Origin of the sequence: Nitrospira lenta, assembly GCF_900403705.1 — a bacterium.
In the GTDB taxonomy this organism is placed as follows: domain Bacteria; phylum Nitrospirota; class Nitrospiria; order Nitrospirales; family Nitrospiraceae; genus Nitrospira_D; species Nitrospira_D lenta.
Genome location: NZ_OUNR01000017.1, coordinates 115,344 through 171,423, shown reverse-complemented (window position 1 = coordinate 171,423; position 56,080 = coordinate 115,344). Strand labels below are relative to the sequence as shown.

Genomic DNA, 56,080 nt, shown 5'->3' with positions numbered 1-56,080 from the left:
CGTTGAGCATGCGAAAGAAGCCGCAGCTCATGGCAAGCAGGGCCATGCCGATGCATTGGTGAAGCATGCCGAAGGTGCCCTCCACCATGCGGAAGCGGCCGGTATCAAGAATCCTCATTTGGACGAAGGCGTCAAGCATCTGAAGGAAGCCGTCGAGCACGGGAAGGCCGGTCACGCCGATGTGGCCACGCAGCATGCCGAAGGCGCCGTGACGCATTTGTCGGAAGTGAAGTAATTCGTTTTCAGCGTACCGGGGTCGGCGGTCAGCCGACAACCAGAGTGTTTGGAGCGGGCAGGGGACCACAACCCTGTCCGTTCTTGCTTGAGGCGGAGGACGCGCCGTGCGAATCGGGTATTACCAGTATGAGCCGGAGTTTGGTGCCGTCGCCAAGAACCTGGACGCGATTCGCGCCATGCTGGAGCAGACCGAGGCCGATCTCATGGTGCTGCCGGAACTCTGCGCGTCGGGCTATCAGTTTGTGTCGGCCGAGGAGGCGCTGCGACTCTCTGAACCGGTGCCGGACGGAGCGACGACGAAGATGCTGGTGGATGTCGCTAAGCGCCGTCGGATGCATATTGTAGCGGGCTTGCCTGAGCGGGCGGGATCACACTGTTACAACTCGGCGGTGGTCGTCGGGCCGTCCGGATTTCTCGGCTGTTATCGAAAGAGCCACCTATTTTTTGAAGAGACGCTCTGCTTCGCTCCCGGTGACACCGGCTTTCAGGTCTGGGATATCGGCGCGGCCAAGATCGGTGTCATGATCTGTTTCGATTGGTACTTTCCGGAATCCGCGCGGACCCTGGCCCTCATGGGGGCGGACATTATCTGCCATCCTTCGAATTTGGTCTTGCCGAATTGTCCGGACTCCATGCCGGTGCGGTGTCTGGAGAATCGCGTCTTTGCAGTCACGTGCAATCGTATTGGGACCGAAGCGCGCGGCGGCAAAGATGCCCTCACGTTCATCGGCAACAGCGAAGTCGTCAGTTCCCGCGGCGTCATTCTGCAACGGGCGCCGCGCGACCGTGAAGAGCTGGCTGTGGTCGATATCGATCCGACCGAAGCACGGAACAAGACGCTCACCCGCTACAACGATCTGCTCGGCGATCGCCGACCCTCGCTCTATCACAAGTAGTGTCTCCCCGTGAACGCGGGTTGTCGTTCAGCGGCCGTTCTCAGCGCAGGCTTGCGCCGCGCGAGTGAGCACGGTAGGATCTTTCTATGGACCTGGAACTCGGCAAGGGCATTTTCCTCGTGGCGACGCCCCAACTGCGCGATCCGAATTTTCGGCAGACGGTGGTGCTGCTCTGTGAACATGGCGACGAAGGCGCGCTCGGTGTAGTCGTCAACCGGCCGACGGCTATGTCTATCTCAGAAGCGCTCCCGCAGGTGCCCATCATCGAAGGGGCGAGCCACGTGCTCTATGCCGGGGGGCCGGTGCAGACGAATCATGTCATGCTGCTGTACCGGGTCGACCAGTTGCCGGAGAATTCTCACCACGTGTTCGACGGCGTGTGTCTCGGCGGAGACATGGGCGTGGTCGAACGGATTCTCACTGGGCCGACGACGAAAGATTCCTTCCGCGCCTATCTCGGCTACTCGGGCTGGGGGCCCGGTCAGCTGGAATCGGAGATGAAAACCGGTTCGTGGATTACCTTGCCCGCCGATTCAAAAATCGTGTTTGAACAAGATCCGGCTCAGGTGTGGCAGGAGATTCTGCTGACCCTGGGCGATACCTACAAACACTACGCGGATATGCCGTTCGACCCTTCCTGCAATTGATCGCCCTATTCACGTGTTGATCTTTCCCACTTTGCGATCGCGCCACGGCTCCATTGAAGCCCGTCGGCGGCAGTGTTAGGCTGCCTGCATGGGATGCCTTCCCCGTTCTCCTGGTGCAGTCGGTCGGTGCATACGACTGATCAGTCTCTTCGTCGCCGCGTTTCTTTCTTCTCACTGCGGAGTCGGATACACCATTTATAAATCAGAGTCGAAGCTGGATCGGCTGGCCGTGCCGATGACCAAGGCGCAGGTGCTTGACGAGATCGGCCGTCCCGACCGCGTTTTGCGGGATGATGGCCGGCTTCTGGTGTGGGAATATTCCCTGACCACCCGCAATCAATGGCTCTATGAGCTCGGCCTTTGTCCGATCTCGGTCTGGATCGGCGGGTGTGTTTTCTATCCCTTCACCAACATCGCCATGGAACGGCAACGTGAATATCCTCAGCATGTCGTGTTGGTGAATGAAGAACTCTGTACCTGGGGTCCCCCGGTTGCGATCTTGCAGCGGCGAAAGTCGTGCGAGGTGGCCGGCGTGCCGCATGGCCGGATGGACGGCCGGACAGGCCGGCCTGAGCCGGTCGTAACGGGGTTGGGGCCGATCAATCGTGACTCCATCGATCGGTACCGCACCATGGCGGTGATGTTGTTTGAAGACGGGCCGAATGCGCCGGGCTCCGGCTCGCGCGTGGCGGGGATTGTGACCACCTTGTTGTTGGATCTCGAGGTGAACATGGTCGAGCGTGCCAAGCTCGATGAGGTGCTCAAAGAGCAGGTGATTCAGCTGACCCATGCCGATGATGCCAATGTGTTGAAAGTCGGCAAGCTGGTCGGCGCCCATGCCATCATCGTCGGCGGCGTGCAGCAATGGGAGCAGCACTCTGAAGCACGGACGAACAGCGTAGCGCTCTCGCTGCGGATGATCGATGTGGAAACCGGCCAGCTTCTCTTCAACGGCGAAGGCCATCTGACCGATCAGACCACCGACGATCCGGAGAGCTCCGCCCGCATCATTGTTCATCGCATCCTGGCGCGGTTTGGCTCGCAGACCGGCCTGCTCGGGTCGGGACACATTGGCGTAAATTGGGAACTGCTGGAAACGGGCGGCGCTCGCTACTATGCCGTGCGGGAACTCCGCAGTGGCCTTCCGGCAGAGAAAGCCGGGCTGCTCGTCGGAGATGAAGTCGTCGGCTGTAACGGATCTTCACTCGCTGGGGTCACCTCAGAACGCGAAGCCAAGCGAGTGTGCCAGATTGAGGCGGGGCAGTCGCTGAAACTCGATATCCGTCGCGGAGGTTCTACCCTGGAACTCGGCATCGTGGCCGAATCAAGGCCGGGGTTGTGAGATGCCGTTTATACGAGGCTATTTGATGCGAATCGCCATAAATGTCAGATCGTCATGAATGAGCGGTTCTACCGCGTATGCCTGTAACGCCGACAGGACGGTATTTCTAATGGTCTGAGGATTGCTGTCACAGGTATTGAGCAACGCCTGCAGCCGTTCGATCCCAAAAATCTGGCCTGTGGCGTCGGGAGTTTCGATAATGCCGTCGGTATACATAAATATCGTGTCTCCTGATGCCAGTGTGAGCGTTTCCTGGTCATAGGGGAAATCTCGGTTGATGCCGAGGAGCGTATTCGTGACATGGTCTGAAGGGGGAAACGTCATTTCATGCCATGCACTGTCGGTTGTCCTCCGCAGCAAGGCCGGCGGGTGGCCTGCATAGGTATAAAAGAATTTCTTTTGTTCGCGGTACCACGCCACCACGGCGGCGGTGGTAATGGCCTTGTAGCCACAATCCACTGCGGCGACATTCAGTTCTGCCAGGACTTCATTCCCCTGTACGTTATTCATTTTGCTTCGAAGGGAATTGCACATCCACTGACTCGTGTCGGCCACCGCGGCGCCGTGGCCTAACACATCGGCAATTGCGATGCGAGAGAGCAGGTCGCTTTCACATACGCTGAAGTAATAAATGTCCCCGCCTTTGCCGCCCTCGCAGGCTGCGGAGAATAGACTGACTTCAAGCCCACTGGTCGTGACGGTCATATCTTTGTCCTTGATGCCGCACCAAATTTCTCCACAGGCCATGACTTTATCCATGTTCGCCTCCTTTGTCTGATGGCGTCTGCCGCTTCTTGGCCATCAGTATCGGCAGGTTATGCCCAATATTGAGTCGCTATCTGGCCTGCGAGGGATAAATTTAGGTCAATCTATGGTGGTTATTTCTCACTGAGTGAGATGCACTGAGCGATATAAGCGATATCCCTGAGGAGTAGGGAGCTGAAGCCTGCTCAGGGCGCTCTGTCCTACAAGGGGCTAGGGGACAAACTGTGAAGAGAAAACCTATTAGGTCTCACTCGATAGCGCCATGCCTGCTGGAGTGTCCGTGGCAGGGTGGTGAGCCAAAGAAGGTGAGTCGTAGTAGCCGAGGGAGCTTGTCGCCAGTGACGCGACGAGGATGGACATTTCCAGTGTAGGCAAGATTAGAAATGAAAATGGATATCGTGAATCCAACCTCGCCAAAAATGCTTGCGCCGAGAACGTGGCACCGGGCAGATCGACCGACAACAGGCAGAGTTTGATAGAGACGGCGGCGGAGAAAGGCGGCAAGATCATGCCCAGCGCCGTGCTCCTATCATTGCGTCAAGGCGGTTGCTAGAAATCTTCCCGTGTATGACGTCGATACTTTCGCCACCTGTTCCGGTCTCCCTTCCGCGATAATTTGTCCGCCTGCCGCGCCGCCTTCGGGGCCTAAGTCGATCACCCAGTCGGCTGATTTGATCACGTCCAGATTATGCTCCACGACGACCAGGGTGTTGCCTGCGTTCACCAGCTTGTGCAGGACGGCGAGGAGTTTTTTCACATCTTCAAAGTGCAGGCCGGTCGTTGGCTCGTCCATGATGTAGAGGAGGTCTTTTGCCGATCCGTCTTTCAGCTCTGCGGCGATTTTGAGCCGCTGGGCTTCGCCGCCGGAGAGGGTGGTGGCGGATTGCCCGAGGCGCAGGTAGCCGAGGCCGATGGAAGAGAGCAGATGCAGCCGCTCTTGCAGTTTCGGCGCGCCGGTGAAGAATTGCACCGCGTCATCCACCGTCATCGCCAGGACTTCTGCAATCGTCTTCCCGCGATAGTGGATGGCCAGGACTTCCGGCTTAAACCGCTTCCCGTCGCAACTTTCACAGGGCACATAGAGGTCTTCGAAGAAGTACATCTCCAGCTTTTCCACGCCGGCGCCTTCACAGCGCTCGCACCGGCCACCGGTGGTGTTGAAGGAGAAGTGCCCCGGTGTCAGCCCCTGGCGGAGCGCGTCGCGCTCGGAGGCGAAGAGTTGGCGGATCTCGTCGAAGGCTTTTAGATAGGTGATGGGATTGGAGCGGGGGGTGCGGCCGATGGGTTGTTGATCGATGAGGCGCACGCCCTTGAGGTGCTCAATGCCTTTGATGGCTTTGAAGCGTCCCATCGGGAGCGCATCGACCCGAAAGGCGCGCGCCAAGGCGCGGTACAACGTGTCTTCGACGAGTGTGCTCTTGCCGGATCCTGACACACCGGTCACACAGATGAACATGCCGAGCGGCAGCCGGACGGCGAGATCTTTTAGATTATGTTCGTTGGCTCCCGCGATCACGAGCACCTTCCCGTTGCCGGACCGGCGGGATTTCGGGAGGGGAATCTGTTCTTCTCCTCGGAGGTAACGGGCCGTGAGGGCGCGCTTGTCCTGAATAAATTCCTTGGCCGGGGCGGCGCAGATGATCTCGCCGCCCCGTTCGCCGGACTGCGGTCCGAGTTCAACGAGATAGTCGGCCGACTCGATCATGTGGCGATCGTGCTCTACGACAACGACGGTGTTGCCGACGGCGGCGAGGTCTTTGAGAATTCCGGCGAGCAGATCGGTGTCGCGAGCATGGAGCCCGATGGTCGGTTCGTCGAGGACGTAGAGTGTGCCGACTAGTCTGGCACCGAGCTGATTGGCTAATGACACCCGCTGGGCTTCTCCGCCGGAGAGCGTTTTCGTTTGCCGGGCCAGCGTGAGATAGCCCAGGCCGACCCGCAGCAGGAACCCCAGCTTGGCCTTCAACTGGCGGAGAATGTCGGCGGCAATGTTTTGCTCGAACGGCCGCAGGGTCAAGGCTTCCAGCCAATCCAGCAGGCCTGCAATCGTGTGGTCGGTGATCTCGTGAATATCGGTGCCGGCAATCTTCACGAAGCGGGCATCCGGCTTCAACCGGCTGCCGTGACAGGCCGGGCATTCCACTGGCGTACGATAGCGGCTCAGGAGCACGCGCACATGCAGCTTGTAGCGTTTCCCTTCCATGTATTCGAAGAAGTCGTTGATGCCGTCGAAGGACTCATCGCCGTTCCACAGTAGCGCCTGAGTTGCTTTCGGGAGGCTGCGAAACGGGGCCGTCACGTCGATGCCCTTCCGTTTCATGGCCAGCAGCAGCTGCTTCTCCCACCAATCCGTTCCGGGCTTGCTCCAGGGCTCGATCGCACCGTCAGCGAGCGATTTGCCGTGGTCGGGAATGACGAGTTCCGGATCGTAACGCAGGACATTGCCGAACCCTTTGCATTCGGGGCAGGCGCCGATCGGATGGTTGAAGGAGAAGAGGATCGGCCTGAGTGGTTCAAAGGTGCGACCGCACTGCTGGCAGAGGAAATGGGTGCTGAAGGAGTGATTGCCGTGGCCGATCACCTCGACCGTGCAGCGGCCTTCGCCCTCGCGGAACGCGGTCTCGATCGCTTCGACGAGGCGGGTTCGATTATCCGCGCGGATTACGAGCCGGTCGAGTACAACATGCAGTGTCGGCTCTGTGTGAAGCGGCGGATGAGCGGTCTCAAGCAGATCCAGGATCTCGTTGCCGGCCTTGAGGCGGGTAAATCCGCGAGTCAGGAGCGATTGGCGGAATGCTGACTCCAGCGCGGCGGTAGGCGTGGCGACAGAGAAGAGAATCATGGCGCGCGCGTCAGGAAAGCGTGTGAGCAGCTCGGTAGCCACCGTGTCAGGCTGGAATGAACGGGCTTCCTGATGGCAGTCAGGACAGACCGGCTTGCCGATCTTGGCAAAGAGCAGGCGGAGCAGGTCTGAGATTTCCGTGGTGGTGCCGACGGTCGAACGGGCGGTACGCACCTGGTTCTTCTGTTCGATGGCGATTGCCGGCCGCACGTTGAGGATGCGGTCTACGTCGGGACGCGCTACTTTGTCGATGAACATGCGGGCGTACGTCGAGAGGGATTCCACATAGCGCCATTGGCCTTCGGCGAAGAGTGTGTCGAAGGCCAGGGACGATTTGCCTGAGCCGGACAGGCCAGTGATCGCCGTGACCTGATTGTGGGGAATACGGAGTGAGATGTTCTTGAGATTATTCTGCCGCGCGCCTTCGACAATGAGGTCGGATGACGAAGGCTTGGGCAGAGGGGTGATGTCCACGGCGTGCGCTCTGGTCATGGTAAAGGGAAGATCCTAGCAGCCGGCCCTTTCTGCTTCAACGGGGAACGGGGAAAGGCTTGGCGGCGGCGTTCAATAGTGAGAGGATGGGGGCATCCACCGGGAGGGACGCATGACTCTGACGACGACACCGAGCATTGAGGGCAAGCGAGCGGTCAAATATCTGGGGCTTGTCAGCGGGGATGCCATTCTGGGCGCGAATATTTTTCGCGATTTCTTTGCATCGATTCGGGATATTGTTGGCGGCCGGTCGGCTTCGTACGAGGCTGAGTTGCGGAAGGCCAAGGATATTGCTATCGGTGAAATGCGCGAACAGGCCAGGAATCTCGGGGCCAATGCCATTGTCGGGATCGATATCGACTACGAAACGATCGGCGCCAGCAGCAGCATGTTGATGGTAAGTGCCAGTGGCACGGCGGTGGTCGTCGAATAGCCGGCGTCTCATGGCACTACTGTCGAACGTAGAATACCTTGAGTTGGGCCGTCAGATCGCCCGGATCCTTGGCTCCAGTCTAGAAGGAGCCTCATCAGATGCCCTGCGTGAATTGGCTCTGGCCTACGATCCCTCAGCCAGCGATGCCCGGATCAGCGCCGAGGTCTTTCTCTTTCACAAGTTTCTTCTCATGCAAGCCTGTGCCGGTGTCTTTCCGGAGTCACATGTGGCGCATGTGGTCGGCGGGTTTTTCGCTGCATTGAATGAGAAGATGAATGGCTTGGAACTCGGTTCGGACCGGCAGCAGGCCATGGAGCAGATGTGGCAGCTCCGTGCCGGGCAATTCGAGCAGCCGTTTTCAAGCGATCGGGCCGAGTTTCTTGCGGCCAGTCCCAATGCCTTCCATTGGAAACTGACGATCTCGCGCTTTTGTCAAAATGTAAAAGAGATCGCCAATCCCCCCGACATTTGGGCCGGCACCAACAGTCCCTCTCAGGAAGCCAGCCGTCGAGTCACTCACGCCCTCAATCAGATGATCTCAACGCTCAACGAAATGAACCGGCTGCATTTCAGCGGTGTGGTGTAGCAAGCAGCGAGATTCGGTTTCAGTGTTAAGCGGAGGGTGTTGGCATGACTCCTACAGAACATAAGGCTGCGTCAGAAGCGCTTCTTCTTGAGAATCGCATTCCTGTTAATAAGAACCTTCCGTTGGTTGAGTCGAGCAAAGATGTGCATTTACGTTCGAGAGACGAGTTGTTAAAGAGACTTATAGCCCTTTGGGCAGTTGTTGGGGCCGCTATCTTGAAAGATAAGCGACATTTTGGGGCCTATATCAACAGCCGCAATTATCAGTCTTGGCTTTCGAAGCGCGAAAGTTCATTTTTGCTTACCAATTCTTTACGCGAGAAGGAGCGTATCCAGTTTTCCTGGAGACTTGAAAGTCTTTATTTTCTATCCTGGTGCGGTGGACTCATTAAGGGCATCAAGATTCCAACGGAACAATCAAGTGTTGAGCAAATCATGGATCTATTTCCTCAGGAAATGGAAGAGCCCAGTAGATTACGGGAAGCGATTCAAATCCGAGAAAAGGAAGAAATCATATCTTGGGCTGACCTTCTGTATCGCTTGCACTGGGCTGTCCGCCAATCGGAGTATTCGGAGAAGAAAGAGTTTCCCTTGGAGAGAGAGGTGATTCAAGAGTGGCATCATGCGGTTAACTGGATGACATGTTACGAAAGTGAAGATGATTGGGACATGGTTGGCACAGACACATAGGTTGCAAGAGCTGTCTCATACCGTAAGAAAATGAGCTTCCTATGATTACTTCCCCTGTTGATTGATTAGGTTGGTGTGTCTTTTGTCTGTTGTGCTACTTGTAGAACTGTCTAAGTTCTTGATGCGGATCTGAATCTAAAGTGTTGGACGTGAATCTTTCTTTATATCTGGATCGGATCAACTATCACGGCAGGCATGGGGCGACGCCTGAGGGATTGCGCGCGCTTCATCTCGCCCATGTGTTCACGGTGCCGTTTGAAAACCTGGACGGCTATCGAGGCGTTCCGGTGTCGCTGGAGCCGGCTGACTTGTTTGCCAAGATCGTGACTGCGCGTCGTGGCGGGTACTGTTTCGAACTGAATGGGCTCTTCAGTCTGCTCCTGGAGGCCATGGGGTTTGAGGTGACGCGGCTGATCGCGCGGGTGTGGTATGGGGCGAAACCGCCCTATCCGAGAAGCCATCAGGTGCTGTTGGTGAGAGTCGGCGAAGAGTCCTGGCTGGTCGATGTCGGCTTCGGCGGGAATGGATTGCTTGAGCCGATTCCGCTCTTGGCCGGGCCTATCGCCAGGCAGCTCGACGAGCAGTTCCGGCTCACGTCGCTTGAGTCAGGAGAGTTTCTCTTGCAGTGCTTGGTGCATGCAGAATGGGAGAGTCTCTATGCGTTCACGCTCGAACCGTATTGTCCCGTCGACTATCGGTATGCCAACTATTTCCACTCCCATTCCCCGGACTCCCTGTTCATGCAACGGCGGGTCTGTACGATTCCGACGAGAGAGGGACGTACGACGTTGGTCGATCAGAGTTTGAATATCCGGCGATACGGAAAGAACGAGAAATCAGTGATCGAGAGTGAGGCCGCCTACGCCCGCGCGCTTCGCGAGCATTTTGGCATCGTCCTGCCGTAACCCTGCCGGATCCTATCGGATGATCAGCCGCACCAATCCGACGCAACTGATATAGAGCGCGAGTGAGCCGACCATTGCCGGCCAAAAGCCGAAGCGCGGAACGCCGGCAATCATGGATACGACATAGACCGTCCAGGGCGGCACGAACCACAACAGATTCTTTGCGTAGCTGACGATCGCGTCGTTGCCGCCGTTCAGATAGATCAGGATAAATGTGGCGCCGGTGATGGCGGGGAAGGTGCTGGCGAAGGCCGCGAGGAACGATCGGCCCTGCGCGCCAAGGTACGTCGACAGGCTGACGATGGTCCCGCCTAAGAGAAAGTAGAGTACATATCTGCCCCAGTCGTTCACGGATCAGGCCTCCTTCGATTGCCGGTTTTTGCCTACGCTGAATCGTGCGCAGCGATTCTACCCAAGTGCCATTCGCACCGCACTATACATCACCATGACTTCGACGGCATGCGCGACGATGGGGATATAGAGGTTGTTGGTCTTGAGCCGCAGGGCCCCCCATACGAGACCATCCCAGACCGCGATCCAGTGCAGGTGTTGGAAGGTCGTCACCATAAAGGGGTCGAAGGAAAATGCGACGGCGCTGGTGATGAGGGCCAGAGGAGAGAGGCGCCGGATGAGGGGGGATTGCCATAGCGGCGCTTCGAGCACGGCGAGTCGCCCGAGGAGAAATCCTCGAAAGTTAATTTCGACGAAGAGCGCGATGCCGACGATCACCCAAGGCAGCATGAGGGCGAGAGGGATGCGGGCATGGGGGGTGTCTTTGAGAAACGTGATGTCGAAACCCATGGCGGGGATTGCCGTGAGAATCATGATGGTGTTGAGGCCCCCGAGCCCGAGACCGATCGCGACCCCCCACCAGAGGCCGGCTGGCAATCCACGCGGGTACAGACCGAGAAGCGGGAGCGCCGGGCGGTTGTAGGTTGCCCATAACGCGAGTGCGAGATAGGCCAGGATCTGAGGAGCAAACTGAAGGAGTGTCAGTTCTTGCAGCGACGTAGGGAGACTGTAGAAAACAAGAGTGGCGGCTATCGGGAGCAGCGCCAGCGCCGCTCCTCGTTCATGTGCCTGAACCGTAGTCGTTTGTCCGCTCGGTTCAGGCGTCGGCATCGAGGACTATTGCAATTGTAGATTGTACCGATCCAACGTGGTGGCCTTATGTCGTGCCAGGTTCGAGAGCGACTTATTGTAATCGACGACCGACCGGAGCTCGTTGCCCTGGGCGGTCGCGAGGTCGCGCTGGAAGTCGAGCACGAAGCGCGTGGTGCTCAAGCCGACTTTCAGCCTCTCTTGCTCGGCCTGCAATTGCTTCTCGGCCATGATGCGGGCGGAGCGGGTGGTCTCGATCCGCTTGAAGTCGGTCTGCACACGGCGGACGGCTTCGCGCACGCCCACAATGATTTGCTGCCGCACGCTCACCAGGGAGGCTTCGGCGTTCTTGAGTTCGAGTTGACGCTTGTTGTAGGTGCTGACTGCTGAGCGGTTTCCGAGCGGATAGCTCAAGACAAGCCCTGCCCCATAATTATAAAAGTCGCCGCTTAGATTTTTGCTGACCGAATCACCGTAGTCTTTCCCCAGTCCCGCCATCCCGAGCGTGCCTTGAAGCGAGAGGGTGGGGAGCAATTGGTTGCGGGCAAACTGCTTGTTGAGCTCGCCCGATTCGAGGTTCTTCTTGGCCTGGACGATTTCCGGGCGCTGTTCGATGGCGGTATCGATGGCTTCCTGCAAGCTGATGGGCTCGAGCACCACAACCGGCGCATCGGTCGGCGTCAGGCGCACATCCTGTCGCAGTTCCTCTTCGCCGGGATTGAGCAGCCGGCGTAACTGATCCTCCTGGTCGCGAATGGATTTTTCCGCCACCAGGACTTGTTCCACTCGTGACGCGACGGCGGCTTCGGCCTGCAGGACATCGACGATCGACATGACACCGGCTTTCGTCTTGGCCCGGTTCGTTGCCAGCAGCTCTTCCGCCGCCTTCAGGGCCGCCTGTGCGACCTTCAGGTTCTCGTTCGCAAACACCAATTCCCAATACGTTTGTTCGACGGTGGCGAGGACGGTCAAGACGCGATCGCGGAACACGTGCTGTTCGACGTCGGCATTATTCTGCGCAACCTTGATGAACGTCTTGGTAATGTCGATGCCGGCGTTGCGCAGCAGGGGTTGGGTCAAGGTAAGCGCCAGGCCGCCGGTATAGGCAGGATTGAACAGGAATCCGGTCGCCACGTTCTGGTTCACGTTGGTGCGGGCGGGGCTGTAGTTCACATCGACGTTACCGCCCGTGATGAGATTTTGCGTCGCATCGACGGTAACGGAACTGTTGCGCTGATCGAATGTTTGAATGTCCGACAGGGAGCCGCCGGTGCCGCCGAAGACCGGCCGATTGAGCGGGGAGACTTGGCGGTTGTATTGGCCGTTCACGCTGAAGGTCGGATCGAATTTGGCTTGCTCAATGGTGATATCGAATAACCGGCTCTCTTTTGTCTGGCGGCTGATGGAAATATCCAGATTGCTTTGCAGTGCCCGCACGGCGGCGTCGGGCAGGGAAATGGCGTCGCGCCGTTCCGCTGGCGTGCCTGTCTTGACGGGACCTTGACTCCAGCAGGGGCTGGTTGTCAGAAACACGAGTGTGACGACGAGACCGCTTCTCCATCCGGACGCGAGATGAGCGTGGAACCTCATGAATCCTCCTTGATCGACAGGCCGAATAGGCTCATATTATACTGATCGTCTGGAGATTGTCATGGCTCACCACATCCAACCATCGGGTAGACGTATGAAGCGGCGTTCGATCACGAGTGCGCTCGTCAGGACGGGTCTGATGGTCGGCGCGCTGTTTGTCGCGTGCGCGCCGGTTTCGGCGCAGACGGTGTCCGGGGTCCGGTCGTTCGATGGCGGCGTAGGGCCGCTGTTCAATTTGGCTGGGCCGGGCAGTCTGTACCTTGATGGGCAGGGAACGCAGGGATATTTGTATCAGCCCGGTGGGAATATGGAGACGTATAGTTTTCGGAACCCGACAACGGGGCAGGCCTGGAGCGGCGCGGCGATGACCTTTGGCCCGCAACTTTCAATCGGATTGATCCAGGGCGCCAACCAGGGCGGATCACCGCTGGTCTTACCCGGCCCTCCCAGACAAACCAGTCCGCTCCCTTCGATCTCTTCAACGCTGCTCGACGAAATCCCCTAACAGTCTATCGGTTGTACTTACGGTTCATTCGCCAGTTGCCACGCCAATGACAGGACGTAGCGCGCGGTTGTCATGAGCATGTCAGGGCTGAGGGTGTCGGTGGTATCGGTCGGCTGATGATAGTGGGGATGAATCCCGCCGCTGACGACGGTGACGGTCGGCACGCCGGCTTCTTTAAACGGGACATGGTCGCCGCCGGGGAAGAATCCAAACACATCGAGCTTGGATGCGAGACCCGCCGGTTCTCCCGCTTGCTGCGCGACAGTTTTCTCCAGCCCTGTCACCCCGACCGTCAAGCGTCCATTGCCGATTCCGGCATGGTCGATGTTGATCATGGCTTTGGTTGACGCGAGGGGCACGAGGGGGCGGGCGATGTAGAGGCGCGAGCCGAGCAGGTTATTTTCTTCGCCGCTAAACGATACAAAGAGGATCGTGCGCTGCGGGCGCAGGTCTGATTTTGCCAATGCGCGCGCCACTTCCAACATCACGGCGGTGCCGGAGGCATTGTCGTCGGCGCCGGGGAAGAGCAGTCCCGCCGGTCGGCCGAAGTGATCGCGATGGGCCCCGATGATGATGGCGTCCGGGCCGGTGCCGGGGAGCATACCGATCACGTTTGTAAGCAGACCTTCCTGAGTCATGGTGTTCCAGCGGAGCGCGGCGTAGTGATCCGTTTGCGTTGCGCGGGACAAACCATCCTTATTGAGCTGTTCCTGAAGATGACGAAGGCGATCTGCGTCGCTCGGCGCGGCAAGGATCTGTTCCGCGAGCGCCGTGCTAATCCATGCGCCGGGTATGGCTTGATCGGGAGGGAGCTGTCCGTAGAATGCGCTGGGCTTTCCCGTGATGCCGCGCCGGGCTTCATAGGGGTTGAGAATCGGCCCTGTGGCGGTCAAGTAGGCGAGCGCTCCGCGGTCTCGTGCGAATCGAACTTTGTCTGCGTGGCTGACCGGCTGCTGGTAATGCTCAGGCTTACCCCGCAGGAAGAGAACGATGCGATTGGCGACATCCACGCCGGCATAGTCATCGATGCCGCGAGCGGGATCGACGATGCCGTAACCGACAAAGATGACGCGCCCTTGTGCCTGTGCAGTGGGGGAGTCGAACACCGGTAAGTAGTCGGGGCCGAGGATGACGGTCGTCATGTGGTCGGTGTTGCCGATTCGAAGCTCTGGATCCGGTTGAATCGTTGACGTTGGGATGATCGACGCCATCACGCCGAGCGGTGTGCCATTCCTTCCGCTGAGAAAGGGAACGTTGAGTGCGCCGTTCATGATAGGGGGAAGTCGTAGTCTGGCTGCGGTAAGTTCTTGCGCAACCCATTTCGCTGATTGCACATCGTCGTCACTGCCGGCCAGGCGTCCATTGAACGAGGGGGCGCTGAGCGTGCGAATGTCGGCCAGCATCCGTTCGGTTGAGAGGGTGCTCAGGGAGGTCTGAAGTCCCGCGTCGGATGATTGCGCCGATACAGGTTCGGCGCTGATCAGGCACAGGATGATCAGACCCAGGGCCATGCGGCGGGTTGCCAGAAATGCTATGGTCAGGTGGCGTGTCATTGCGGTCCCCCGTCCTGTCGTGATTCCGACGAAGATGATAGCACAGGGGGCTAAGCGGGTTGCACCGCGAGGGTGAGCCAGGTACTATTCGTCACGGAGAGTTTTGATACGAAACACCATGACACAGGCCGATTCGTTTCCCAACCGTCTCATCACGGAATCCAGCCCCTATCTCAGGCAGCATGCGCTGAATCCTGTCGACTGGTATGCCTGGGGCCCGGAGGCTTTGGCCAAGGCCAAGGCTGAAGATAAGCCGATTCTCCTGTCGATCGGCTACTCGGCTTGCCACTGGTGCCATGTCATGTCTCACGAGTCTTTCGAGAATCGTGAGATTGCGGCCGTGCTCAATGAACATTTTGTCAGCGTGAAGGTAGATCGAGAGGAGCGTCCCGATCTCGATGATATTTATCAGAAGGCCGCGCAGGTGTTTTTGGGGCGGGGAGGCGGCTGGCCGCTAACCATGTTCCTCACGCCGGATCAGGAACCGTTTTACGGCGGGACCTATTTCCCGCCCGTGTCGCGACACAATCTGCCGGGATTTCCGCAGGTGTTGCAAGGCGTTCTGGATGCCTACCGGAATCATCGTGACGACGTGGTGAAAAACGTCGAGCGGGTGAAGGCGGGATTGGCCAGGGTGAGTACGCATCAGCCCTCCTCTGAGCCGCTCACGGATGCGCTGCTGGTTGACGGTGTGAAGGATTTGGAACTGTTCTTTGATCCGGTCAACGGCGGATTCGGGGAGGGCCCTAAGTTTCCTACAGTGCCGCCGCTCAGTCTGTTGTTGCGCCATACCTATCGAGCGAAAGACGCGACGGCGCAAGAGAAGGTCTTGCTGCAGTTGCGAAAGATGGCGGCCGGCGGGATCTATGATCATCTCGGCGGCGGGTTTCACCGGTATTCGGTCGATGGACAATGGCTCATTCCGCATTTCGAAAAGATGCTCTATGACAATGTGCAATTGGTGCGCATCTATCTAGACGGCTGGCGACTGACCAAAGAGGCGCGGTTCCGCCAGGTAGTTGAAGAGACGCTCGAATGGACTCGTCGGGAACTGACGCATGCTGATGGAGCCTTTTTTGCTGCGCAGGACGCCGATAGTGAAGGTGAGGAAGGCCGGTTTTTTGTCTGGGATCAGGCGGAAATTATGGCCGTGCTCGGACAGGAGTTGGGTGCGATGTTCTGCCGCGCCTATGGCGTGACCGATGGCGGCAATTTCGACGGGAAGACAGTGCTGAATCGGCTGGGGGATTCTGGATCGTCTGTGGAGGCTCAGGAGCAGCTTGAGGCGACCCTGCGTCCGGCCAGGAAGAAATTGTTGGCAGCCCGCGAGCAGCGCGTGAAACCCCAACGGGACGAAAATGTTCTCACGAGCTGGAATGCCCTCGCCGTCTCGGCTTTTCTTGATGCCTACCAGACCTTCGGGACTCCGTGGTACTTGTCATCGGCGGAGCAGGCCTTGACGTTTTTGATCGACTACGCGATTGCCGATGGTCGTGTGTCTCGCACGGTCGCCGGAGGAAGCGGGCGGATCGCCGGCTATCTTGATGACTATGCTTATCTGGCGGCGGCCTTACTCGATGCCTTCGAGACGACTTCCCATAGCTGGTATTTGGAGCAGGCTCAGGTCGTGGCGAATGGTATGCTGACGCACTTCTGGGATGAAGGACTCGGCGGATTCTTTTTCACGGCCAAGGATCATGAGACACTCATCCATCGAATGAAGTCCGGCACGGATAGCGCGATGCCGTCCGGCAATGCGGTGGCGGTGCAGGTGCTGGTTCGCCTCTTTTCTTTGACGGGGGAACGGACGTATTATGATCGCGCAGAGCAGACGCTGCGGGTATTTTCCCAGTTAATGGATCAGAATGCCTATGGGGCATCCGGACTTCTCTGCGGGTTGGACTTCTTCTTGTCCAAACCGAAAGAAGTGGTGATTGTGGGGGCACGGGGCAATCCACTGACAGAGTCGCTTCTGGCCACGTTGCATCAGCAGTATGTGCCGAACAAGATCCTCCTGGTCATTGATGAGGCACGCCGAGGAAAAGAGGGCGAGCTGCCGCTGGCTGCGGGGAAAGTGAGCGTGAATGGACAGCCGACGGCCTATGTTTGCCAGCAGTACACCTGTTCGGCGCCGGTGACGGAGAGCGCTCAATTGGAATCGCTTTTATAGAAAGGAGTCCCTGTGGCTGGCGGCGGATCTGGACAGGGCCTGTACGAGCATCTCTATAAGCGGTTCTTTGAACATCGCGAGGACCATCAGGGGTATGACTTCCAACATGCTCCGGGCGGTAGCTCGGCGCCTCCGTCTGTCACGTTCGTGCAAAAGCTTCGCTGGTGGACCTGGGATCGCTGGCGGCGGCGAAAGCAAATTCTGGCTGAGCGGGATCGGTTGCAGCAAGATATCGTGAGCATACGGCGGAACTCGTCGCCGGGCTCAAATCTATAGACGGTGATTCGAACATGATCAAGCGGGAGGTACTCAGCAATATGCGTCCTACAGCTCAGAACATTCGAGCGATGCTGTCGGCCTGTCTCTGGGTGACGGTGGTACTCTTGGCGGGGGTTGCGCCGGTGGCGGCGGTTCCCCGCGAGAACCATGAGGAGAAGGAAGCGAATTTGAAGCAGCAGGCGACCGGCGGCCTTTTCCATAAGTGGACGTTCGACAAGGAGGCAACCAAAAGTATTCCTGGAGGTTTTGTTCCGCTTTCATCTGGGGCCGGAGTATCGGGGATCTGGTCGATAGAACACGATGAGACCGCTCCGTCCGCTCCGAATGTGGTGATGGGGACGTCGGTGTGCGAGGAAAGCACCTGCTTCAGGCTGCTGATTGCGCAGGGCCTTGAGTATGAGTATCCGGATCTCACGATGCGTATTCGATCGGCTGATGGAGTGGCTGGTGTGGGTGGATTTGTGTTTGCCTTGCGGGATGCACAGAATTTTTATGCAGTTCTCGTCGATCTTGGGGCCAAGCGCGCACAGGTCATCCGCGTGATTGAAGGCGTGACGACAGTGTTGGGTCAAACCGCCGTGACGCTGAAACCCATCGATTGGCATAGTCTTCGGGTTCAGCGGAATACGATTGTCAGCAAAGACTTTATTGAGGCATTCGTCGATGGAGTATTGGCGCTTTCGGTAGAGGACCAAATGCTGGGAACCGGTCAAGTCGGTGTGGTGATGCAAGGGAAAACAACCTGGTTTTTCGATACGTTGCACGCCGTTCCTCTATTTTCCCATCGACCGCTGTCCTCACCGGCGGCCTATTGAGCGGTCTCTCGCGATGAGCCGATTGATTCTCTGCTTGCCTTTTCTCAGTTTGCTGGAGTAGCATCGACTTGCTTGATTGCGAGAGGCCTGGCAGGCAAGCGTGGAGAGTGACAAGGCCTGAATCGATGTTGTTATGGTTGTGCCCGGGAATTTGATCGGAAGCCAGAGCTAAGCCGCCGCTGTGTTGACGTCTTCGGCCCATTCCTTCCTTCCTCCGTTCTCGAGTCCAACACAACACCATTTTCTCAAAGGAGGAACCCCATGGGTTCGAAGATTTACGTCGGTGGATTGCCCTACTCAACAACCGAGCAACAGCTGAGCGACTTGTTCGCTGTGCACGGAGCCGTGACGTCGTCACGCATCATCACGGACAAGTTCACGGGGCAGTCCCGTGGATTCGGTTTTGTGGAGATGTCGGGAGACAGCGAAGCGCAGGCGGCGATTACCGCGTTGAACGGCACGCAGCTCGGCGGCCGGACATTGACTGTGAATGAAGCCCGTCCTCAAGAGCCCCGTTCCGGCGGCGGCGGTGGCGGGCGTGGCGGATTTGGTGGCGGCGGCGGCGGTCGGTACTAAGCCGGTCACGATCTCTTCAGTGCATGCATGAAAGGGCTGCCGGAGTTTCCGGCAGCCCTTTTTTATTCCTCGGTCCTTGCGCCGGTCGTGCAGAGGCGGTGTCTTTGATATGATGACCGTCGGAGGTCCCCGTGCCGTCGTTCAAGCTCGAAGCCCCATTTCATCCTTGCGGTCATCAGCCTGGTGCGATCGCCAAGCTGACTGCCGGCGTTCGTGCCGGCAGGAAGCATCAAGCGCTGCTCGGGGTGACCGGATCGGGTAAGACCTTTACGATGGCGAACTTAATCGAGCAAGTTCAGAAGCCGACGCTCGTGCTCGTGCATAACAAGACCCTGGCCGGGCAGTTGTATCAGGAGTTTAAGCAGTTTTTCCCGCAGAACGCCGTCGAATATTTCATCAGTTACTACGACTACTATCAGCCTGAAGCCTATCTTCCCCAGACGGATACCTACATTGCCAAAGACTCGTCGATCAATGATGCGATCGATCAGATGCGTCACTCGGCCACCCGGTCGTTGCTGGAGCGGAACGATGTGATCATCGTGTCGTCGGTCTCGTGCATCTACGGGCTGGGTTCGCCGGAGATCTACCATGGCATGTTGCTGTATCTCGAAGTGGGGATGGAAATTCGTCGCGAGAAGATTTTGGCGAAACTCGTCGAGATCCAATACGCGCGGAACGATGTCGATTTCCATCGCGGGACGTTCCGCGCGCGCGGGGATGTCATTGAAATTTTCCCGGCGGCCAGCGATGCGGTCTCGGTTCGTATCGAACTGTTCGGCGATGTGATCGATGCGATCCACGAGATCGACCCACTGACCGGAAAGTCGTTGGGGAAATTGCCCAAAGTGCCGATCTATCCCAATACCCACTACTTGATTGCGCCGGATCGGTATGAGCGGGCGATCACGGGGATTGAGGAAGAGCTGGATGAGCGTGTGCTCTATTTCAAAAAGCACAATCAGCTCGTCGAAGCCCAACGTATCGCGCAACGGACGAAGTTTGATCTCGAAATGATTCGTGCCATGGGATATTGTCACGGCATTGAAAACTATTCCCGACATTTGAGCGGACGGGCCTCGGGCGAAGCTCCCCCTACGCTCATCGACTATTTCCCCAAAGACTTTCTCATGATCATCGATGAGTCGCATGCCACGGTTTCGCAAGTAGGTGGGATGTATGCAGGGGACTATTCACGGAAGCGGACATTGGTGGACTACGGCTTTCGATTGCCCTCCGCGGTGGATAACCGGCCGCTCAAGTTTGAGGAGTTTGAGCGGATCCTCAATCAGGTGATCTATGTGTCGGCGACGCTGGGGAACTATGAGCTCGAGCATGCGGCGGAGGCGGTGGTCGAGCAGATCATTCGTCCGACCGGATTGATGGATCCCTGCATCGAAGTGCAGCCGGCCAAGGGGCAAGTGGATCATCTCCTTGGAGAGGTGCGGAAGGAAGTGGCGAAGGGCGGCCGTGTCTTAGTGACGACCCTCACGAAGCGGATGGCCGAAGATCTCAGCGAGTATTACCATGAACTAGGATTGAAGGTGCGCTATCTTCATTCCGACATCAAAACGCTTGAACGGGCGGAGATCATCCGCGACTTGCGCCGGGGCGTATTCGATGTGCTGGTAGGAATCAATCTCCTCCGGGAAGGGCTGGATCTACCCGAGGTGACACTGGTGGCTATTCTTGACGCCGACAAGGAGGGCTATCTGCGTTCCTATCGGTCTCTGATCCAGACGTCCGGGCGTGCGGCTAGGAATGTTGAGGGCCGTGTGGTGTTTTACGGTGATGTCATCACCGAGTCGATGAAGGTCGCCATGTCGGAGACGGCTCGCCGGCGTCTGATCCAGGCCGAGTATAACTCAGCCCATGGGATAACTCCGGCGAGTATCAAGAAAGAGATTCCTGCGTTGGAGTATGCCGTGGCCGAGCTGGATTATGTTCAGCTGGATCTGGTGGCGGAGGCCACGGAGCCCTACGGCAAGGACGAAACAGTTGGTCAAATGATTGTTCGGTTAGAGGCCGAGATGAAGGCAGCAGCCAAAGAGCTGGCCTTCGAGCGTGCGGCAGAATTGCGCAATCAGATCAGAGCGTTGCGGTTGAAGGATTTGGACCTGAAGGCCTAGACGTGTTTATAGAGATAGACCCCGATAAACATACCGAGGATGCTCAGTAAATTGACCTTGATGCTGAATCCGATGGTGAATTTGAGGAGTACCAAATCGATTGTGAGAGGAGGGCTGATACCAGGGGTAAAATGCGTGGAGAAGATGCTTTGAATGTTACCTTGCGGTGCCATCACGTGCAGAATTTCTCCGAGAATTCCGCCGAGTAGCCCACCAATGAGGACAAAAATGAGAAGAACCCAGGGTGACTTTCTCACGCGCTATGTACGCTCCCCCGATAGAGGCCCAATCGACGTCGACTGAGGGCACCATATCGGAAGGTCCAGGGTCTGTCAACAAATCCGATGGCTTCGCGATCTCTTGACTTCGCCGGACCGGTTTCTATACACTGCCCGATGCTCTTTCTCTAGATTTTACGAGGCGATCGGAGAACTTGGGTAAGACTTCGATTGCCTTTTTCTTTAGGGCCCTATGCTGGACGCGCTGAGCGATAAGTTCGAGAAGATCCTGAAGAAGCTTCGTGGGCAAGGTGTGCTGACGGAGCACAACATCGGCGAAGCTTTGAAAGAAGTTCGGCTGGCGTTGCTTGAAGCCGATGTGAACTTCAAAATCGTCAAGGATTTCATCGAGCGAGTTCGCGTCAAAGCCGTCGGACAGGAAGTGTTGCAAAGCCTGACGCCCGGGCATCAGGTCGTCAAGGTAGTGTGGGATGAACTCTGTGACATGATGGGTCGCGAGAAGGCGGGCTTGGCCCTCCATTCTCAGCCGCCCACCGTGGTGATGATGGTCGGGTTGCAGGGTGCCGGAAAGACTACGACCTGCGGCAAACTGGGGCGTCTTTTCAAAGGTCAAGGGAAACGGGTGCTCTTAGTCGCTGCTGACCCGCGCCGACCTGCGGCGGGAGATCAGCTCAGCAGTCTTGGCCGCGATCTCGGGATTGATGTTCATCGCGTCGACAATGCGCAGGCCACTCAGGCGGACGTCGTGCGGATCTGTCAGGCCGGTGTCGAGCGTGGACGCGAGCAGGGATTTGATCTGGTTGTACTGGATACCGGCGGACGTCTGCACATTGATGATGCGTTGATGGGGGAGTTGGTCGCCGTGAAGACGGCGGTGGCGCCGCATGAAGTTTTGCTTGTGGCCGATGCTATGACAGGCCAGGACGCCGTCACGATGGCCACCCAGTTCGATCAGAAGGTGGGGCTTACTGGGGTCATCCTGACGAAGGTCGAAGGCGATGCCCGTGGCGGAGCGGTCTTATCCATCCGCGCGGTGACCGGCAAGCCGATTAAGTTTCTCGGGGTGGGCGAAAAGCTGGATGCCCTGGAAGTCTTTCACCCGGATCGGATGGCCTCCAGAATTCTCGGGATGGGCGACGTCCTCTCGCTGATCGAGAAGGCGCAGGCGACATTTACGCAGGAACAGGCCGAAGAGGCGCAGCAGCGCCTGACCAGTAACAGTTTTACGCTTGAGGATTTTCGCAAGCAGATGGCCCAGATGAACAAGCTGGGTTCATTGGAACAGATTCTCGGCATGTTGCCGGGTGGGCAGAAGTTGAAAAGTGTGATCGAGGGGGACAAGCCGGAGCGCGAGATGAAGCGGGTTACGGCGATGATCGATTCGATGACGACCCGCGAGCGGCGTGACCATACCATCATTAATGGCAGCCGGAAGAAGCGGATTGCTCGCGGCAGCGGCGCGAGCGTGCAGGAAGTGAATCGCCTGATCAAGCAGTTCTTGTCGGCGAAGAAGTTGGCTAAGGCCATGACGGGGACAGGGGGGCGGCGACAACTCGCCCAACTCATGCGCTCCATGTAGCGAGATTCATTCACTCACCGTGTTGGACGGTTTTTCAAAGGAGGATAGTTGTGGCAGTTCATCTTAGATTGGCTCGGACAGGCAGACATAAGCGGCCGATGTATCGGTTGGTAGCGGCGGATTCCCGGAAGGCCCGCGACGGCCGGTTCCTGGAAATTCTCGGCATTTTCGACCCGCTCAAGGAACAGGGGCTTCCGGATGTGAAGCAGGACCGGGTGTTGACCTGGTTGCATCATGGCGCTCAGCCGTCGGTGACTGTGCGGACGTTGTTACGGCGATCCGGTCTCTGGAAGCAATTTGAAGCAGAGAAAGCGGCGAAGAAGAAGGCCTAGCAACCATGGTAGCCGAACCGGTCGAGCTCGTAACAGTAGGACGGATCGAACGGTCGTTCGGCGTCAGGGGCGAGGTGAAGGTACGTTCGCTCAGCGATGTACCCGGTCGATTGGAGTCATTGGGAGCCGTGAGTCTGCTGGCCACCAATGGCAAGACCTGGGATACGCGGGTGACGCATATTCGTCCTGCGGGGCCTGGATATATTCTCGCGCTCGAAGGCCTGACTTCCCCTGAGGAGGCCGGGCTGTGGCGCGGCGGGTTGATTCAAATCCCGAAAGGCAGTGCGCCTCCGTTGCCGCAAGGGCAGTACTATGAATGCGATCTTATTGGGTTGCGAGTGCAGGATGAAGAGGGGAACGGTATCGGGACGTTGACCGACATCTGGGAATTAACCGGCAATCATGTGTTTGTGGTGCAGGACGGGAGCAAGGAAACGCTCATCCCCGCAGCGCGAGATTTGGTTGTGGCCGTTGATTTACAGCAGCGGGTGATGACCGTACACATGATCGAAGGGTTGGGAGCGTGACGTGTTGCGCATCGACGTTCTGACATTGTTCCCCGAGATGATTCTGCAGGCGGTGGGGCATAGCATGCTCAAACGCGCGCAAGAGAAGGGATTGCTGGCCATCCAGGCGCATAATCTTCGTGACTACACGATGGATCGTCACAAGGTTGCGGACGATGTTCCCTATGGCGGCGGTGCGGGGATGGTCATGAAGGCGGAGCCGATCCTGCGCGCAGTGGATGCGTTGCGTGTCCAGGCCCAGTCTTGCGGGGAGGAGATCCGCGTGATGTTTCCCTCACCCCAGGGACGAACCTTCACGCAGGAGTATGCGAAAGACGTGGCCGCCGAGCCGCGCCGGATCGTTGTCCTGTGCGGACATTATGAAGGGGTTGATGAGCGGGTTCGTGAGGCGCTCCGGCCTGAAGAGGTGTCGGTCGGCGACTATATTTTGACTGGCGGCGAATTGCCGGCGTTGGTCTTGATCGATGCCGCCACGCGATTGGTGCCGGGCGTGCTGGGTGATCCGGAGTCCGTGGTGGAAGAATCTTTTTCTGATTCGCTCCTGGAGTATCCGCATTACACTCGGCCCGCCGAGGTGCGAGGCATGGGAGTTCCTGACGTGTTGCTCTCCGGGCATCATGAAGCCATTCGTCTTTGGCGCCGGAAGCAGGCGTTGCGCAGCACCTATGCGCGGCGTCCGGACCTCATCCGGGATCGCAGTTTGAGTCGTGAAGATCAACGGTTACTGAGCGAGATTATTAGCGAGGGTGTTGTCTCAACGCCCGTTTGATGGAAGGAAAGGGAGAGCATCATGAATCGGTTAGAACGTCTTCAGCAGTCATTCACCAAAGCCACGCCGCCGAAGTTTGAAGTGGGCGATACGGTGCGGGTCCATGTCAAAGTCGTGGAAGGTGAAAAGGAACGCATTCAGGTATACGAGGGAGCGGTGATCGCGCGCAAAGGAACCTTGAATACGGAAACGTTTACCGTCCGTAAGGTCTCCTATGGCGTCGGCGTGGAGCGAATTTTCCCGGTGCACTCACCGATTGTGACCAAGGTGGATGTGGTGCGTCAGGGCCGTGTGCGTCGCGCCAAGCTCTACTACCTCCGGTCCAAGAAGGGCAAGTTCGCGAAGGTCGAGGAGCGCGAGTTTGTGGGTGAGGGGAAGGCCGCCGCAAAGGCAAAAGCGGCAGAGCCCGCCAAGGCCTAAGGGCGTCAACGGGTGGTCGGTACTCCGTCCTTTCCGTACCTCTGAGTCGGTCTCATGCGTCGGGGGACATGCTGGTTGGGACCTACCGAGGAGTTTGAGCAAGAGGCCCGGCGGTGCGGGTATCGCCGCATCGCCGGCGTCGATGAAGCCGGACGGGGCCCCCTTGCGGGGCCGGTCGTTGCAGCGGCCGTTATTCTTCATGTTCGTTGTCGCCTGATCGGGGTGGACGACTCCAAGCAACTCTCCGTATCAGCGCGCGATCGGCTGTATGCCGAGATTATGGATCGGGCTGTCTGTGTCGGCGTCGGGTCATCGACGGCGGAAGAGATTGACCGGATCAATATTCTTGAAGCGACCAAACTGGCGATGCGCCGGGCGCTTGCCGAAATCTTGCCTGCTCCTGATTATGTGTTGATTGATGCCGTGTCGCTTACAGGAGTGGCGATGCCCATTCGTCCGATCATCAAAGGCGATGCCTTGTCGTTGTCTATCGCGGCTGCGTCGATTGTGGCCAAAGTCACGCGGGACCGGTTGATGGCTCAGTTCCACGCAGCCTACCCGCAGTATAACTTCCTATCGCACAAAGGGTATGGCACAGAAGAACATCTGGCTCGTCTGGCTGAGCATGGCCCATCCCCGATCCATCGACGAACCTTTGCGCCTGTGTCGGCGGCGTTGAGCCTGTCCGCACTCGAGCCATTGCGATCCTGAGGTTGCCGGTGACGATGTGTGATCCACGCCATGAATTTGGTCGGGACGGTGAGACAAGTGCTGAACAGTTTTTGCGCCGGAAGGGCTATGCGATTCTAGAGCGGAATCTTCGGACCACGATCGGTGAACTTGACCTGGTGGCCGATGATCACGGTGTGCTGGTGTTTGTGGAAGTCAAAGCACGGACCACTGGAGCGTTCGGCGGTGCGCTCCTGGCGGTGGACCGGCGGAAACAGGCCAAGTTGATCCGATTGGCCGGACAGTATCTGGCCCAGCGCCATTTGAGCGATCGAGTCTGTCGATTCGATGTGGTCTTGGTGCAGGGTGGCGCCGAGTCCTCGCGACAGATCGAGCATATCGAGCATGCGTTCGATGCGCCGGATCAAGCCGGCTGGTAGCGGTATTCCCTAGACAGGTTATGATGGATGCGATGATTCAACTAATCCATGTCTCGAAGACCTACGATCGCCGTCCGGCGCTCTCCGATCTCACGCTCGATATCGAGAAGGGGGAGTTTGTCCTGTTGATGGGACCGAGCGGGGCCGGGAAGTCGACGTTGCTGCGCATGTTGATTGGCGCTGAGCTTCCGGACGAAGGCCAAATCTTTGTCCAGGGAAAGAATGTGACGAAGCTGAAGAAATCGGAGATTCCCTTTCTTCGCCGAAAAGTCGGGACGGTCTTTCAGGATTTTCGGCTGTTGCCGAAGAAGTCGGTTTTTGAAAATGTCGCCTTGCCGTTGATCGTCCAGGGAGCGTCGTCGGTCGATATTCGCCGAAAGGTGACGGAGGCGTTGCGGGCAGTCGGAGTCGACCACAAGAAAGAGCAGTTTCCAACCGGCTTGTCCGCGGGAGAGCAACAGCGCGTCTGCATTGCCCGGGCGATTGTGAATGGGCCGATCGTGCTGCTGGCTGATGAGCCGACGGGCAACCTGGACCCCGAGCGAACGGCAGAGATCATTGAGCTGTTTAAGCTTATCAATGCGCGTGGCACGACCGTCATTGTCGCGACCCATGACCCGCAGGTCATGGCGCAGATTAACCGCCGTGTCATTGTTCTCCAGGAAGGCGTCATGGTTCGGGTGCCTGCTCATGCCGTGCAGGTGAGCGTATGAGACGGTTATTCTATTTGCTCCGTGAAGCCTGGGCCAATATGCGAGCGAATCGCACGACGACGGTCGTGGCGATTCTGACGACGGCGTTTACGCTGTCCTGTGTCGGGATCTTTCTGCTGCTCTATGTGAATCTGCGGAGCGCAGCAGGCTGGCTTCAGGAAGATATCAAGATCATGGTCTACCTGGAGGACCAGCTTACCCGGGACGCCGTGGTCGAGCTGGAAGATCGGCTGAAGGCGGATCGGATGGTGGCGGCCACGGTATTTATTTCAAAGGAACAGGCGCTGGGTGAGTTTCGCGCCCAGTTTCCCGAAGATTCCCATCTGCTCGAAGGGTTGGGGCAAAATCCGCTCCCGGCTTCGTTTGTGGTGACGCTGACGCCTCAATTTCGATCCCCCGATGCGGTGAAACGGTGGACGGAACGGGTCCGCACGATCGGAGGGATCGCGAAGGTCGATTACAATCAAGAATGGATCGACGCATTGGCAGGGCTCATTCGGTATATCGAGCTGATTGCCATCGGCGTCGGGGTGATTCTTTCGACTGCTGCGGTGACGATTATCGGGAATACCATCAGGCTGACGCTGTTTTCACGGCGAGAGGAAGTGGAGATCTTGCGGCTGATCGGCGCTACTAGGTGGTTCATCCGCATCCCGTATTTGCTCGAAGGCGCAGTGTTGGGCGCCTGTGGAAGCGCGTTATCATTGCTGATTTTGAAAGGCGGGTTCGAGCTGTTTCGTCAACAGATCAGTGCAACCGGCCGATTGAGTGGCATCGAACACATGATCACCTTCTTCCCGGTCTCAGTCTGCTTGGCGCTGGTGCTGGTCGGGGTCGGGCTTGGGTTCGCGGGTAGTTTCGTGTCGCTCCGGCGGTTTGGAGAGGGGCGGGCATGAGGGGATCTTTCACCTTCATGGTTGTCGGGAGCCTCGTGGTGTATGCGAGTGCCGCGGGCGTTGCCTTGGCCGCGGGCGATCCGATCTCCGAAAAGATCGAGCGCGAGCGGAAAACGCTGGAGCAGCTGAAAGATAAAATCGAGGAGAAACGCAAACGGGCGAATGAAGCGGAGAAAAAACGGGAGTCCGTGCTTCAGGGGATACAAACGCTGGATGAACGATTGGTGCGAACCCGCCAGGAACATCAGGAGATTAACAAGAAGCTCCGGAAGAAGGATCGCGAGATCGACTCCATCACTGAACAGCTCGGGGCGATACGTGGCAGTATCCAAGAGCGGCGGGAGGCCATTCTAGCCCGGCTTCGCGTGCAGTATATGGAGGGCCGGGCCGGCTATGTGAAGACTCTGTTGTCGGCGGGCTCCTATGGAGATTTTCAACGACGCTTGCAATATCTCTCGGCGGTGTCTCAAAAGGACTTTGAGTTGATGGGGACGTTCCGCGCCGATGTCGCGCGCATGGAGCAGGCGGAGCGGCAACGGGCGGACGCTCGCGCAGGAATGTTGGCGTATAAGGACGCGACGGAGAAGAAGCTGTCCGATATTCGGTCTCTGCAGAAAGAAAAGAAGGTGTATTTCACCAAGATCACGCAGGAGAAAGAATCGTTCAGCCGGGCGGCCGAAGAGCTCGAACGGTCTGCCTCGCGGGTGGATAGCCTGTTGCATGAATTAGAGACGCGCCGGAAGGCCCTGGCCATGCGGCCGCCGACCGCGCCGGCGGTTCCGCGCGGGGCCAAGGGCGCCTTACCCTGGCCGGCGGACGGGCAAGTTGTGTCCTTCTTCGGCCGCCAAAAGCATCCGACGTTCAATACCTATGTGCAGCGTAAAGGGATCGAAATCAGAACAGTGGAGGGGAGTTTCATCCATTCCGTCATGCCGGGAACCGTCGTCTATGCCGACTGGTTGAAAGGGTATGGACTGGTTATAATCGTGGATCATGCCAACGGGTTTTTCTCGCTCTATGCCCACGCCGCGAGGATTTTGACCAAAGTCGGGGAGCGTGTCACGGAAGGGCAGGCGATCGGAGAAACCGGAGATACGGGCATGATCGGTGAAAATACATTATACTTTGAGCTGCGTGAAGGGTCCGACGCCGTTGACCCGATGCTGTGGCTGGCAAAGCGATAGAAAACTGAGGCTGGAAACGGATTGGATTGGTGACAGGGTTCGGGTATTTGGACGGAAAGGATAGACGCGTTATGGAACAGCAGCCGCGAGGGAAGTCTTGGATCATCGGGCCGATGATGGTGGTGGCCATCGTGTGTGGAGTCCTGATCGGCAAGGGCTGGGAGCGAACCGGCCATGCGACGGAAACATACGAGGAGCTCAAGACCTTTTCGGAAGTACTCAATCAGGTCCAGCGCCATTATGTCGATGAAACGAAAACGAAAGAATTGGTGCAAGGGGCCATTCGCGGCATGCTGTCAACGCTCGACCCCCACTCCGCCTATATGACGCCTGAGATGTATAAAGAGATGCAGGTGGAAACCAAGGGTGAATTCGGCGGCGTCGGCATCCAGATCGGCGTGAAGGAAAATCGGTTGGCTGTGATCGCCCCGATCGAAGGGACGCCGGCCCAACGGGCAGGAATCAAAGCCGGAGACTTCATCGTGAAGGTCAATGAGGAGACGACCAAGGATCTCACGCTGATGGATGCGGTCCAGAAAATGCGCGGGCCGAAGGGAACCAAGGTCAACCTGACCATTCAACGCGACGGGACGCCGGATCCACTGCAGTTTACGCTGATGCGGGATACCATCAAGATCGAAAGCGTCAAGTCGAAGATCATCGACAACCTGGGCTATGTTCGGCTGACGCAGTTTCAGGAAGCGACGGGGCGCGATCTCGCGAAAGCCATCAAGCAGTTCCGCGAACAGAAAGTCCAAGGGGCCATTCTGGATCTCCGGAACAATCCCGGCGGATTGCTGACGGCGGCGGTCGACGTGTCCGAGCAGTTCCTCCCGAACGGAAAATTGGTGGTGTTCACCAAGAATCGCGAAGGCAAGAAGGATGAATGGCTGGCGAAGTCCAAAGATCAAATGGACGAGCTTCCGATGATCATTCTCGTGAATGAAGGATCGGCGAGCGCGTCGGAGATTGTGGCCGGAGCGCTGCAAGACTGGGGACGTGCGGTGATTGTCGGCACCACCTCGTTCGGGAAGGGATCGGTCCAGACCATCCTTCCGCTCGGTGACGGCTCAGGGCTTCGTCTCACCACGGCGAAATACTATACGCCCAAGGGACGATCGATCCAGTCCACGGGCATTACTCCCGATATCGTAGTCAAACTGCCGGCTCCGGCCCCCGCAAAGGACGGCAAACCCGGCGAGCAGTCGCCTGACACTAAAGCCATGAAGCCGGCCCAGGGGCAAGGGCAAGCAAAAGAGAAAGATGCGGCACCGCATTCGAACGGGAAGGCACCGGAGGATGCGGCGACCAAGAACGGGGCAGCCCCGCAAACGCCGCCGCTCGACAGTGCCGGCGATCCAGCTCTTGAGCAGGATGCTCAACTGCAGAAGGCCGTTGAATTGCTGAAGACCTGGAAGATTTTTAAGGAAATGAAAGTCTCCTAACTCGGAGGAGACAATTTCTGCTGTCGAATGGCCTGGAGCAATGCATCCTCCGATCCGGTAAATCCTGGAACGGTGCGGAGCAGGTGGGATGAGACCAGTTGCTCCAGGTCATCCAGTGTTCGAATCCCCAGCCTGGCATAGAGATAGCTGACTAAAGAATCGTGAAGCCCCGGCAGCCTCGCCCAGTTCTTGACCTCGGGCGGCAAGGGCATCTTCAGTTCTTCATACGTGCGAACGGTTCCCGTCTCTAGAAACTCTCTGATTTTTCCCGCCAAATCTTTCCCGATTCCGTCGATGTCTTCAAGCTCGTGACGCTGGGCCACGAGTGCGATGTCCTCTTCCAGCGCCAGAATCGAATCTGCAGCCCGGCGATAGGCCCGGATGCGGTAAGGGTTGGCCTGTTGGGTGGCTAACAGTGTGGCAATCGATCGAAAGACTTGTGCGAGCTGTTCGTTTTGCGTGGACATGTTAGGGTACTCCGGCTATCGACGACCGCATTGTGCGGGGGATGCCCCTCTTGAGACAAGAGGGAGCGCTAATTGACAACCAGAATTGTGCTCCAATAGGATGCTAGGGAATGGCTAACGAGATTCAAATCCAAGTGAATGGGGAGCCGCGTGGGTGGCAGGATGGCGGGACGGTTGCCGATCTCCTGAGTGATCTGGCGATTGCAGCGGAGCGTGTGGCTGTAGAGTTGAATCTTGAAATTCTCGACCGGAAGGATTTTGGACAGCGGAAGCTTTGCGAAGGAGACCGGGTCGAGATCCTCGGGTTTATCGGCGGCGGATGTGAGACCAAAGGAGAATCGGATGGACGCGAACGATAGATTGACGATCGGCGGGTATGAGTTCCGCTCACGACTGTGGGTGGGGACGGGGAAGTATAAAGATTTTGCCGAGACGAAAAAGGCGATCGAGGCCTCCGGCGCCGATGTGGTGACGGTGGCGGTGCGGCGCGTGAATATCACGGATCGGTCGAAAGAGAATCTCCTCGATTACATCGATCCGAAGAAGTACACGATTCTTCCGAACACGGCCGGTTGTTACACGGTCGAGGACGCGGTGCGGTACGCACGGCTCGCACGGGCAGCCGGCATCTCCGATCTCGTGAAGTTGGAAGTGCTCGGCGATGAACGAACGCTGTTCCCGGATACCGCTGGCCTCATTGAAGCTGCCAAGATTCTGATCAAGGAAGGGTTCATCGTATTGCCCTATACGAATGATGATCCCATTGTTGCGAAAAAGCTGGTCGACATCGGTTGTCCTGCGGTGATGCCGCTGGCGGCGCCCATCGGCTCCGGTTTGGGGATCCGCAACCCGTATAACCTTAAGATCATCATGGAGACGGTGAAGGTTCCGATCATTGTTGATGCCGGAGTGGGGACGGCCTCCGATGCCGCGTTGGCTATGGAGTACGGAGCCGATGCGGTGTTGATGAACACGGCGATCGCAGGGGCGCAGCATCCGATCGCCATGGCGGAAGCGATGAAATATGCGGTCTATGCCGGTCGGCTGGCCTACAAGGCCGGACGTATTCCCAGAAAACTGTACGCGACCGCGAGTAGTCCTATTGAGGGCATGCTCTAATTTCCAATGTCGAGTAGCGATAGCGGAGCGGCTTCTTGGGAGTGGCGTCCGCCGTCGCGTTGATTTGTCCGCTCAGGTGTGTTGCCGCTTGCCCCATGCTGCCTGTTAATTTCCGCCTGCTCTTGGTCACGGATCGGTCGTTGGTTCACGGACGCTCGCTTGAGAGTGCTCTGCGGGAATCGGTGGCTTCCGGTGTGCAGGCAATCCAGTTGCGTGAGCGTGATCTTCCGACCCGGGAACTCCTGTCATTGACGCAGCAGATTCGTGCCGTGACGCAAGAGCGTGCCGTTCCGTTGCTCATCAATGATCGTGTTGATCTGGCGGTGGCATTGGATCTCGGCGGGGTCCATCTTCGCGCCAGCAGTCTTCCGGTTTCGGCCGCGCGCCGAGTCGTGGGGCGGCATCGGCTCATCGGAGTGTCGGCGCATTCAGTCGCAGAAGCGCGCCAGGCCGGCGATGACGGGGCCGACTACGTGATCCTCGGCCCGATCTTTGAGACGCCATCGAAGCGGGAGTTCGGTGATCCGCTGGGATTCGCGGTGCTGGCTGATGCCTGCCGCCATTCATCGGTCCCGGTGTTCGCCATCGGCGGCATCACACGCGAACGAATCGAATCCGTGCGTGACGCGGGGGCATTCGGCGTGGCGATGATCGGTGGAATTCTTGGCCGAGCGGATGTCGGGAACGTCACCGCCGATATGCAGTCGGCAGTTCGGACCGCGTGGCCGTCTGATCCGCGCGATGACTCGCATGCACGGTGAACTCGTGTAGTTGACCACCCCCAGGTCGGGTGTTAGAATCCGTTCACTGGCTTGAAGATGCGAGTGCGCGCGCTGTTCTAGCGTTACGGCGAGTAGGCACATGGCAGAGAAGAAGAGCGGTTCGAGCCGAATCCGGTCCCTCCGAGATTCCGTGAAGCAAATCACGAAGCGGTTGTCAGAGGGGAAAGCGGACGTGATTTCAAAAAACGACGACCATGCCCGCGAAGTCGACAAGCTTCGCGTTCAAATTCAGTCGATGGAAGAAGAGATCCGTCGGCTATATCAATCCCGCTACCAACTCGACCACGTCACCAAACAGAACGACAAGCTCGTTGCGACGTTGCAGGAAGCCAAGGCTCAGATCGAAGCGCTCCGCGCAGAGATTGAGAAGCTGACGGCGCCGCCCTCTTCTTACGCGATCTATTCCTCCATGAATGACGACGGCACGGCCAACGTGTTCGTGTCCGGGCGGAAGATGAAGGTCAGTCTGTTCCCTGCCGTCAATGGGAAGACGTTGCGTCGCGGGCAGGAAGTGGTGTTGAACGAAGCGCTGAATGTCATTGAGGCGAAGGGCTTCGACGTGCAAGGCGAGGTGGTGCGGCTCAAAGACGTGCTGGAGGGCGGCCGCGCGCTGGTTACGCTGCATTTCGATGAAGAGAAAGTCGTAGAGCTAGCCGATCCGCTGTTGGCCGAGCGGCTCAGCGTCGGCGATCATCTGCTGTACGATCCGCGATCCGGGCATGTCATCGAAAAGCTGCCGAAGTCCGAGGCCGAAGATCTGGTGCTCGAAGAAGTGCCGGATGTCGATTACGAGCATATCGGAGGGCTTCAGGCGGAATTGGAGCATGTGCGCGATGCGGTCGAATTGCCGTTCCTCTACGCCGAGTTGTTTGCGGAGTTCAAACTGAGCGCTCCTAAAGGCGTGTTGCTCTATGGCCCTCCCGGTTGCGGAAAGACGTTGATCGCCAAGGCCGTGGCCAATTCGATTGCCAAAAAACTGGGCCATCTCACGGGAAAGCAAATCCGGAGCTACTTCCTGCATGTGAAGGGTCCTGAGCTGCTGAATAAATATGTCGGCGAATCGGAACGGCAGGTGCGTGAAGTGTTCAAAAAGGCGAAGGAGCAGGCGGCGGAGGGCAATCCGGTCATTGTGTTCTTTGACGAAATGGACGCCCTATTCCGGACGCGTGGCACGGGGATTTCGTCCGACATCGAGTCGACAATTGTGCCGCAGTTCCTTTCCGAGATTGACGGGATGGAACGGTTGCGAAACGTCATCGTGATCGGGGCCAGCAACCGGCAGGACCTTATCGATCCGGCGGTGCTGCGTGCGGGGCGGCTGGATGTCAAAGTCAAAGTCGGTCGTCCGGATGCCACAGCGGCTCGGGATATTTTTTCAAAGTATGTTTCCACAGGATTGCCCTTTGCGCCGGAGGAGTTAGCGCAGCACGGCGGCGATCGGAACGCACTGGTTGAAAAACTGACGACGCTGACCGTGGATGCGATGTATGCGGCGTCCGAGGAGAATAAGTTCATCGAGGTGACCTACGCCAATGGGGAGAAGGAAGTGCTCTACTTCAAGGATTTCGCGAGCGGCGCGTTAATTGAGGGCATTGTCTCCCGCGCCAAGAAATACGCAGTGAAGCGGGCCATTGCAAAGGAAGGGGTCGGGCTTCGTTCGGAGGACCTCATCCGGGCCATTCGCGAAGAGTTCAAGGAGCATGAAGATCTTCCGAATACGACTAATCCCGATGACTGGGCGAAGGTGGCCGGTAAGAAAGGCGAAAAGATCGTGCATCTCCGCACGATCAGCGGCGGGCCGGCGGAGTCCCGCCAGATTGAAACCGTAACCACGGGCCATTACCTCTAGTCCTGTCATTATTCTATGCAAGACCAGCCGTCGACGAATTTCTCCCGCGTGATCGGCACGGAAACCGAGTTCGGTATTGCAGCCAAGGATGCGGCACTATCGGATCCCGTGGCCGGGTCGATTGCCGTGATCGGCCACTACCCAGGGTTGCCGGCTCCCGACGCCATTTGGGACTATGAAAACGAAAATCCCCTCTTGGACGCGCGGGGCTTCGAGGTGGAGGGAGAACGAGAACGCCCCAACCCTGAGTACAATCGCCAGCTGAATAAGGTTTTAGCGAACGGCGGCCGTCTCTATGTCGACGGAGCGCACCCTGAATATTCCATTCCGGAATGCTCGGACCCCAGGGAAGTGGTGGCCTTCGAACGCATCGGAGAACGGATCCTTGCCAAGAGCCTCACTGAATTGACCCGCGCGCGCGGTCGTGAACAGTGCGTCGTCTATAAAAATAATTCCGACGGCAAAGGGAACAGCTACGGGTATCACGAGAACTATCTCGTCGCCCGTTCCGTCCCGTTTGATCGCATCCTCCGCGTGCTGGCGCCGTTTTTCGTGACCCGGTTGATTGTGGCCGGAGCCGGGAAGGTCGGCGCCGAGAATCAGACGAATCCCGCCGAGTACCAGATTTCCCAGCGTGCCGACTTTTTTGAATGCCTGGCCGATCTCAACACGATGGTCAAGCGGCCCATCATCAATACGCGGGATGAGCCGCATGCCGAATACAGCAAGTATCGGCGGCTGCATGTGATTGTGGGTGACGCCAACATGGCGGAGTTGTCCACCTATCTCAAGGTGGGAACGTTGAGCATGGTGTTGGAGTTGCTGGAAGCGGGTGCGGATCTTCCACAGATTGAGTTGGACGAGCCGGTTCGCGCGATCAAGCAGGTGTCTCGCGATCTGGATATGAAACAGTCCTTGAAGCTCGCGAACGGCCGGCCGACGACAGCGGTGGCGATTCAACGAGCCTACTGGAGCGCGGCGAAGACGTATTACGCGACCCATCCAACCACGGAGATCATGCAGGACGTTTTGCATCGATGGGAACATGTCCTGGATTGTCTGGAGAAGGATCCACGGTTGCTGGTCGATGAGTTGGATTGGGTCGCCAAGCGCCATATGATCGAGTCGTACCTGGATCGGAAAGGGTGCGGATGGACGGATCCGCGAGCCAAGCTCATGGACCTTCAGTATCATGATGTGCGGCCGGACAAGGGGCTTTTCTACACGCTTGAGCGGGGAAACCTGGTCAAGCGCATTGTGAGTGAGGCTGAAATTGTTCGCGCGGAAACCATGCCGCCTCCGGGGACGCGCGCCTATTTCCGCGGGCGTTGTGCGGCCAAGTTTGCCGCCTCACTGTATGGGGTCAGCTGGACCTCGGTGCTGTTCGATTTCGGGAATCCGACCATTACCAGGATCCCGTTGATGGATCCGAGCCGGGGCACGGAAGCCATGACGGGTGCGCTGCTGGAGAGTTGTCCGACGGCCGAAGCCCTTGTCGCCAAGTTGAAAGCCTAACCCAGGGAGCCGCGTTACGCGCCACATATGAATCTTCCTTTTTTGCCGAATCACGATGAATCGAGCTTCTTCGATTTTATCTCCAAGCAATATCCCGGGCTGACGCTGGGAGGAACCAGCGGCGGTGGGTTTCCCGGCACCCAGGAGTCACCACGAGGGGGCGGCGCGTTGACGGTTCCGCAGGCCACGACGGTGCTGGCCATTAAGTATCAGCAGGGTGTCGTGATCGCCGGTGACCGCCGGGCGACAGAAGGGTTTCAAATTGCGGACCGCCGGATCGAGAAAGTGTTCAAGATCGATGAGTATTCGGCCATGGCGATTGCCGGTGCAGCCGGGCCCTGCATCGAAATGGCGAAACTGTTTCAGACCGAGCTGGAGCATTACGAAAAGTTGGAGGGGATGTCGCTGTCATGCGAAGGGAAGGCCAATAAGCTCGGCCAAATGGTGAAGGCGAATTTGCCCATGGTGTTTCAAGGGCTCGTCGTGATGCCGCTTTACGTAGGTTATGATCTCAAGCGAGGTGAAGGGCGCATCTTCAAGTATGATATCACCGGTGGGCGGTATGAAGAGTCCGACTATCATGCGATCGGGTCAGGCGGAAAGGATGCGCGGAATACGATGCGCGAACATTTTCAACGCCAACTCCCGGAAGCCGAGGCCCTCAAGCTCGCGCTGATGTCGCTCTACAATGCCGCCGACGATGATGTGGGAACCGGTGGTCCCGATCTGGTGCGGGGGATCTATCCGACCGCCAAGTTCGTGACCGCGCAGGGGATCACGGATGTGCCGAACGACAAGATTCGGGCGGTCTATGACGTGTTGTTGGCCGCCCGCCGCTCGAAGGAGACGTAACGATGCCGATGCCCTATTACGTGTCTCCCGAGCAGATGATGCAGGATAAGGCGGAGTATGCCAAAAAGGGCATCGCCAAGGGCCGTTCGAGCATTGCCATGGAATATGCGGATGGGGTGTTGTTCACCGCGGACAATCCCAGTGCGTCGCTTCATAAAATTTCCGAAGTGTATGACTGTATCGCGTTTGCCGGGGCGGGGAAGTACAGCGAGTTTGAGAATCTTCGAAAGGCCGGCATCCGCCATGCCGATTTGAAGGGCTTCATGTATAGCCGGGAAGATGTCACGGCTCGGTCGCTGGCCAACGGCTATTCGCAAAGTCTCGGTACTATCTTCAGCCAGGAAATGAAGCCGCTGGAAGTAGAAATTCTGGTGGTCCAGGTGGGACTGAACAGCCATGCGAACGAAATTTATCGTATTTCCTTCGACGGCAGCATCATCGATGAAAAGACTGTCGCCGTCATCGGCGGCCGGTCGGAGGCGGTGTTGGCGGCGATGAAGGACAAGGTGGCCGGTCCTCCCCCGTCTCTCAAGGCCGCGCTGGGTTTCTGCGTGTCTGCGCTGGAACAGACAGCCAATCAGAAACTCAACCCTGAAGGATTGGAAGTGGCCGTGCTCGAACGAGCCCGCACCGGCCGCAAGTTCAGGCGGCTCACGCCGGTTGAAGTCCAGCAACTCCTGACAGCCTGATGCGGAAGTCGAAGCTCGCTCTAGGGCCCTGTATTGTGTTGTAATCTTCCATGCTATCCCCCGGTTCTATAAAACAGCGGATCTTCGGCCTGGAAAACGAGTACGGCCTGATCTTCTCGCCGAACGGGCGCATCTATCTGCCGATGGAAAAAGTCCTCGGCTACATCTTTGAAGGTCTGATCCCCAACAGCTGGCCTTCCAACGCCTTCCTCGTCAACGGCGCCCGGTTTTATCAGGACACCGGCTGTCATCCCGAATACTCCACGCCCGAGTGCGATAATATTCTCGATCTCGTCATCCACGATAAAGCCGGGGAGCGGTTGCTGGAGGCCTGTCTTCCCGCGGCGGAAGAACGGTTGCGTGAAGAAGGCCTGTCGGGCGAAATCTACATCTTCAAGAACAATACGGATTCACTCGGGAATACCTATGGCTGTCATGAAAACTTTCTGATGCGGCGTGACGTGGATTTCTGGAAGGTCACGGAACAGCTGATTCCATTTTTCGTCACCCGGCAAGTCTACGGCGGAGCCGGGAAAGTGCTGAAGGTATCTGGGAAACCGCAATATTTCATTTCTCAGCGCGCCCAGCATATACACGAGAAAACGTCGTCTTCCACCACGTCCTCTCGCAGCATCATCAATACGCGCGATGAACCGCATGCCGATGCGGAACGGTACCGCCGGCTGCACATTATCGTCGGGGACTCCAATATGTCGGAGTTCGTCACCTATGTGAAGGTCGGCACGGCTGCGCTGGTACTCTCGATGATCGAAGCCGGGTATGCCGTGCAGGGGATGGAGTTGGAAGATCCGGTCAAAGCGATTCGGGAGATTTCTCGCGATCCAACCTTGAAGAAAAAAGTGAAGCTGGATGACGGGCGGCAGTTGACCGGCATCGAAATCCAGCGGGTCTATCTCGATCGCGCGCAGCAGTATTTAGCTCAGCAGGAGCATGATCCGGTTCACGACGATGTGTTTCACAAATGGGCGACGTTACTGGATCGGTTGGAGGATGATCCGATGCAGTTGGTCCATCAGGTGGACTGGGTGACCAAAAAGCATCTTATTCAGTCGTATGTCGATAAAAAGGGCTGTGGGTGGGATGATCCCCGTGTGTATCTGCTGGATTTGCAATTCCATGATGTGAAACGCACGCGGGGCCTTTATTATCTCATGGAGTCCAAGGGGCTCATTGAGCGGGTTGTGGAAGAGGACGCGGTGCAGCGGGCGATGTCGACGCCGCCGCAAACCACGCGCGCCAAGGTGCGGGGCGATTTTATCCGGTTTGCCAGGGCCAAGAATCGGTCGTATACCGTGGACTGGACCTATCTCAAACTCAACGGGTATTGGGAAGAGACGATTTTGTGTATGGATCCGTTCAGTGCCACGAACCGGCGGGTCGAAGAGTTAGTGTCACAAGTCTCAGGAACGAGGTTCTCTCGATGAAGGCCATGATTCAAGCCGTTCAACAGCGCGCGTCGCAATTCGATCGCATGATTCTCACCGCGATGGTCTTGATTGCGAGCATTTTCCCGATTGAACTCGTTCCGGGGTCGCCGCCGGCGCCGAAGGGGGCGGACGGACAATACAGCGGGAGACAGGGACAGATCGTGCTGGTCAAAGTGCCCGGAGACGATCCCCAAGCAGAAGTCCGCGGGACGTTCATGGGACGAACCCTCTCGCTCTTTCTGGACCCGCGAAGCGGCGAAGCGCCGGGGTATGTCGGATTGCTGGGCCTCGATATGCAGGATGAGCCCGGGACGCATGAATTGGCGGTGGACATCAAGACCGGCGACCAGACGAAGCATGTCAGCCTGAATGTGCTGGTCGTTAAAGAAAAGTTTCGAGTCGAGCATTTGAAGCTGCCGAAAGAGAAGGTGGATCTGGACGAGAAAGCACTGGCCCGGTGGAAAGCCGAACAAGAACAGGTGAAAACGGCGCTGGCTGATGATTCACGCGTGAAACTCTGGCAGGGCGGTTTTCAGGAGCCGGTCGGCGGCAAGCGCACTGGGATTTTCGGCAGCGTGAGGATCATGAACGGCCAGGCCAGGAATCCCCACAATGGGGAAGACATCGGCGCTCCTATGGGAACCGATGTGCTGGCTACGAACGACGGGGTGGTGCGGTTGACCGTCGATCATATTTTCTCCGGCAAAGGTGTCTATGTGGATCATGGGCTCGGCTTCTACTCCATGTACTTCCATCTCTCAGAGGTGTCGGTCAAAGAGGGTGATCAGGTGAAAGCCGGCCAGGTTGTCGGCAAGGTCGGCGCCACCGGCCGGGCGACCGGTCCGCATTTGCACTGGGGTGTGAAGCTCAACGGCGCCCGCGTGAATCCGTACGCGCTGCTGGACCTGCCGTTCAAGGGAGCCATTCAGTCGGCTGCCCCTGAGACAGTGACGAAGCCGACATCCGGTGTAGGTTTATCGCCCCCATAGCAGTCGTGTCGCTCAACAGTGTTTCTGCCGCGTCTGATTGAGCTTCTTTGCAGATTAATTCGGCGAGATTCCTAATCCTCCCAGCAGCGGCATGAGCGCTGTTTCACCAGGGCCTTGGCCGTTTTTCATGGCATCGCTGATTTCATTCAGGAGCTGTCCGGCCTGAGGGTTCAAGCCTTTCAATTTCTCCGCCAGATGTCCGGACATCATACCCTGCTGGACTTCCGCTTCTGATAGTTTGCCCTCTTTGATGCTTTGCTGGAGCTGCTGGGCAAGGGCTTGAACTTTTGCAAAGAGATCGGGAGGCATGTTGTTCAGAATCTTGGCGGCCTCTCCCGTTCCCACTTGAGCGGAGCAGGGGAATGCGAGCAACGCAAGCACTCCCCAGACGGCGAGATGGGTTCTGAAATGGATCAGCATGGTTCCTCCTTCAGGCGGTTTGTCTGGCGAACACCTTTCGGCCTGATAGCTATTATCCGTATCGGCTGGGCAGGGAGACAGAGAAATCACAAAACAAGATCGTGCATGGCTTGCACGCGAGGGCAGAAAGAAAAGAGTTTCTCCTAGGTGCCGATGTGCATCAATGCTACTGTCAGAAAAATACGTAGTTGGACGGCAAGGAGGATGAGATGTTCGACGGCATCGCGATACCTGATATTACGTTCTATCTGGTGGCCATTCTTGCCCTCCTGGTCATTTGGCAGTACTACCAAATGCAGATTATGGCCGGACGGATTCTTGCGGTCGATATCTTCGATCGCTCGGGAATTCGCATGTACTTTTTCGTGACGGCCGATGATGATCACATCTGCGAGGTTTGTTCTGAGGCGAACGGACGAGTGTTTTCATCGTCGCAAGTTGCGAAGCGGTCATTTTCCCCGTTGGGTGGAAAGTGCAAACGCACGGTGCCCTGCGCCAGTATCCTCGTCGGTCTGTACGGAGGATGGCTTGAGGCCAGGGGCGTGTTGGAGCGGTTGCGGGCAAATCTCAGAGGCAGGAAAAGCGTTCAATTGGCGCCTGAAGAAATGCGCGCCATGGTAAATGGACAGTGGGAACGCAGCATCAGCGCGGATACGGACCGGATTGGCATCCACATCATTGAAGCCATGTGTTATGAGAAAGTGAATCCGGATGTGGCGGTCGCAGGGTATCGCTTCGTCGTCGATCAGGCCAAAGAGATTCGACATCTCATGCTGCTGGTGCCGGCCTATCTTCGGCTTACGCAATTGTTGATCAGAGCGGGCGAAGCGGCTGAAGCGCTTGAGCTGACCGAACGGTTTGAAGCGCGCTTCCCGACCAACCGGCGAGGGCCGCATTTCCCCTCCGATGAGCAGCGTGAGATGATGCGGACTAAGAAAACGCAACTGCTGAAGGGCCTGCCGCTGAAGATGCCTGCCTGAACGAATTATCTGCGCACTCTGGATCGTGTGGTCGCGAGGGAACGCGTACAGAGTTGCCGAGACGCGGAGATCCGGCTAGTAGTTGGATTCGAGGCTGGAGGGCGTCTTGTTGAGGACGGTGGCGGTGGCACGTGACAAGGCTGCGTCATGGCGGTGATCCAACCCGTAGACTCTGAATTGAATCAGGCGCGTCGGAAGCAAGTCGAGAAATTCTTCCAGCGGTTCGGCTGAGACCAGTCTGGTCCCGGGATCGTAGACATAGAGCGGATTGCCTCGGCGATCTTTCGGATCCGGCCTCGGGTCGAGCGGGGCCATGTCGACCCGAAACTCAACTTTCCTCAGCTCCTTAGGAAGCTCTTTGACAATTTGCAGCGCAAATTGCTCGTGACTCGGGAACGCCATGCCCCGTTCCTGCCCCTTCTCTTTCAACGCCGTACTGTAAGCCATTTTCCATTTCACATCGCGATCCAGGATACGCGCCCATTCCTGGCCGAGCCTGCGGCGTGCCTTCTGGCGGGATGTTGTCCACTGGCGGACTTCTTCTAACAGCGACCAGTCTGTGAGCCGTAAATAGTCGTCCATTTTTTTGCGCGGATCGTTCGGGAAGAGCAGCTTCATTGTGTCCCCGAAAATATCTCGCAGATGAATGTCGATCGCTCGGGTCGTGCGGTGAAAATACACGTTGGAATAGAGATACATTCTGGTGTTCAGGAACATTTGCAAGGCCGGAAGGCCGGTCTTGTGGATGGTGAATCCTTTGTCGGTGATGATGGTGTAGTGGATCAGTCGAGTCAGATCGACGGGGCCGACAGCCACGCCGCACATGTACGAGTCACGGAGGACATAGTCCAGGTTGTCGCCGGTATAACTTCCGGAGATGACCGGTTGCAGCATGTCGAGCCAGCGCGGGATTTTGGAATTGTCCTTCCCCTTTTCTTTCAGAATCAGATGAGCGATCTGATCGGGATTCAGCTCCTCGCCTTTGTCGAAGGGACCTGACGGGCTGCGCCTGATTTTCCGAATAATGGCGCCGAGATGGTCACGGACAATGATTTGCCCAAGTTTTTCGTGTGTGAGGTGAAAGCCGTGGAGATAGTTGTCGTCGAAGAAGTGGCAAAAGGGGCCGTGGCCGATGTCATGGACCAAGGCCGTTACCCGCAGGAGTTCTTCGACATAGTTGGCCGACGGGACCTCTTTCACGACTTTCTTGAGATAGGGATAGAGGTGCCGGGCGAATCGGCCGGCCACGTGCATCGTCCCGAGCGAATGGACGAACCGGGTATGTTCCGCCGAGGGGTAGACCCAGCGCGCGCTCTGGAGTTGATAAATATAGCGGAGCCGCTGGACCCAGGGTGAATCGATCAGATCTTTTTCAGTGCGCTCGTGCGGATCGGGCGTCGCATAGGGGACGGTGAACGACACATATTTGTGGATCGGATCGGCGATGAGGGCGGAGCCGTCATAGGGAGCATTGAGGGGTTCGTCGATCGGTTGTATCACAGGCCTGTATTTTAACGCAGCGGATCATGGGGCGGCAATGGCGCGGGGTCGCATGGGGAAGGGGAACAGGAACGGCGATATTTGGAAATGAAATAGCACGCGGCTGGATAGGCCAGGAGCGATCCGACGAGGCTCAGGACGATGCCTCCCAGGGTAAATGGCAGGGCATAGGGCAGCATTTGTTGATAGAGTCCGCTGAAGCTGAGGTCCTGCCAGTCGAATGCGGGCGTATCGGTTTGGCCGATCAGCAAGGCGCCGCTCCAGTAAGTGAGGCCCAGAATGGGGGCAATGGTCCAGGGATTGTTGATCAGTGCCCCGGCTAGCAGCGCCACGAAATTGAGCCTGAATAGCCAGGTGAACAAGCCGACGAGAATCATGTGAAAGCCGTAGGCCGGGCAAAAGGCCACGAACACGCCGAGCGCAAAGGCCAAGGCTGTACGCTGAGGCGGCTCCTGAAGATGCAGGACTTGGCGAAGGAGCGTGCGGAAGGACGTACGCTCACCCACTGTGTTTCATTCGTGAGGTGAAATGGCGATAGCTGGTAATTGGTAATGGCGTCCTGGTGCCATCGGAAGCAAGGGACTGTAGGCCGAATCGGCGGGGACGGATCCTGCCGATCTTGGTGACCAGGAATCCTCTGGATCGGGCCTGACGCTCCAGCTTCTGCTCGTCGTCTGCCGCTACGGTAAAAAGAAGTTCATAGTCTTCCCCGCCTGCCAGTGCGAGTGTGGCGGGATCGATTTTGTGCGCATCGGCATAGGCTCGACAGGCCGGTGAAATGGGGAGTGTTGCGAGAGCGATGTCGGCACCCACCTGACTCTCCTCGCATACATGGCGGAGATCACCGGAGAGGCCATCGGAGAGATCGATCGCGGCGGTTGCCAGTTGGGTTCGGTTGAGCCAAAGGCCTTCCTGGACTCGTGCGGTCGGATGCCGATGCCGGTCGATCAAGAAATCGCGGGCCTTCTTTTTTAAGGCTGTTCCTTGCTGGGAGGGGCGGCGATTTGTGAGGAGCCGGAGTCCCGCCAGAGAATCTCCGAGCGTGCCGGTGACGTAGATCCCATCTCCGCTTCGCGCTCCGCTTCGAAACAAGACGCGGTTCTTTGGCGTGGTGCCGAACAGGGTGAGACTGAGAAACAGGCCCTGACGCGAGGCTGATGTGTCGCCGCCGATCAGGTGTACCTGGTGCTGCCCGCATGCCGACATAAGCCCTCGATAGAGGGCGTGAATATCGTCTGCGCGGAGCGTGGGTGGAATCGCCAGCGATACGAGAAGAAAGCGTGGGGTGGCGCCCATGGCCGCGACATCGCTCAAATTAGCCATGGCTGCCCGATGGCCGATCGACATTGGTGTGGTTGTACGCAGATCGAAATGGATGCCTTCGGTCAGGAGGTCGGTCGTGAGAACGGCCCAGTCGCCGGCGGGGATCGAGACAACCGCAGCATCGTCGCCGATGCCTTTCCGGACTAACGGACTACGCCGCTCATACCGGCGCTGGAGTTGCCGGATGAGCGGAAATTCATGGATGGGTTGCGTGGCCTTCCGGCTGGCCATAGGTCCAACGTTATGGCCGGAGGTGAGCGGGTAAGGCCATGATCGTGGCCCGTGCGGCTCGGCTTCCGGCGGTTTTTCGGCTCTTCTGTGCCCGCGAGGGTTTGTTCCTCGCCGCTGCCGAGGGTGCGGAGATTTTCTTAGGCGCCGCCGGTGTCTTCGGTTTTCGTCGCAGGGCGACCTTCATGACATCGTCCATGGTGTCGGCAAAGTGCAGCTGAATGCCCTTTAAGATGTGCTTGGGAATTTCTTCCAAGTCTTTCTTGTTTCGCCGCGGGAGGATCACGGTCGTGAGCATGGCCCGCTTGGCCGCGAGGATTTTTTCTTTGAGTCCTCCGATGGCCATGACGCGGCCGCGTAAGGTAATTTCACCGGTCATCGCCAAGTCTCGCCTGACGGGAATACCCGACAGCGCCGAGGCAATCGCGGTGGCCATCGTAATGCCGGCAGAGGGACCGTCCTTCGGGATGGCTCCGGCCGGAACATGGATATGGAGATCCTGTTTACTGAACATGTCTGGATTGAGATTGAGCGTTTTTTCCCGTGACCGCACATAGCTGAGGGCGGCCTGGGCGGATTCCTTCATGACGTCTCCGAGGTGCCCGGTGAGCGTCAGCTGGCCCTTCCCCTTCATGGCCGTGGCTTCAATGTAGAGCACATCGCCGCCCGACTCGGTCCAGGCCAGTCCTGTCGCAACGCCGATCTCATCCTTTTCGAGTTCCGCTTCCGGCACATACTTGGGGACGCCCAGGTACTTGTTCAGGTTGGCTGGGGTGACGGGAAATCCTTGGCCTTTCCCCTCGGCGACCTTCTTCGCGACCTTCCGCATGACATTCGCGATTTCGCGTTCCAGATTGCGGACGCCGGCTTCACGCGTATAGTTGGTGATGATCTGCCGCAGCGCGGGGTCGCTCACCTTCACATGCTTGGTGGTGATGCCGTGTTCGGTCAGCTGGCGGGGAATCAAATAGGTTTGCGCGATGCCCAGCTTTTCTTCTTCGGTGTAGCCGGGAATTTCGATGACCTCCATCCGGTCGCGGAGGGCCGGAAGAATCGGATCGATCAAGTTAGCCGTCGTGATGAACATGACTTCGGTCAAATCGAACGGGACCCCGAGGTAGTGGTCGGTAAACGCATTGTTTTGTTCAGGGTCTAAGACTTCAAGCAGCGCGGCTGAAGGGTCCCCACGGAAATCCATGCCGACTTTGTCGACTTCGTCGAGCATGAAGACGGGGTTCGCCGTGCCGGCTTGCTTCATGCCTTGGATCAGGCGGCCCGGGAGCGCGCCGACATAGGTACGGCGATGGCCGCGGATTTCCGCTTCATCGCGCACGCCGCCGAGACTGATGCGGACGAATTCCCGTCCGAGGGCTTTGGCGATAGATTTTCCCAGCGACGTTTTCCCGACGCCCGGAGGGCCGACGAAGCAGAGGATCGGGCCTTTCATTTTCTCTTTGAGTTTCCGAACGGCCAGATATTCGAGGATGCGCTCTTTCACCTTTTCGAGGTCGTAGTGATCCTCATTGAGCACCCGGGCGGCGGCTTTGAGATCGAGATTGTCTTTGGATCGTTTCGACCAGGGTAACTCGACCATCCATTCGAGATAGGTGCGGACCGTGGCGGACTCGGCGGTATCCGGATGCATCTTTTCCAACCGCTTCAGCTGTTTCTCCGCCTCTTTCAAGACTTTTTCAGGCATCTTGGCATCGGCGATCCGTTTCCGGAACTCCGTGACCTCTTCCGCCCGCTCGTCGAGCTCGCCCAGTTCTTTCTGAATCGCTTTGAGCTGTTCGCGCAGGAAGTATTCCCGCTGTGTTTTGTCCATCTCGCCTTTGGCCTGCGCCTGAATCTTTTGTTGCATCGAGAGGACTTCGATCTCTTTGCCGAGAATGTCGCTGACCCGGCGGAGCCGTTGGATCGGGTCCGAAAGCTCCAGCACACTTTGCGTGACGTCGACTTTGAGTCCGAGGTTCGAGGCCACCATGTCGGCCAAGCGTCCGGGCTCTTCCAGATTTTCGATGACGACCATGACGTCAGGAATCAAGACTTTCCCCAGGCTGACGATCCGTTCGATCTGTTCCTTGACCGTCCGCATGACGGCCTCGGACTCCAGCGTCGACGCCGTGATCTTGGTGTCGGGAATTTTGTCGATGCGCACGGAGTAGTAGGGGTCGGATTGAATATAATTCGTGACCTTGGCCTTGGCGATGCCTTGCACGAGAATCTTGATCCGCTCATCGGGCAGCTTGAGCATGCGCATGATGATGCCGACGGTGCCGATCGCATGAATGTCGTCGGGTGTCGGGTTCTCGACGTCGAGGGCTTTCTGGGTGGCCAGAAAGATCATGCGGTTGCCCGCGAGGGCCGCTTCGATGGCCTTGATGGACATCTCGCGCCCCACAAACAGCGGCAAGACCATATAGGGGAAGACGACAATATCGCGAACGGGCAGCAGCGGAAGCTGGTCCGGGACTTCTACGTTTTGCGGAGGCTGAAGGTCTTGTTCGATCGAGTCAGTCATGGAGCATCTGCCCTTTTCTGCGTTGGTGTTCCAAACGAGCGGTGATCCACCCGGCGTTGCGGCGGTGGTCGTCCTGCAATCAGGTACGGCGAGTGCCCGTAGCCGGACGCATTCTGTTTGCGAGGTACTCGTGAAACTCTGGTCCGAGGGAAGGGTTCTTGAGCGCAAATTCTACTGTTGCAATTAAGAATCCCAACTTGTCTCCCGCATCGTGGCGGTGCCCCACGACCTCGTGGGCGTACATCGGCGATTTTTTTGCCAGTTCTTTCAACGCGTCGGTCAATTGAATCTCTCCGTTTTTCCCCGGGCGCGTCTTTCGTAAGATGGGGAAAATTTCCGGCGGAAGGATGTAGCGTCCAATCACGGCGAGCCTGGACGGCGCCTCGGCCGGCGACGGCTTTTCGACCAGGTCGTCTACGCGATGCAGGCCTTTCCCAAGCTTCGTCGGCGTGACAATTCCGTAGCGGCCGACGTCTTGTTTCGGGACTTCCTGTACACCCAGCACAGCCCCATGGCGTTTCTTGTATACGTGGATGAGTTGGGCGAGGGCCGGGACCTGGGCGTCGATGATTTCATCTCCGAGGATGACCGCGAACGGTTCATCACCGATCAGATGTTGCGCGCAGAGCACGGCATGGCCCAGTCCCAAGGCTTCGGACTGGCGGACATAGCAAAAATTCGCGAGGTTCGAAATCTGACGGATCTGGTTGAGCATCTGGGACTTGCCGGTCCCTTTGAGATTTTCTTCCAGCTCGACGGAGCGGTCGAAGTGATCTTCGATGGCGCGCTTGCCTCGGCCCGTGATGACGATGATGTCTTCGATGCCTGAGGCGACGGCTTCTTCAACTGTGTATTGGATCAGCGGTTTATCGACCAGCGGCAACATCTCTTTGGGGGAAGCTTTTGTGGCGGGGAGGAAGCGAGTGCCCAAGCCTGCCGCAGGGATAATGGCTTTTCTGACGGTGTGCGATGACATCGGTGGGATAGTATGTGATGGGTGAAGTGATGTCAAGAAACGGGCAACCTTTCCCGGTCGCTGCGCGCAGCGATTGTGACGCCGCCATATTTCTTTACATCATGGAAAGGGCTCAATATAATCCGAGAGTTTTGCGTCACGGGTCGCATCGGCCTGCATAGCAAACGTGCGGGGCGGTTTCTCTTACCGAGAGACGCGCCGCGAAGGTGGTTCCTCAGAATTAGGATCGGCCGAGTGACATGACTTCGGCTCAGGCCTTGCGGGAGTTTCGGATACGGTCTCAGAACATCGTGGCCGTCTACACTATATTGGCAGGGGGATCTGGGTTTGTGTTGTTGAGCGGGTATGGCAAGTTGCAATGGTGTGTCGTGATGCTGGCGCTCATCCTCTCCTGCCTGGTGGTGGGGGATGCGGTTGCACAGGTGACTGGCCTGAAGGTCAAGACCATCGAGATTCGTGGCAATAAGCGGATCGAGCTGCCCGCGATCGCCGGACGTCTGACCCTCAAGGTCGGTGACCACTACACGCCGGAAACAGTTCGTGGGCAAGTCAAAGTTCTGTACGATACGGGGTTTTTTGAGGATGTGCAGGTCGAGACCGACACGGATGAGGGCGGCACGGCGGTGGCGTTTGTCGTCCGGGAGAAGCCCTTCATTACGGAGATTGTGTACGACGGGAATGAAAATCTAAGTGACGATAAGCTGAAAGAAAAGACCACGATCAAGAGTCAATCTTTTCTGGATCAGCAGCAAGCCAAAGAGAGCGCCGAGAAAATTCGTCTCGCCTATCAGGAGGACGGGTATTACAACGCGCAGGTGATCCCGGTCGTGCAGACGTTGGACGAAGACCGCAAGCGCCTGACCTTCTTTGTGAAGGAAGGGGACAAGGCCCGGGTGAAGGCCGTCGTCTTCGAGGGCATGCGCGCGGCGACGAAAGAAGAGGTGTTCAAGGTCACGGCCACGCGTGAGTGGATTCCCTGGTATGGGCTGTTCACGCAACTGAAGATGCCCTCGTTCGTGTCGGACGCCGGTATTCTGAAACAGGATGAGTTGGCGAACGATGTCGAGCGAGTCAAGGAAGTCCTGTTGAATAAGGGTTACTTGAATGTGCAGGTCGGATTGCCCACGGTGGAACTGACGGAAGACAAGAAGTGGTTCATCATCACATACTCCGTATCGGAGGGCGAACCCTTTACCGTGGCGGAGGTGGGATTCCGCGGATACACCGTCTTCGAGGATGCGGAGCTTCGTGAAAAACTGAAGATCAAAGATGGTGAGATTTTTCAACGGGCCAAGATCCGGGATGAGATCACGCGTCTCACGGACATGTACGGCAGCAGGGGCTATGCGTTTGCCGATGTCGTGCCAAACGTGAATCCGAACAACGAGGAACGCACCGCCAGCATCATTCTCACCATTAAAGAGGGAGAGATGATGCGGATCCGGCAGATCAATATCAATGGCAACGACAAGACCCGCGACAACGTCATCCGCCGGGAAATCCGTGTTGACGAGCAGGATGTCATCGACACGCCCTCACTGAAGCGAAGTTTTCAGCGGCTGAACAACCTGAATTTTTTCGAGACCGTTGAAATCCTGCCCGCGCAAGTCGATGCGGACAAGGTCGATCTGAATGTGCGGGTCAAGGAAAAGCCTACCGGCCAGTTCAGTATCGGCGGCGGATTCAGCACCCTAGACAAGCTCGTGGCCATTGCCGATATCACCGAGGGGAATCTCGGCGGCAACGGGTATATGGGCCGTGTCCGCGGGCAGCTCGGTCAGCAACGGTCCCTCGGTCTGATCACGTTCCGCAATCCCTATTTGAATGACAGCCTGACCTCGGTTCAGCTCGATGTCTATCGCAGCATGACGAACTATATCTCCTACTTTGAGGAAAAGTCAGGCGCCAGCGTGACCTTCGGCCGGTGGCTGTCCGAGTATGTGACCGGAAGTGTCAGTCTGGTGGCGGAACAGCTGAAATTCAAAGATCCGCAGCCGGGGCTCTGTCCGGACTTGCTGCCGCTGATTTGCCGGCAATTGGGGAGTCAGACGACGACCGGATTCCGGACCACGTTGTTCAGGGATACTCGGGACTATTATCTCGATCCCCGGAGCGGATGGCGGGTCGGCGGCGGGTTCGATCTTGGCACGCCCATGCTGGGCGGGTCGAACAACTTCTACAAATACACGATCGATATCATGAAATATACGCCGTTGCCGTTCGACACCAGATTCTCGGCGCGCGCCAGATTTGGAGTCGTCGAGGGCATGAACGGGAAAGATATTCCACTCACTGAGCGGTTCTTTGTCGGCGGTATCAATACCATGCGCGGGTTTGTCTTTGGTAAGGCCGGTCCGGTCGTGCCGAACCTGTACACGATCATCGGAGCCTCAAAACAATTGATTTTCAATTTTGACTATATCTTTACGATTTCAGCCGATGCCAAACTCAACGGGGTGGTCTTCTTCGATTATGGGCGAGGCTTCGACGACAACGAACCGCTCTCGCTGAATCTGAGGAAGTCCGTCGGTGTCGAAGGGCGATGGATTTCCCCCTTCGGACCGTTGCGCGTCGCGTATGGGCTTAATCTCGCTCCGCGGACCGGAGAACGGACCGGAGTGTTTGAGTTTACGATCGGGTCACTGTTCTAATGAGCATGGAGGGGGCGGTGTGACAAGCATGGTCGCAACGAGGAATCGGCGGCGGAACACGTGTGCGGCATTTCTCGCCGTCATCGTCCTGACCGTCAGTGGGTGTGCAGGCGCTGGCGCCAAAGTCGGGGGGACGATCGGGGTCTTGGACCCCGCCAGAATTCTGTCCGATACTAATGCCGGGAAAAAAGCCAAGGACAATCTCGCGGCCTTTTCCAAGAATCGACAGACTCTGATCGAGCTCGATGAAAAAGAGCTGCGCCGGATGGAGGAAGATTTCGTCAAGCAGGCCAGCGTCCTCAGTCCCACGGCGAAACGTGAACGGGAAGAAGCGTTTCGCCGGCGCATGCAGGAGTATCAGCAAAAGGTGACGGAGCTGAACCGGGAAGTGCAGGAGAAGCAAAAAGATGTGATGGACGGGTTCCGCGATAAGATCGAGGCGGTGGTCGGCAAGGTGGCGAAGCGGCTGGCTCTGCAGATTGTCGTGGACAGCAGCAAGGGCGGGGTGACGCTCTATCGCGAGGACGCCCTCGATATTTCAAATCAGGTGATTGAAGAGTTCAATCGGGACTATCCCTAGCAGGAGGAGAGAGATTGTATGAAACGACAGCGCGTGATCGGGATGCTCGGGGTGCTGGCAGCGAGCCTGTGGTTCACCCATGCGGCCGTTGCGGCGGAGGCCTTTAAGGTCGGGGTGATGGATCAACAGGCGGTTATGGAGAAATCCACGGCCGGTAAACGAGCGTTGGAAGAGATGAAGAGTTACTCGCTGACCCGGCAGAAAATCGTCAACGCGGACGATCAGGAATTGAAGGATCTGGAGTTGTCGATGCAGGATTCCAGCAGCAAGCTGAGCGAGGCGATGAAGCAGGAAAAGCAAGAGCAGTTTCGGACGAAGCTGGAAGCGTATCAGCGCCGGTTGGCCGACTTTAACCGGGAAGTACAGCAAAAACAGCGCGAGATGGTGACGGAGTACGCCAAGAAGATCGCGGCGGCCGCGCAAGTGGTGGCGCAGAAGGAGGGCTTTCACGCCATCCTCGACAAGGGCAGCGATGCCATGGTGCGCATTGTGTTGTACCATCAGCCCGCGCTGGATGTGACAGATCGCATCGTGAAGGAATTCGACAGTCAGAATAAATAGTGGTGGCGCAGAAGGCTGGCTATCATGACTTTCCCGGCAAAGGGCAGCGATGCCATGGTGCGGGTTGTGTTGTACTATCAGCCCGCGCTCGACGTGACAGACCGCATCGTGAAGGAATTCGACAGCCAGAATAAGTAGTCGTGGCGCAAGAGGGAACAGAGGAGGCAACGGCATGGCAGTGATGGAGCAGGCAGAGATTCAAGCATTACTCCCGCACCGGTATCCGTTTCTGCTGGTTGATCGGGTGCTGGAGTTGGATCCCGACCGTCGAATCGTGGCGATTAAGAACGTGACGATCAACGAGCCCTTCTTTCAAGGCCATTTCCCCGGGCGGCCGGTGATGCCGGGGGTGCTCATCCTGGAAGCGATGGCGCAGGTCGGCGGCGTGCTGGCCTTTAAGTCCGTGCAGGTCACCGGTCGGCCCGTCGTCTATCTGACCGGCATCGACAGCGCAAAGTTCAGGAAGCCGGTGGTGCCGGGGGATCGTCTGCGGTTTGAGGTGGACGTGATCAAGAAGCGGGCGCCCTTCTGGAAGATGCAGGCCAAAGCCTATGTCGATGACGATGTGGTGTGTGAAGCGGAAGTGACGGCCATGGTGACGGAAGAGAAAACAGAGTCGCGGCCATAACGGGGCCATTTGCGGAGGTCTGGCGTGCAGATTCATGCGACAGCAATAGTACATCCGGGTGCGAAATTGGCGGAGGATGTCGTCGTCGGACCGTTTTGTCTGGTCGGCGAGCATGTCTCGATCGGGAAGGGAACCAAGCTGCTTTCTCACGTGACGGTCGACGGGTGGACCGAGATCGGCGAGCGGAACGAGCTGCATCCCTTCTCGTCTATCGGCGGTCCGCCCCAGCACTTGGGCTATAAAGGGGAACCGACCAGGGTGGTCATCGGCGACGACAATATTCTGCGGGAATATGTCACGGTCAATCGCGCGACGGTGCAGGGTGGGGGGCTCACTTCCGTCGGCAATAAGAATTTCTTGATGGCCTATGTGCATGTCGCCCACGATTGCCGCTTAGGGAATCAGCTGATTCTCGCGAATGCCGCCAGTCTGGCCGGGCACATCACCATCGGCGATCATGCCATCATCGGCGGGTTGACGGGTGTGCATCAGTTCGTGCGCATCGGGGCCTATGCCATGGTGGGAGGATGCTGCGGAGTCGTCCAGGATGTGCCGCCGTTTACGCGGGCCGCCGGCGGGTATCGGTCGAAACTCTACGGATTGAACTCGATCGGATTGCGCCGCCACGGATTTTCCGGCGAGCGAATCTCGGTGTTGAAGAAGGCCTACGATCTGCTATTCCGCCAGGGCCATCGATCCGCCGAAGCGATCAAGCTGGCCCGGGCGGAGTTCAACGATCAGGCGGATGTGGCCCAGATCCTGACCTTCATGGAAGCCACCAAGCGTGGAATTTCCCGTTCGATCGGGAAGGATCAGGGCGACGAGGATGAATCCGCGTGACTGCCTCAATCCCCAACGAAGACAAGCGGATCGGGCTAATCGCCGGGAACGGGCGATTTCCGATTATCTTTGCCGACAATGCCAAGAAATTGGGCTACTTTGTGTCGGCCGTCGCGCATGTGGGAGAGGCGGAGCCTGAACTCGAACAGCATGTCGATAGCATCCATTGGGTGAAGATCGGGCAGCTCAATAAGCTGATCAACGCCTTTAAGAGCGACAACGTGAAGCGCGTGGTCATGCTGGGGGGCGTCAAGAAGACGCATGTCTTTACGACCGTGCGGCCGGACTTGCGGGCGCTGGCCTTGTTCGCGCGGGTCGCGCTCTGGAAAGACGACGACATCCTCAGGGAAATTGCCGCGGAGATCGAGCGGGAAGGGATTACGATTTGTGAGTCCACCTTCGGCCTTGAAGGCATCCTTGTCGAAGAAGGGACGCTCGCCTCTCGTGAGCCATCCAAAAAAGAGTGGGAGAATATTCGCTATGGCTGGGAGATGGCCTATGAAATGGGGCGTCTCGATATCGGTCAATGCGTCGTGATCAAAGACAAAGTCGTGGTGGCAGTCGAAGCGGTCGAAGGGACCGATGGCGCGATCAAACGGGGCGGTGAATTGGCGAAAGACGGCGCGATCGTCGTGAAGCGGTGCAAGCCGCAACAGGATCTCCGGTTCGATCTCCCGGCCATCGGGCCGCGAACGATCGAAGTCATGGCGTCAGTGAACGCGACGGTCTTAGCGGTGGAAGCCGGGCGGACCGTGATGCTCGACCGGGAGTTGTTGTTGGAAAAGGCGCGCCAGGCCGGCATTGCCGTGATCGGGATCAAGCATCTCGAACCGATCAAAGCCTGAGTGAACAAGGGAAAGGGAATGCAGTGAAGGTCTTGCGGGCCGGCGTCATCGGCGTCGGACATCTGGGGCAGCATCATGCGCGCCTCTATGCCTCCATTCCAGGCGTGACGCTTGTCGGAGTTACCGATCAGAGTCCTGAGCGCGGGCAAGAAATCGCCGGACGCCATGCCGCCCAGTTCTATCGTAGTCCTGAAGAATTATTGAAAGCAGTCGATCTGGTCAGTGTGGCCGTGCCCACCTCCTCGCACTTTGCCGTGGCCAAGCGGTGTCTCGAAGCCGGCACGCATGTGTTGGTCGAGAAGCCGATTGCCGTGCAGCCGGTTGAGGCGCATGAATTGGTGGCCCTGGCCAAGGCGAAGGGGTGCCGGTTACAAGTCGGACACAGCGAACGCTTCAATCCGATCATGCGGCTGATGCGGCCACACATCCAGCGCCCAGCGTTTATTGAGGGGCATCGGCAGAGTAGCTACAGCCCGCGCGGGACGGATGTCGACGTCGTGCTGGATCTCATGATTCATGACCTCGACCTGGTGTTGTCCTTTGGCCTTGGTTCGGTTGAAGAGGTGCGTGCTTCCGGTGTCGCGGTCCTTTCTCCAACCATCGATATTGCCCAGGCGCGGATTCAGTTCAGCAGCGGCTGTGTCGCGAATCTCACGGCGAGTCGCGTGTCGATGAACAAGATGCGCCGGTTGCGGTTGTTTCAGCGCGATCACTATCTCTCAATCGATTTCCAAACCCGTCAAGCGGTGATTGTACGGCGCCGCATCCTGTCCGGCGCACCGCCTGAACTCGGCACCGAAACGTTTCAGGGGAATACCGACGAGCCGCTCAAGCTCCAGTTGGAGTCCTTTGTCCAGGCCATCCGCTCGGGGTCGCGGCCCGAGGTCTCCGGTGAGGACGGTGCCGCAGCGCTGGACGTGGCGCACCAGATTTTGGCCGCCATCGCGGAACATGCCGCGCGCCAATCATCCTAGCCCAGCGGCGGCTGTCGGCATCGTGATTTTCATGATCGAATGGCTCTCTGGCACAGGCGATTCAGAATAACTCGATGCTCAAGATGAAAGACTATCGATGCCGCAGATTTTGATCGTAGCCGGAGAGGCCTCCGGCGATCTTCATGGCGCCAACCTGGCACGGGCACTTCGCGAGCTCGATCCCGCCGTCCGGTTAGTCGGTGTCGGTGGGGCTGCAATGAAGTCCGCGGGCGTGCAGTTGGTGGAAGGCTTCGGCCATCTTGATGTGATGGGTATCGTCGGCTTTTCGGCGCTGAAGGCGATCATCCGCCGATTTGCCGCCATGCGCCGATTGCTGAGATCTGAACGCTGGGACGCCGTGGTCTTCATCGACAATCCCGGGCTCAATCTGCGCTATGCCTGGTTTGCCAAGTCGGCCGGGCTGCGGGTGATCTACTATATTGCACCGCAGATTTGGGCCTGGCGGCCGGGCCGCATGAAATATATTCAACAGCGGGTCGATCAGGTGATGGTGATTCTTCCGTTCGAACCTGAGCTGTATCGTCAGGTCGGTTTGCCCTGTACCTTTGTTGGCCATCCGCTGCTGGATGCCGTCGCCCCGTACTATGATCAGGCGAAGCTGCGCGAGCAATTTGGTCTACAGCCGACCGGCCGGGTCATCGCGCTGTTGCCGGGAAGCCGGTCGGCGGAAGTGCGGCTGCATCTCCCGATCCTGCTGGATGCGGCGGAGCGATTGCTGCGCGACGATCCGACGACGCAGTTTCTCATGCCCCAGGCCTCGACGATCGCCGATGATCTGATCCGGCCGCTGCTCGAAAAAAGTTCGGCGGCGGTGACGGTGGTTCCGGAGCAGGCGAGCGAAGTGATGGCGGCCGCCGATCTCATCTGTGTGGCATCGGGGACCGCGACGTTACAGGCGGCGGTTGTCGGGACGCCGATGGTGCTGTTCTATCAAGCGCATTCCTGGTTGACCTATCGGCTGGCCCGGTTGCTGATTCGAGTGAAGTGGATCGGATTGGTCAATCTGGTGGCCGGCCGGCCGGTCGTGACGGAATTAATTCAGCATGAAGCCACGGGCGCGAGGGTGTATCATGAAGTCCATCGGCTATTACATGATCAGGCCGCGTATGATGAAATGAAGCGGAGCTTGCAGGCGGTGAAAGCGAGCCTCGGACAACCCGGCGCTTCCCGCAGAGCCGCTCAGGTGGTATTGGACGCATGTCGAGCGTAGATCGATTCCTTCGGTTGCTGAAATATGTTCGGCCCTATCGGGGCCGGTTTCTCGCCGCTATTGTGTGCTCCGGCATGGTCGCGGCGCTGTCCGGCGTCTATGCCTGGCTGGTCAAGCCGGTGCTGGACGGTATTTTCATCGAGAAGGATGAATCGCTCTTATTGGTGCTGCCGCTCGCGCTCCTGGCGGTGTCGATCGTCAAAGCCCTGTTCAGCTACGGGCAAACCTATCTCATGAATTATGTCGGCAACCGGGTGATCGCCGATATTCGTCAGGCGCTGTTTCTCCATGTTATGCGGTTGCCGGTCGGTTACCATGACGCCAATACCTCCGGACGGTTGGTGTCG

The 56,080-nt window shown here is 57.8% G+C and carries 59 protein-coding genes (2 of these 59 only partly in view); 44 read left to right on the top strand and 15 right to left on the bottom strand.

Features of this window, described 5'->3' with window-relative positions:
• From smbP to NITLEN_RS12525, 4 genes are all read left to right on the top strand, one after another.
• On the top strand, positions 1-235 hold the 3' portion of the coding sequence (smbP, locus tag NITLEN_RS12540; RefSeq protein ID WP_219999446.1) for a small metal-binding protein SmbP. It extends 113 nt beyond the left edge of the window; 235 of the gene's 348 nt are visible here — the last part of the coding sequence; its start codon lies beyond the left edge, outside the window; its stop codon occupies positions 233-235.
• A 106-nt stretch (positions 236-341) separates the two neighbouring features.
• The gene (locus NITLEN_RS12535) at positions 342-1,133 is read left to right on the top strand and encodes a nitrilase-related carbon-nitrogen hydrolase (RefSeq protein ID WP_121989957.1); all 792 of its coding nucleotides are present in this window, start codon (positions 342-344) and stop codon (positions 1,131-1,133) included.
• 86 nt (positions 1,134-1,219) lie between these two features.
• Positions 1,220-1,780 (top strand): YqgE/AlgH family protein, encoded by a 561-nt coding sequence (locus NITLEN_RS12530; protein ID WP_121989956.1) that lies wholly within the window; start codon positions 1,220-1,222, stop codon positions 1,778-1,780.
• Positions 1,781-1,868: 88 nt separating this feature from the next.
• Complete coding sequence (locus tag NITLEN_RS12525) at positions 1,869-3,122, top strand: CsgG/HfaB family protein (RefSeq protein WP_121989955.1); 1,254 nt, start codon at positions 1,869-1,871, stop codon at positions 3,120-3,122.
• Between the two features lie 18 nt (positions 3,123-3,140).
• Here NITLEN_RS12525 and NITLEN_RS12520 read toward each other — a convergent pair whose 3' ends face one another.
• The 3 genes from NITLEN_RS12520 to uvrA form a co-directional block, all read right to left on the bottom strand.
• Positions 3,141-3,881: a PP2C family protein-serine/threonine phosphatase gene (locus tag NITLEN_RS12520; RefSeq protein ID WP_121989954.1), complete on the bottom strand. Its 741-nt coding sequence runs from the start codon at positions 3,879-3,881 to the stop codon at positions 3,141-3,143.
• A 253-nt stretch (positions 3,882-4,134) separates the two neighbouring features.
• Positions 4,135-4,356 carry a Na+/H+ antiporter NhaA gene (locus NITLEN_RS18895; protein ID WP_121990175.1) on the bottom strand — a complete coding sequence of 74 codons (222 nt, stop codon included), beginning with the start codon at positions 4,354-4,356 and terminating at the stop codon, positions 4,135-4,137.
• A 60-nt stretch (positions 4,357-4,416) separates the two neighbouring features.
• Positions 4,417-7,221, bottom strand: coding sequence for an excinuclease ABC subunit UvrA (gene uvrA, locus NITLEN_RS12510; RefSeq protein WP_121989953.1), 2,805 nt, complete (start codon positions 7,219-7,221; stop codon positions 4,417-4,419).
• A 112-nt stretch (positions 7,222-7,333) separates the two neighbouring features.
• Here uvrA and NITLEN_RS12505 point away from each other — a divergent pair, with 112 nt between their 5' ends.
• The 4 genes from NITLEN_RS12505 to NITLEN_RS12490 all read left to right on the top strand — a co-directional run bounded on the left by NITLEN_RS12505 (position 7,334) and on the right by NITLEN_RS12490 (position 9,834).
• Entirely contained in the window at positions 7,334-7,654 is a 321-nt protein-coding gene (locus NITLEN_RS12505; protein WP_121989952.1) for a heavy metal-binding domain-containing protein, read from the top strand.
• Between the two features lie 10 nt (positions 7,655-7,664).
• Complete coding sequence (locus NITLEN_RS12500) at positions 7,665-8,240, top strand: hypothetical protein (protein WP_121989951.1); 576 nt, start codon at positions 7,665-7,667, stop codon at positions 8,238-8,240.
• Positions 8,241-8,284: 44 nt separating this feature from the next.
• The gene (locus NITLEN_RS12495; protein ID WP_121989950.1) at positions 8,285-8,929 is read left to right on the top strand and encodes a DUF4272 domain-containing protein; all 645 of its coding nucleotides are present in this window, start codon (positions 8,285-8,287) and stop codon (positions 8,927-8,929) included.
• 149 nt (positions 8,930-9,078) lie between these two features.
• Positions 9,079-9,834, top strand: coding sequence for an arylamine N-acetyltransferase family protein (locus NITLEN_RS12490; protein ID WP_181416843.1), 756 nt, complete (start codon positions 9,079-9,081; stop codon positions 9,832-9,834).
• Positions 9,835-9,846: 12 nt separating this feature from the next.
• Here NITLEN_RS12490 and NITLEN_RS12485 read toward each other — a convergent pair whose 3' ends face one another.
• From NITLEN_RS12485 to NITLEN_RS12475, 3 genes are read right to left on the bottom strand one after another with little or no spacing between them, the layout of a single operon-like run.
• Positions 9,847-10,185, bottom strand: a complete 339-nt coding sequence (locus NITLEN_RS12485; protein WP_121989948.1) for a DUF3147 domain-containing protein — start codon at positions 10,183-10,185, stop codon at positions 9,847-9,849.
• Between the two features lie 57 nt (positions 10,186-10,242).
• Complete coding sequence (locus tag NITLEN_RS12480) at positions 10,243-10,956, bottom strand: CPBP family intramembrane glutamic endopeptidase (protein WP_121989947.1); 714 nt, start codon at positions 10,954-10,956, stop codon at positions 10,243-10,245.
• A gap of 6 nt (positions 10,957-10,962) precedes the next feature.
• Positions 10,963-12,525 carry a TolC family protein gene (locus tag NITLEN_RS12475; RefSeq protein WP_121989946.1) on the bottom strand — a complete coding sequence of 521 codons (1,563 nt, stop codon included), beginning with the start codon at positions 12,523-12,525 and terminating at the stop codon, positions 10,963-10,965.
• A 61-nt stretch (positions 12,526-12,586) separates the two neighbouring features.
• Between NITLEN_RS12475 and NITLEN_RS12470 the strand changes: the two genes are divergently transcribed.
• The gene (locus NITLEN_RS12470; RefSeq protein ID WP_146216178.1) at positions 12,587-13,030 is read left to right on the top strand and encodes a hypothetical protein; all 444 of its coding nucleotides are present in this window, start codon (positions 12,587-12,589) and stop codon (positions 13,028-13,030) included.
• A gap of 17 nt (positions 13,031-13,047) precedes the next feature.
• On the opposite strand, the gene NITLEN_RS12465 is transcribed toward NITLEN_RS12470, so the two are convergent.
• On the bottom strand, positions 13,048-14,583 hold the full coding sequence (locus NITLEN_RS12465) for a M20/M25/M40 family metallo-hydrolase (protein ID WP_121989944.1): 1,536 nt from the start codon (positions 14,581-14,583) through the stop codon (positions 13,048-13,050).
• A gap of 118 nt (positions 14,584-14,701) precedes the next feature.
• Here NITLEN_RS12465 and NITLEN_RS12460 point away from each other — a divergent pair, with 118 nt between their 5' ends.
• From NITLEN_RS12460 to uvrB, 5 genes are all read left to right on the top strand, one after another.
• The gene (locus tag NITLEN_RS12460; RefSeq protein ID WP_121989943.1) at positions 14,702-16,753 is read left to right on the top strand and encodes a thioredoxin domain-containing protein; all 2,052 of its coding nucleotides are present in this window, start codon (positions 14,702-14,704) and stop codon (positions 16,751-16,753) included.
• Positions 16,754-16,765: 12 nt separating this feature from the next.
• Positions 16,766-17,029: a hypothetical protein gene (locus NITLEN_RS12455; protein ID WP_121989942.1), complete on the top strand. Its 264-nt coding sequence runs from the start codon at positions 16,766-16,768 to the stop codon at positions 17,027-17,029.
• 41 nt (positions 17,030-17,070) lie between these two features.
• Positions 17,071-17,847, top strand: coding sequence for a hypothetical protein (locus NITLEN_RS12450; RefSeq protein ID WP_146216177.1), 777 nt, complete (start codon positions 17,071-17,073; stop codon positions 17,845-17,847).
• A gap of 261 nt (positions 17,848-18,108) precedes the next feature.
• Positions 18,109-18,423 carry an RNA recognition motif domain-containing protein gene (locus NITLEN_RS12445; RefSeq protein WP_121989940.1) on the top strand — a complete coding sequence of 105 codons (315 nt, stop codon included), beginning with the start codon at positions 18,109-18,111 and terminating at the stop codon, positions 18,421-18,423.
• 131 nt (positions 18,424-18,554) lie between these two features.
• The gene (uvrB, locus tag NITLEN_RS12440) at positions 18,555-20,552 is read left to right on the top strand and encodes an excinuclease ABC subunit UvrB (protein ID WP_121989939.1); all 1,998 of its coding nucleotides are present in this window, start codon (positions 18,555-18,557) and stop codon (positions 20,550-20,552) included.
• Here uvrB and NITLEN_RS12435 read toward each other — a convergent pair.
• Positions 20,549-20,809 carry a DUF4321 domain-containing protein gene (locus tag NITLEN_RS12435; RefSeq protein WP_121989938.1) on the bottom strand — a complete coding sequence of 87 codons (261 nt, stop codon included), beginning with the start codon at positions 20,807-20,809 and terminating at the stop codon, positions 20,549-20,551. The genes uvrB and NITLEN_RS12435 overlap by 4 nt on opposite strands.
• Positions 20,810-21,023: 214 nt before the next feature.
• On the opposite strand from NITLEN_RS12435, the gene ffh reads away from it, so the two are divergent.
• The 11 genes from ffh (at position 21,024) to NITLEN_RS12380 (ending at position 29,765) form a co-directional block, all read left to right on the top strand.
• Entirely contained in the window at positions 21,024-22,370 is a 1,347-nt protein-coding gene (gene ffh, locus NITLEN_RS12430; protein ID WP_121989937.1) for a signal recognition particle protein, read from the top strand.
• A 50-nt stretch (positions 22,371-22,420) separates the two neighbouring features.
• Complete coding sequence (rpsP, locus tag NITLEN_RS12425; RefSeq protein ID WP_121989936.1) at positions 22,421-22,702, top strand: 30S ribosomal protein S16; 282 nt, start codon at positions 22,421-22,423, stop codon at positions 22,700-22,702.
• Positions 22,703-22,707: 5 nt separating this feature from the next.
• A complete protein-coding gene (gene rimM / locus NITLEN_RS12420; protein WP_121989935.1) occupies positions 22,708-23,229 on the top strand; it encodes a ribosome maturation factor RimM in 522 nt (173 codons plus the stop codon).
• A 4-nt stretch (positions 23,230-23,233) separates the two neighbouring features.
• The gene (gene trmD / locus NITLEN_RS12415) at positions 23,234-23,998 is read left to right on the top strand and encodes a tRNA (guanosine(37)-N1)-methyltransferase TrmD (protein ID WP_121990174.1); all 765 of its coding nucleotides are present in this window, start codon (positions 23,234-23,236) and stop codon (positions 23,996-23,998) included.
• Between the two features lie 21 nt (positions 23,999-24,019).
• Positions 24,020-24,418 (top strand): 50S ribosomal protein L19, encoded by a 399-nt coding sequence (rplS, locus tag NITLEN_RS12410; protein WP_121989934.1) that lies wholly within the window; start codon positions 24,020-24,022, stop codon positions 24,416-24,418.
• Between the two features lie 54 nt (positions 24,419-24,472).
• Positions 24,473-25,129, top strand: coding sequence for a ribonuclease HII (locus tag NITLEN_RS12405; RefSeq protein ID WP_121989933.1), 657 nt, complete (start codon positions 24,473-24,475; stop codon positions 25,127-25,129).
• Between the two features lie 14 nt (positions 25,130-25,143).
• A complete protein-coding gene (locus NITLEN_RS12400) occupies positions 25,144-25,527 on the top strand; it encodes a YraN family protein (RefSeq protein WP_121989932.1) in 384 nt (127 codons plus the stop codon).
• A gap of 32 nt (positions 25,528-25,559) precedes the next feature.
• Positions 25,560-26,240 carry a cell division ATP-binding protein FtsE gene (ftsE, locus tag NITLEN_RS12395; protein WP_121990173.1) on the top strand — a complete coding sequence of 227 codons (681 nt, stop codon included), beginning with the start codon at positions 25,560-25,562 and terminating at the stop codon, positions 26,238-26,240.
• Positions 26,237-27,136 (top strand): permease-like cell division protein FtsX, encoded by a 900-nt coding sequence (ftsX, locus tag NITLEN_RS12390; protein WP_121989931.1) that lies wholly within the window; start codon positions 26,237-26,239, stop codon positions 27,134-27,136. The genes ftsE and ftsX overlap by 4 nt, the downstream gene beginning before the upstream one ends.
• Positions 27,133-28,320 carry a murein hydrolase activator EnvC family protein gene (locus NITLEN_RS12385; RefSeq protein ID WP_121989930.1) on the top strand — a complete coding sequence of 396 codons (1,188 nt, stop codon included), beginning with the start codon at positions 27,133-27,135 and terminating at the stop codon, positions 28,318-28,320. The genes ftsX and NITLEN_RS12385 overlap by 4 nt, the downstream gene beginning before the upstream one ends.
• Positions 28,321-28,391: 71 nt before the next feature.
• The gene (locus NITLEN_RS12380; protein ID WP_121989929.1) at positions 28,392-29,765 is read left to right on the top strand and encodes a S41 family peptidase; all 1,374 of its coding nucleotides are present in this window, start codon (positions 28,392-28,394) and stop codon (positions 29,763-29,765) included.
• On the opposite strand, the gene NITLEN_RS12375 is transcribed toward NITLEN_RS12380, so the two are convergent.
• Positions 29,762-30,232: a histidinol-phosphatase gene (locus NITLEN_RS12375; protein ID WP_121989928.1), complete on the bottom strand. Its 471-nt coding sequence runs from the start codon at positions 30,230-30,232 to the stop codon at positions 29,762-29,764. The genes NITLEN_RS12380 and NITLEN_RS12375 overlap by 4 nt on opposite strands.
• 110 nt (positions 30,233-30,342) lie before the next feature.
• On the opposite strand from NITLEN_RS12375, the gene thiS reads away from it, so the two are divergent.
• The 9 genes from thiS (at position 30,343) to NITLEN_RS12330 (ending at position 39,475) form a co-directional block, all read left to right on the top strand.
• A complete protein-coding gene (gene thiS / locus NITLEN_RS12370; RefSeq protein ID WP_245924456.1) occupies positions 30,343-30,591 on the top strand; it encodes a sulfur carrier protein ThiS in 249 nt (82 codons plus the stop codon).
• On the top strand, positions 30,575-31,351 hold the full coding sequence (locus NITLEN_RS12365; RefSeq protein ID WP_121989927.1) for a thiazole synthase: 777 nt from the start codon (positions 30,575-30,577) through the stop codon (positions 31,349-31,351). The genes thiS and NITLEN_RS12365 overlap by 17 nt, the downstream gene beginning before the upstream one ends.
• Before the next feature lie 95 nt (positions 31,352-31,446).
• Positions 31,447-32,112: a thiamine phosphate synthase gene (thiE, locus tag NITLEN_RS12360; RefSeq protein WP_121989926.1), complete on the top strand. Its 666-nt coding sequence runs from the start codon at positions 31,447-31,449 to the stop codon at positions 32,110-32,112.
• Between the two features lie 100 nt (positions 32,113-32,212).
• On the top strand, positions 32,213-33,982 hold the full coding sequence (arc, locus tag NITLEN_RS12355; RefSeq protein WP_121989925.1) for a proteasome ATPase: 1,770 nt from the start codon (positions 32,213-32,215) through the stop codon (positions 33,980-33,982).
• A 15-nt stretch (positions 33,983-33,997) separates the two neighbouring features.
• Entirely contained in the window at positions 33,998-35,497 is a 1,500-nt protein-coding gene (gene dop / locus NITLEN_RS12350; RefSeq protein ID WP_121989924.1) for a depupylase/deamidase Dop, read from the top strand.
• Positions 35,498-35,524: 27 nt separating this feature from the next.
• The gene (gene prcB, locus NITLEN_RS12345) at positions 35,525-36,349 is read left to right on the top strand and encodes a proteasome subunit beta (protein ID WP_121989923.1); all 825 of its coding nucleotides are present in this window, start codon (positions 35,525-35,527) and stop codon (positions 36,347-36,349) included.
• Positions 36,350-36,351: 2 nt separating this feature from the next.
• Positions 36,352-37,038: a proteasome subunit alpha gene (gene prcA / locus NITLEN_RS12340; protein ID WP_121989922.1), complete on the top strand. Its 687-nt coding sequence runs from the start codon at positions 36,352-36,354 to the stop codon at positions 37,036-37,038.
• A 68-nt stretch (positions 37,039-37,106) separates the two neighbouring features.
• Complete coding sequence (gene pafA, locus NITLEN_RS12335; RefSeq protein WP_121990171.1) at positions 37,107-38,483, top strand: Pup--protein ligase; 1,377 nt, start codon at positions 37,107-37,109, stop codon at positions 38,481-38,483.
• On the top strand, positions 38,480-39,475 hold the full coding sequence (locus NITLEN_RS12330; RefSeq protein WP_245924453.1) for a M23 family metallopeptidase: 996 nt from the start codon (positions 38,480-38,482) through the stop codon (positions 39,473-39,475). The genes pafA and NITLEN_RS12330 overlap by 4 nt, the downstream gene beginning before the upstream one ends.
• Before the next feature lie 54 nt (positions 39,476-39,529).
• Here the strand turns inward: NITLEN_RS12330 and NITLEN_RS12325 are convergent, their stop codons facing one another.
• Positions 39,530-39,895 carry a hypothetical protein gene (locus tag NITLEN_RS12325; protein WP_121989921.1) on the bottom strand — a complete coding sequence of 122 codons (366 nt, stop codon included), beginning with the start codon at positions 39,893-39,895 and terminating at the stop codon, positions 39,530-39,532.
• 209 nt (positions 39,896-40,104) lie between these two features.
• Here NITLEN_RS12325 and NITLEN_RS12320 point away from each other — a divergent pair, with 209 nt between their 5' ends.
• A complete protein-coding gene (locus NITLEN_RS12320) occupies positions 40,105-40,875 on the top strand; it encodes a hypothetical protein (RefSeq protein ID WP_121989920.1) in 771 nt (256 codons plus the stop codon).
• 75 nt (positions 40,876-40,950) lie between these two features.
• Here NITLEN_RS12320 and NITLEN_RS12315 read toward each other — a convergent pair whose 3' ends face one another.
• The 5 genes from NITLEN_RS12315 to galU all read right to left on the bottom strand — a co-directional run bounded on the left by NITLEN_RS12315 (position 40,951) and on the right by galU (position 47,423).
• Entirely contained in the window at positions 40,951-42,375 is a 1,425-nt protein-coding gene (locus tag NITLEN_RS12315; RefSeq protein ID WP_121989919.1) for an HD domain-containing protein, read from the bottom strand.
• Between the two features lie 11 nt (positions 42,376-42,386).
• A complete protein-coding gene (locus NITLEN_RS12310; protein WP_121989918.1) occupies positions 42,387-42,881 on the bottom strand; it encodes a DUF2062 domain-containing protein in 495 nt (164 codons plus the stop codon).
• Positions 42,874-43,929 carry a thiamine-phosphate kinase gene (thiL, locus tag NITLEN_RS12305; protein WP_121989917.1) on the bottom strand — a complete coding sequence of 352 codons (1,056 nt, stop codon included), beginning with the start codon at positions 43,927-43,929 and terminating at the stop codon, positions 42,874-42,876. Before thiL ends, NITLEN_RS12310 begins: the two co-directional genes overlap by 8 nt.
• Positions 43,930-43,939: 10 nt before the next feature.
• Positions 43,940-46,447 (bottom strand): endopeptidase La, encoded by a 2,508-nt coding sequence (lon, locus tag NITLEN_RS12300; RefSeq protein WP_121989916.1) that lies wholly within the window; start codon positions 46,445-46,447, stop codon positions 43,940-43,942.
• A 79-nt stretch (positions 46,448-46,526) separates the two neighbouring features.
• The gene (galU, locus tag NITLEN_RS12295) at positions 46,527-47,423 is read right to left on the bottom strand and encodes a UTP--glucose-1-phosphate uridylyltransferase GalU (protein ID WP_121989915.1); all 897 of its coding nucleotides are present in this window, start codon (positions 47,421-47,423) and stop codon (positions 46,527-46,529) included.
• A 239-nt stretch (positions 47,424-47,662) separates the two neighbouring features.
• On the opposite strand from galU, the gene bamA reads away from it, so the two are divergent.
• The 9 genes from bamA to msbA all read left to right on the top strand — a co-directional run.
• Positions 47,663-50,074: an outer membrane protein assembly factor BamA gene (bamA, locus tag NITLEN_RS12290; RefSeq protein WP_245924452.1), complete on the top strand. Its 2,412-nt coding sequence runs from the start codon at positions 47,663-47,665 to the stop codon at positions 50,072-50,074.
• A gap of 28 nt (positions 50,075-50,102) precedes the next feature.
• On the top strand, positions 50,103-50,654 hold the full coding sequence (locus tag NITLEN_RS12285; protein ID WP_245924482.1) for an OmpH/Skp family outer membrane protein: 552 nt from the start codon (positions 50,103-50,105) through the stop codon (positions 50,652-50,654).
• Positions 50,655-50,672: 18 nt separating this feature from the next.
• Complete coding sequence (locus NITLEN_RS12280; protein ID WP_121989913.1) at positions 50,673-51,215, top strand: OmpH/Skp family outer membrane protein; 543 nt, start codon at positions 50,673-50,675, stop codon at positions 51,213-51,215.
• A 172-nt stretch (positions 51,216-51,387) separates the two neighbouring features.
• Positions 51,388-51,843, top strand: coding sequence for a 3-hydroxyacyl-ACP dehydratase FabZ (fabZ, locus tag NITLEN_RS12275; protein ID WP_121989912.1), 456 nt, complete (start codon positions 51,388-51,390; stop codon positions 51,841-51,843).
• A gap of 24 nt (positions 51,844-51,867) precedes the next feature.
• Positions 51,868-52,683: an acyl-ACP--UDP-N-acetylglucosamine O-acyltransferase gene (gene lpxA / locus NITLEN_RS12270; RefSeq protein WP_121989911.1), complete on the top strand. Its 816-nt coding sequence runs from the start codon at positions 51,868-51,870 to the stop codon at positions 52,681-52,683.
• On the top strand, positions 52,680-53,528 hold the full coding sequence (locus NITLEN_RS12265) for an LpxI family protein (RefSeq protein WP_245924451.1): 849 nt from the start codon (positions 52,680-52,682) through the stop codon (positions 53,526-53,528). The genes lpxA and NITLEN_RS12265 overlap by 4 nt, the downstream gene beginning before the upstream one ends.
• The gene (locus NITLEN_RS12260) at positions 53,525-54,502 is read left to right on the top strand and encodes a Gfo/Idh/MocA family protein (protein WP_245924480.1); all 978 of its coding nucleotides are present in this window, start codon (positions 53,525-53,527) and stop codon (positions 54,500-54,502) included. Before NITLEN_RS12265 ends, NITLEN_RS12260 begins: the two co-directional genes overlap by 4 nt.
• A gap of 97 nt (positions 54,503-54,599) precedes the next feature.
• A complete protein-coding gene (gene lpxB / locus NITLEN_RS12255; RefSeq protein WP_121989909.1) occupies positions 54,600-55,733 on the top strand; it encodes a lipid-A-disaccharide synthase in 1,134 nt (377 codons plus the stop codon).
• Positions 55,721-56,080, top strand: partial view of a lipid A export permease/ATP-binding protein MsbA gene (msbA, locus tag NITLEN_RS12250; protein ID WP_121989908.1) — the beginning only. Its footprint extends 1,386 nt past the window's final position; only the first 360 of its 1,746 coding nucleotides appear in the window; it begins with the start codon at positions 55,721-55,723; its stop codon lies beyond the right edge, outside the window. The genes lpxB and msbA overlap by 13 nt, the downstream gene beginning before the upstream one ends.

Excerpts from the sequence above, each read along its gene's own strand:
- rimM (WP_121989935.1), top strand. The coding sequence starts at position 22,708 with ATGGTAGCCGAACCGGTCGAGCTCGTAACAGTAGGACGGATCGAACGG.
- NITLEN_RS12520 (WP_121989954.1), bottom strand. The coding sequence starts at position 3,881 with ATGGATAAAGTCATGGCCTGTGGAGAAATTTGGTGCGGCATCAAGGAC.
- galU (WP_121989915.1), bottom strand. The coding sequence starts at position 47,423 with ATGTCATCGCACACCGTCAGAAAAGCCATTATCCCTGCGGCAGGCTTG.
- NITLEN_RS12280 (WP_121989913.1), top strand. The coding sequence starts at position 50,673 with ATGAAACGACAGCGCGTGATCGGGATGCTCGGGGTGCTGGCAGCGAGC.
- NITLEN_RS12365 (WP_121989927.1), top strand. The coding sequence starts at position 30,575 with ATGGACGCGAACGATAGATTGACGATCGGCGGGTATGAGTTCCGCTCA.
- prcA (WP_121989922.1), top strand. The coding sequence starts at position 36,352 with ATGCCGATGCCCTATTACGTGTCTCCCGAGCAGATGATGCAGGATAAG.
- NITLEN_RS12375 (WP_121989928.1), bottom strand. The coding sequence starts at position 30,232 with ATGTCCACGCAAAACGAACAGCTCGCACAAGTCTTTCGATCGATTGCC.
- NITLEN_RS12405 (WP_121989933.1), top strand. The coding sequence starts at position 24,473 with ATGCGTCGGGGGACATGCTGGTTGGGACCTACCGAGGAGTTTGAGCAA.
- lpxB (WP_121989909.1), top strand. The coding sequence starts at position 54,600 with ATGCCGCAGATTTTGATCGTAGCCGGAGAGGCCTCCGGCGATCTTCAT.
- NITLEN_RS12495 (WP_121989950.1), top strand. The coding sequence starts at position 8,285 with ATGACTCCTACAGAACATAAGGCTGCGTCAGAAGCGCTTCTTCTTGAG.
- NITLEN_RS12475 (WP_121989946.1), bottom strand. The coding sequence starts at position 12,525 with ATGAGGTTCCACGCTCATCTCGCGTCCGGATGGAGAAGCGGTCTCGTC.
- thiL (WP_121989917.1), bottom strand. The coding sequence starts at position 43,929 with ATGGCCAGCCGGAAGGCCACGCAACCCATCCATGAATTTCCGCTCATC.
- NITLEN_RS12450 (WP_146216177.1), top strand. The coding sequence starts at position 17,071 with ATGCGTCCTACAGCTCAGAACATTCGAGCGATGCTGTCGGCCTGTCTC.
- ftsX (WP_121989931.1), top strand. The coding sequence starts at position 26,237 with ATGAGACGGTTATTCTATTTGCTCCGTGAAGCCTGGGCCAATATGCGA.
- prcB (WP_121989923.1), top strand. The coding sequence starts at position 35,525 with ATGAATCTTCCTTTTTTGCCGAATCACGATGAATCGAGCTTCTTCGAT.
- fabZ (WP_121989912.1), top strand. The coding sequence starts at position 51,388 with ATGGCAGTGATGGAGCAGGCAGAGATTCAAGCATTACTCCCGCACCGG.
- NITLEN_RS12470 (WP_146216178.1), top strand. The coding sequence starts at position 12,587 with ATGGCTCACCACATCCAACCATCGGGTAGACGTATGAAGCGGCGTTCG.
- NITLEN_RS12465 (WP_121989944.1), bottom strand. The coding sequence starts at position 14,583 with ATGACACGCCACCTGACCATAGCATTTCTGGCAACCCGCCGCATGGCC.
- NITLEN_RS12505 (WP_121989952.1), top strand. The coding sequence starts at position 7,334 with ATGACTCTGACGACGACACCGAGCATTGAGGGCAAGCGAGCGGTCAAA.
- dop (WP_121989924.1), top strand. The coding sequence starts at position 33,998 with ATGCAAGACCAGCCGTCGACGAATTTCTCCCGCGTGATCGGCACGGAA.
- uvrA (WP_121989953.1), bottom strand. The coding sequence starts at position 7,221 with ATGACCAGAGCGCACGCCGTGGACATCACCCCTCTGCCCAAGCCTTCG.
- arc (WP_121989925.1), top strand. The coding sequence starts at position 32,213 with ATGGCAGAGAAGAAGAGCGGTTCGAGCCGAATCCGGTCCCTCCGAGAT.
- NITLEN_RS12500 (WP_121989951.1), top strand. The coding sequence starts at position 7,665 with ATGGCACTACTGTCGAACGTAGAATACCTTGAGTTGGGCCGTCAGATC.
- NITLEN_RS12530 (WP_121989956.1), top strand. The coding sequence starts at position 1,220 with ATGGACCTGGAACTCGGCAAGGGCATTTTCCTCGTGGCGACGCCCCAA.
- thiS (WP_245924456.1), top strand. The coding sequence starts at position 30,343 with ATGGCTAACGAGATTCAAATCCAAGTGAATGGGGAGCCGCGTGGGTGG.
- NITLEN_RS12460 (WP_121989943.1), top strand. The coding sequence starts at position 14,702 with ATGACACAGGCCGATTCGTTTCCCAACCGTCTCATCACGGAATCCAGC.
- thiE (WP_121989926.1), top strand. The coding sequence starts at position 31,447 with ATGCTGCCTGTTAATTTCCGCCTGCTCTTGGTCACGGATCGGTCGTTG.
- NITLEN_RS12330 (WP_245924453.1), top strand. The coding sequence starts at position 38,480 with ATGAAGGCCATGATTCAAGCCGTTCAACAGCGCGCGTCGCAATTCGAT.
- NITLEN_RS12325 (WP_121989921.1), bottom strand. The coding sequence starts at position 39,895 with ATGCTGATCCATTTCAGAACCCATCTCGCCGTCTGGGGAGTGCTTGCG.
- NITLEN_RS12285 (WP_245924482.1), top strand. The coding sequence starts at position 50,103 with ATGGTCGCAACGAGGAATCGGCGGCGGAACACGTGTGCGGCATTTCTC.
- NITLEN_RS12400 (WP_121989932.1), top strand. The coding sequence starts at position 25,144 with ATGTGTGATCCACGCCATGAATTTGGTCGGGACGGTGAGACAAGTGCT.
- NITLEN_RS12385 (WP_121989930.1), top strand. The coding sequence starts at position 27,133 with ATGAGGGGATCTTTCACCTTCATGGTTGTCGGGAGCCTCGTGGTGTAT.
- NITLEN_RS12445 (WP_121989940.1), top strand. The coding sequence starts at position 18,109 with ATGGGTTCGAAGATTTACGTCGGTGGATTGCCCTACTCAACAACCGAG.
- NITLEN_RS12320 (WP_121989920.1), top strand. The coding sequence starts at position 40,105 with ATGTTCGACGGCATCGCGATACCTGATATTACGTTCTATCTGGTGGCC.
- NITLEN_RS12380 (WP_121989929.1), top strand. The coding sequence starts at position 28,392 with ATGGAACAGCAGCCGCGAGGGAAGTCTTGGATCATCGGGCCGATGATG.
- rplS (WP_121989934.1), top strand. The coding sequence starts at position 24,020 with ATGAATCGGTTAGAACGTCTTCAGCAGTCATTCACCAAAGCCACGCCG.
- lon (WP_121989916.1), bottom strand. The coding sequence starts at position 46,447 with ATGACTGACTCGATCGAACAAGACCTTCAGCCTCCGCAAAACGTAGAA.
- bamA (WP_245924452.1), top strand. The coding sequence starts at position 47,663 with ATGACTTCGGCTCAGGCCTTGCGGGAGTTTCGGATACGGTCTCAGAAC.
- NITLEN_RS12525 (WP_121989955.1), top strand. The coding sequence starts at position 1,869 with ATGGGATGCCTTCCCCGTTCTCCTGGTGCAGTCGGTCGGTGCATACGA.
- ftsE (WP_121990173.1), top strand. The coding sequence starts at position 25,560 with ATGATTCAACTAATCCATGTCTCGAAGACCTACGATCGCCGTCCGGCG.
- ffh (WP_121989937.1), top strand. The coding sequence starts at position 21,024 with ATGCTGGACGCGCTGAGCGATAAGTTCGAGAAGATCCTGAAGAAGCTT.
- NITLEN_RS12480 (WP_121989947.1), bottom strand. The coding sequence starts at position 10,956 with ATGCCGACGCCTGAACCGAGCGGACAAACGACTACGGTTCAGGCACAT.